We start from the raw sequence: 55,550 nt of genomic DNA on the forward strand, positions 1-55,550 counted from the left end.
ATTACCATCCACTTCGAGAGCATATTTACGGAATATTTCGCGTGCCTGTTCAACGTGTTCCGGGCGCATAAATAACAGCAAGTGCCAGTGTGGCGTGGCATCGTGGTGCGGCTCGACTACGCGGAAACCAAAATTACGAATACCAGCCCTCAGCCACGCCGAGCGCGTTTTCTCCCACACCTTGCAAAGATATTTCTGCGTCTCGCGTGGCGACGCGCCACAGTATTTATTATTTCGTCGCCCGTTATGCTGCATGGAGTGATAACGGGAAGGTGCTGTAAGCGTGTAGAAGTCACCGGCCAGCGCTTCCTGCTTCGCCAGATTTTCAAACCCTCGCATCCTGGTCATTAACTCACAGCGCCGAATTGCTGGATTGGCGACGCTCCCCATAACTTTGTCGATCAGTGAAATGCGCTCGCCCGTGTCCTGGTCTTCCAGTTCCATCGCCTTAAGGTATTCACGATTAGCCTTCTTCTGAGCCAGCCATTCCGTAAGGCACGGGGCGCTACTGTATGGGGAAGATTTTTTCTGGACGTATCCCGCTGCGATCATCAAATGCTCACGCCAACGGGCATGAATACGGCGCAGCCGGTTTAACCACCATTGCGGTGACTCAAGACGGAGAACTGCTCGTAACGCGTCCTCCGCTTCAAGTTCTTCATTGCAATACGCTGTCCAACCTGGGATTGGTGTTTTCAGATGCACAGCCAGCGACGCAATTCGACCATAGCCAGAAAGCGCCGCAAACTCTGGATCACCGGTATGCGCCAACTGATGATCGGACTCGCGTATAAACTCGCTCGTAAAGATATCGGCAAGCGTATAAGCCAGTCTTTTTAACTCTTTTTTCCCCGCCCAGAGAATACGGAAAAGCTGATCGCGGATAGGCAGCAGAATACCGGGCATCACGCTGTCAGGCTGGTAAATGCTGTTTACGTTATCAATGCGAGTTAATACGTGGCGCTCAAAGGTATTAACCAGCCAGTGATCTGCCGCTTTGCGGTCTTTCGCGTCCAGCGCATCCAGCTTCGTGGAAAAGTAGCGGCGAACATACTGAGGAAGAGAAGCAAGGCGGCGGCGAAGCCACTTGCTGCGCTCCGGCTTTTCGTCTTCCGCTACCAGTTCACTGAACGCAATATGCTTCCGCGTACCGTCAGGCGTGAGATAGTCGAAACCATCCGGCCCCGGCGCTACATCAACGCCAATCGGCTGATATGATTTGTTTCCCCCATAAGCGTAAGGGGTAGCATTGTCAGTGCTACCCGGATAAGGCGGAGGTGGTGAAGGGGCGTTACGGCCACGGGTTGCCGTGGTCATATTTGAACTACATCCCCTATTTTAATGGCTTTGGCCTCCTCTTCTGATTTCTTCAGGATTGTGGTTATTGATTCCCTTCCATAAGCTGTTACTTTCGCCTCAACCAACCAATACGGCATAATCTCGCCACGATTCACGCTTATTATTTCAACGATCCAGGCGTCTATAAGATTCATTAAAGCGCCCCCAGAACGTCAAACGTGCCCGCCGCAACCATCGCGTTGTAAGTGGCATCACCCATCACGGTGCCACAATCAGGGCAACCGCCGCCATAACGCCCGCAGCAATCGCAAACAGGCAGCACGCCAATCACTTCTTTGGCCTTCTGGCGGTTGCTGGCATCAGTGCTAACAGAGCGCTGCACGTCGATTTCATGCAGGCGGAAGTGGTGGTAAATCTCTCGGGTGGTTTCGGTGTCACTGTTGGAAATGACAACCGGCGCGCCATATTTGCGGTTAACTTCCAGCAGCTCCGCCGCTAACTGGCGGTGGTGCTTCTCAGTGAATGGCTCGGTGTGGTATTGGGTGAAATTGGCGGTTTCGCTGGCTGGCAGGTACGGCGGATCGCAGTAGATGGCTTCATCCGTTCCAACCATCACTTTGAGGGTGTTTTGAAACGAGCTGCACAGAAAAATAGCTTTGGTGTCGTTGGCCTTCTCAGCAAACTGCCGGATCTCCGCTTCGGGGAAGTAAGGCGCGGTTTTGTGCTGACCAAACGGCACGTTATAACCGCCGCTCTGGTTGTAACGCACCACGCCGTTGTAGCCGTGCCGGTTGAGGTAAAGAAACAGGGCAGCACGGGCCACATCAAGCAAACCTTTTGTACCGTTGAAAATGCGGCGGTTCTGTAAGTATTCCTCTTTAGAATTGCCGGTAGCAAAGAGCGGGCGAGCCAGATCAATCACCAACTCAGGGTTACTTTTTACCTCTCGATAAAGGCGGATCAGATCCGGGTTGATATCCGCAAGGATATAGCGACGATAATCGGTATTGAGGAAAACAGAAGCACCGCCAACAAAAGGCTCAACGAGGCAACCGGCCTTTGGTAAATGCGGCAGTAATTCAGGCATCACGCGACTTTTGCCACCGGGCCATTTGAGTAGGGAACGGATCATAATGCTGCCCCCATAGCGCCTTTGGCTGCGAGGCTTTTTAGGTTGTCTGAGAGCTGGCCTGACATAGGATCAAAGATTGCCGCAGCGATAGACGTAATCGCCGCAGTCGGCTTATTATCCATAACTTCAATATCAATCATTACGTGTTTCATTGCATTAAACTCCGTAAGGGTTAGGAAAATAAGGACGCTGCAATTCTTCAATGCAGTGCTGACGCAGGTTGCAAATAAAATTAGTGGTTACTGATCCATTGGCTGAAAGGGTTAACTCACCATCGCGGCGGGTTTTAATTGTTAACCCTTCATTTTCGATAGCAGGTAAAAGAACGTGCAGAATGAAGCTATATTGATCACGTCTGGTCATAATCTCTTCCTCAAAAGAAGAATGAATTGAACCGCCGCCACTTAATAAACAGGCGGAGAAAACAAAGTTCGTTTTTTTAAACCCAAACTACTTAATTAGCTTTTTAAATAAGCCAGTCAGTTTAAGCAGGAAGCCTTTATTTATTCTTTGGGTATAAACAAACGGCTTATTTTTACCCTTAACAAATTGAACCTTCGCCGGTTCGGGCTTAAAAAATCTTCCGTCCGGCGTTTCCAGCCAGCCGCGAGTATTTTTGAAGTGTGTGACTTGGCAACCGTGCTTTAACAGGCTGGCAAGTGATGGAGCATTATCATTCATATTGTGCACCTGCTACAGTTGCCTACGGGCTTTTAGTTCCACTTCTTCGCGTCGGGTTTTATATTCAGCAAGCGCTATCATTCTTCTCTGTTTCACTTTCCTGCAATGAAGGCGGATTAAAAACTGAATTAAATGCAACATGAGAACAGCAAAGAGAAAAAGTCCGACAATCATTTCAATCATCATAATTTCGTCCACTCCTTAAACCTTCAATTGTTCGCATTGCTTCAGCTAAGGCAAAGTCGCGTCCATAATAATTATCAATACCACCGCTATCGTCCCGCTTATTTATCAGATATGAATTGCTTTGATTAAAAGCATTACGTGACGATTTACGGATAGTGAAACCGGAATAGACATAAACATTTTTACTTACCTGAACCAAACCCGGAATGCTTCCGGCATGAGCTCCATGTTGTGAATAGCGCTTTTTCATTTAATAGTCCTTTCAGCTATTAGCAATCGCATCTTTAAGCATGGCGACCATATTTACTTCAACCTTTGCGCCGGAAAGCTCCTTAGGCCGAATGTGTCGCTACCGATGTAAAACTGGCCCACCTGCCGATGTAAATCTGACCCACCTAGGGTAAAAATGGCAGTTTTAAGGCACTGCCAATGATGACATTGGAGACCAGAGTGGAGATTAGTGTTTTACACCGTCAGGGCATGTCGATACGCGCCATCGCGCGCCAGCTTTCATGCTCTCGTGAGACCGTTCGCAGATATATTCGTAGCCCGCTGCCCGTAGCGGATATGCGCTACAAGCCTCGCGCACCCAGACCCTGCAAGCTTGACCCGTTCAAGACTTATATCCTTGAGCGCGTGGCCGCTGCCAGGCCCCTCTGGATACCCGCCAGTGTGCTGCTGCGCGAGATCCGTCAGCGTGGTTACGAGGGTGGTTACAGCATGCTGACCGCTTTCCTGCACCCCATTAAGCAGCCCGTCACTGAAGAGGTAACACGCTTCGAGACCGAGCCTGGCTTTCAGATGCAAGTTGATTTCACCATCATCAGACTCGGTCATAACCCATTGCTGGCCTTTGTCGCCACGCTGGGCTGGAGCCGCGCGACTTTCGTCAAGTTTTACAGCAACCAGGACTCCGCTGCCTGGTGTGACGGCATTGAGTCTGCGCTCAGGTTCTTCGGCGGGACGCCGCATCAGCTGCTGTTCGACAACGCCAAGGCCATCATCATTGAGCGCGATGTCTACGGCCCCGGTAAGCATCGCTGGAACCCGCAGTTGATGCACGTCGCCGAGAAGTATGCCTTTACTCCCAAGGTCTGCCGACCCTATCGCGCCAAGACCAAGGGTAAGGTTGAGCGGTTTAACCATTACCTCAAGAACAGCTTTATCGTGCCTCTTACCGCGACCTTCCGGCAGGCCGGGCTGGTACTGGATGTACCTGCTGCCAACACACGCATCGGCGAGTGGCTGGTCACCGTCGCGAACACACGAGTGCATGGCACCACAGGCGTACCGCCTGAGCAGCGCATGCCGCGCGAGCGTGCTGCGCTATTGCCGTTACCGAAGGTCACGTTGGCATTGCCTGCACCTGTCCCAGCGCTCAGCCAGCGTCCGGTGCCGACCGAGAGCCTGCAACATCCTCTGGCAACGTACCAGGCCTTGCTCGAGGTGCCAGCATGAACCTTCAACATGATCGTATTGCCGCGCTCTGCGAGCAACTCAAGCTCGACCGCCTGCCGGCAGAGTGGCCGGGTGTGGCACAGGCGACCATCGACAACAGCGGCACGCATGCCGACTTCCTGGAAGCCGTTTTGCAGCTCCAGCATGATGGCCAGAACGAACGGCGTCGCCAGACCATTTTGCGGTTATCAGGCCTGCCGGTGATAAAAACACTGGAGCAGTTCGATTACGCCTATGCCAGTGGCGTTCCACGAAGTCAGATCCAGGAGTTGGCGGGTCTGACATTTATCGAACGTCAGGAGAACGTTGTCCTGCTCGGGCCTTCTGGCGTCGGCAAAACGCACCTGGCGACCGCCATTGGCTATAAGGCCGCGATGGCGGGTTTAAGCATTCGGTTCATTACCGCCGCCGACATGATGCTGCAACTGATGGCGTCACATCGTCAGGGTGACCTGAAGGGCTACCTGAACCGCGTCGTAGGTAAACCTAAGCTGTTGATCATCGACGAAGTGGGATATCTGCCGTTCGGTAAAATGGAGGCGAACCTGTTCTTCCAGGTAGTCGCTAAACGGTATGAGTCAGGCAGCGTGATCCTGACCAGCAACCTGCCGTTTACGCAGTGGTCCGGAACGTTTGGTGATGACGAGACACTGACGGCAGCGATGCTGGATCGGCTGCTTCACCATGCGCATATCGCCCAAATCAGCGGCCAAAGCTATCGACTGAAAGATAAGCTGAAAAGCGGTCAACTCCAGAAGAAAACGAAAGCAACAACGCTCGAATGATTCAAAGGGGGTGGGTCAGTTTTACTTTGGCAGGGTGGGTCAGAATTCGATCGGTATTGACACGAATGATGATTCTCCCGTCTTTCACCATATCCCGGCATGTCTCGAAGGGTATTCCGGTCACTCTGGCGTACTCCTTAAGGGAAAGATAAGGAGCCAGTACGTTTAAATTGATTGTGATGTTTTCCATAAAAACACCTCGATCAGTCTGCGTTAGCTACTTCCATGCCACGCAAAAAAATCATGCGCGCCATGCTAGAGATCGAACGGCATTCTTTGGTGGCTAACGCCTCAAGTAACGCACGTTCTTCGGTGGTCAGCCGCATAGGGATAGGGTTGCCAGAAAATAACCCCTTTGGAAGTCGTGACCTTTGGATGTTCTCGTCTTGTGTCATAGTGGTATATTGTGATCTGCTAAGTATCTGTGATTCACATTCTGGTACTCAATCGAGTACCTGTCAAGGATTTTTAAATGCATTCGCGTTCTGGAGAGCGTCTTAAAGAGGAGCGCATACGCTTAGGCCTAAGCCAAGCGGCGCTTGGCGAAATTGGCGGAGTCAGAAAACAAGCCCAGCTCAACTATGAGAAAGGTGAGCGCAATCCCGATGTAGCCTACCTATCTGCAATTGCAAAATTTGGAGCTGACGTTCAATTCATTGTTACAGGAGTCAGGTCTGCGGAGGCCCTTGACATTGACGAGCAAGAGCTACTCAACCTATTCAGGAAGGCCCCCCTTGCAATCAAAGCTGCTGCACTCGCCGCACTTACAGCAGGTAATACTGCATCGAATTCAATAAACATATCGGGTCAAGGCAACCGTGTCGCAGGCAGGGATTTCAACGAAAACAAGAAGTAAGGAAGTACTTTATGACGGTTAATTCTACTGGTGAGCAAAACCGTGTTGCAGGACGCGATTTCAATGAAAATAAGATTCAAATAGATCAGTTTGATGGTCGTCACACAATCAATGTTTCACTTCCAGAAAAGGAAGAAGACAAGCGCCCTCTTGTTAAGGCTCAACGCAAAGAGCTAAACAATCTTGTGAGCGCGATTGCTGAAGCTGGAGAGGATGAAGCGTTTACTGTCTGGCAGAAAGTTCACGCTGAAATTGGTGTTTCTAGTATTGGTGATATGACCGTTAATCAATATCGAACGGCAGTCAGTTTTCTACAGGCCATGCTGGATAGGTGCAAAGAAAAAGACACCAGCAAAGCTCTGGTAAGCCTCCTGCTGCGCAACAGCCAAGATAGTGAAATCAGGCAGAAACTCATTCGCTACTGTCATATCAACTTCGGTACAGGCAGGCTGAATGATTTAACTCGCCCTCAACTCCAGCTTGCTCTGTCCTGGCTGGATCAACAATCGCAAGAAACACACCAGCTTCCTCAAAAACCCACGTCAGAACGACTCAATATTTTTGAACTACTGCGGACACACCCCAAAGAATTCGGCTTTATTTTTGTTATAGGTTTTACTGTAGGTGCTCTTATTTTTTGATATTAAACGTTAAGGATTAACGATGGAAAAAATAATTGAAATCATCATGTATTTTGTCGTACTGACCTTCTGGATTGGGATTATAAAACCTTCATGGGTTGGCATGTCCAACAGAAAAACATCCTCTGCGGTCTTCTTCGTTGTTTTAGTGTTGCTTGTTGGGGTAAAGAACCATTTTTATCCAAGGATAAAATCCGCAGAAGAACTAAAAGCCGAGCAGATATTGGCCGCTCAGGCCGAAGAGGATGAAAAAAAATTCAAATATCCTACGTTGACATTAGGTGAATATCAGAAAAAATTAGAAAAAGAACGAAAAGATATCGTTTCTGGTTATTTAGTATCTGAGGATTTCAAAGAATCTGCTTTCACCGGCTTTTATAATTGCCTCAGCGAGTACAGTGCAACCAAAAGCAATGACTTACAAATCGGCATGGTACTTGGTTGGTGCGCTGGCGATTATAAAAAAGATCCAAGATCTTTGGATACTCGTACCAACTTTGACACGTTCTTTGCCCAATTTAGCGGTTGGGATGGTTCCTATCGACCTCTGGAAAAAGCCATTAAAGAAAGTATGAATGATGAGGATTCGTACAAGCACATCAAAACTACTTACCGGATTCTGATGAAAGGCACTCCTCACGCTATAGTTTCAACCACTTTTAGTGGTACTAACGCTTACGCTGCTCGCGTCAAACAAACTATATCTGCTGATGTTGATATTGAATCAGGCCAGATAATTACTTTTATTAGTGAGTAATAACCCCTCTTCAAATTTTAATCAGTGCTTTCAGTTGTTGGAAGCACTAATCCATTTTCATCCGTATTGTAGGTAGTGATCAATGACAGTCCGCAAACTCCCTTCAGGTAAATGGCTTTGCCAGTGCTTCCCCTATGGCCGTGATGGGAAGCGCATACGCAAGCAGTTTGCCACTAAAGGCGAGGCGCTCTCATTTGAGCGCCGCACCATGAATAACGCATCCGGCCAGGCGGTTAACGATAATGCTGTAACACTCTCCACGTTCATTGAGCGCTGGTATGAGATGCATGGCAAAACGCTGACCTCTGGCGAGGAACGCAAAGTGAAATTACTTGCCATCTGCGAGCGCCTAGGGGATCCGCTTGCTGCTCATTTTGATAAAAATACTTTTGCAGTATACCGGGAAAGACGCTTAAGCGGTGAATGGAATCAGAAAGGAAAGAAGAAACTTAGTGAAGCGACAGTAAACCGCGAGCAGTCTTACCTTCATGCGGTTTTTTCGGAAATGAAGCGGCTGGGAGAATGGGAAGGTGATAACCCGTTATCCGGGATCAGGCAGTTCAAGGAAGGGGATCAGGAGCTGGCTTTTCTGTATGAAGAAGAGATTGACCGGCTGCTGGCGGCGTGCGATCAATCGGCCAACACAGATCTCGGCACCATCGTGAGAATTTGCCTGGCGACCGGCGCACGCTGGAGCGAAGCGGAGAGTTTAAAACAATCACAGGTTTTGCCTGGCCGTCTGACTTTTACTCAGACCAAAAGCAAAAAGAACCGTACAGTACCAATTTCCGACCAGTTACAAAAAATCCTACCTAAGAAGCGCGGTGCGCTTTTCTCCCCTGCTTACGAGTCATTTAAAGCAGCTCTGAACAGAGCCGGAATTGAGCTACCGAAGGGACAACGTACACATGTGTTGCGCCACACTTTCGCCAGCCATTTTATGATGCGGGGTGGCAACATTCTGGTGCTTCAACAGATACTCGGTCATAGCACGATAATGATGACTATGCGTTACGCTCACTTTGCCCCTAATCATCTGGATGCCGCAGTTGCCCTTAACCCATTAGACAACCGTTCAGACGCAAAATAAGCAGTCCTCAAAAACCTCTGCTGCCAGAGTGCTGCCATTATGCTGCCATTAGCCAAATTAAGGGCACAAAAAAACCACCGATTAAGGTGGTTTACGACATTACTAACAGCTTGTTTTTATTCGGCTTTAAATATGGTGCCCGGGGCGGGACTTGAACCCGCACAGCCTTACAGCCGAGGGATTTTAAATCCCTTGTGTCTACCGATTTCACCACCCGGGCAGGGTATAACTGGAGGCGCGTCCCGGAGTCGAACCGAGGTACACGGATTTGCAATCCGCTGCATAGCCACTCTGCCAACGCGCCTTAAACTGATGTGCCGTCAGGTTATCCTGACTTGCAAATTTGGAGCGGGAAACGAGACTCGAACTCGCGACCCCGACCTTGGCAAGGTCGTGCTCTACCAACTGAGCTATTCCCGCAAATCTCAGCGATTTCTTCAAACCCGCTGATTTTATTTATCTTCTGGCAGACACGCTGCCGTTCGATGCGATGCATTCTACTGACCTGACGCAATGAGTCAATAAAATTATCCTGACTCCGCGTCCGTTTGCTGCTTTTTAAATCGCATCGATCACCGTTCGAGGAAATCGCCACGCGCCGCGCTCAGATACTGAAACATTGACCAGAAAGTCAGCACGGCTGCAATGTATAATGCGACCACGCCAACGCCGACCACCGTGCTGTCAGGACGCCATAACAACGCAAATAACGAGAACATTTGGGCGGTGGTTTTCACTTTGCCAATCCAGGACACAGCCACGCTACTGCGCTTGCCAATTTCGGCCATCCATTCACGCAAAGCCGAGATAATAATTTCACGCGCGATCATGGTTGCGGCAGGCAATGTAATCCACCAGGAATGAAAATATTCAGCCACTAACACCAGCGCCATCGCAACCATCACTTTATCAGCCACCGGATCGAGAAAGGCCCCAAAGCGTGTGGTCTGCTTCCAGCGACGGGCAAGAAAACCATCAAACCAGTCAGTGACAGCGGCAATAACAAAAATCAATGCGGTAACAAACGGCGCCCAGTAAAACGGCAAATAGAAAGCCAGTACAAAGAACGGAATGAGGACAACACGAAACAGGGTGAGACACGTCGGTATGTTAAATTGCATATGCCGGTAACTGTCTGGAATGGGTAGAATTTAACGTATGTTCCTACATTGCCCACCCCGTTTCAATGCTAGTGTTTCAACGAATAGTAGATTTTTTCCGCTAAAGCGAAGGATATGCCGGGTACATTGGCGATTTCTTCCACCGAGGCATTCATCAAAGGCTGCAAGCCGCCCATGTATTTAAGCAGTTGCTGACGCCGTTTCGGTCCCACCCCTTCGATACTTTCCAGTGCGCTGGTGTTCTTTACTTTCGCCCGTTTTTTTCGGTGGCCCGAAATTGCATGATTGTGAGCGTCATCACGAATATGCTGAATAACATGTAGCGCTGGCGCATCTGGCGGCAATGAAACACCCTCGCCTTCCGGTTCAAAGAACAGCGTTTCCAGTCCGGCTTTGCGATCGCTACCTTTCGCCACGCCTAATAAAACAGGGCGTGATTTATCCCATGGCACGTCCAGTTCGGCAAATACCTGCCTGGCCTGCGCCAGCTGTCCTTTGCCCCCATCAATCAGGATCACGTCGGGAATTTTGTCTTCTTCAATCGCTTTACCATAGCGACGGCGTAGCACCTGATTCATTGCGGCATAATCATCGCCAGGCGTAATGTCGCTGATATTGTAGCGTCGGTAATCCGCGCGCAACGGCCCATTTTGATCAAAGACCACGCAGGACGCGATAGTCTGCTCCCCCATGGTATGGCTGATGTCGAAACACTCCATCCGGCTGATTTTGTCGAGTTCAAGAAACGTCGCCAGTGCTTTCAGACGTTGCTGAATCGTCGAGTGCTGCGATAACCGCGTCGTTAATGCCGTAGCGGCATTAGTACGAGCCAGTTTCAGATAACGGGCACGGTCACCGCGCGGTTTACTCTGAATATTGACGCGGCGTCCCGCCAGTTCACTCAGTGATTCCGCCAGCAGTTCACGCTCTGGCAAAGTAAAATCGAGCAAAATTTCGCCCGGCAAGGTACGCGCCTCACTACCTTGCAGGTAGAACTGTCCGACAAACGTTTGCACCACCTCTGCCAGATCCGTATCCACAGGGACTTTGGGAAAGTAGCTACGGCTGCCTAATACTTTGCCCTGGCGAATAAACAGCACGTGCAAACATGCCATGCCTGCGTCGTAAGCCACGCCTATCACGTCGAGATCATCCCCCTGATTGGAGACAAACTGCTTCTCAGTGATACGCCGGACGGCCTGGATTTGATCGCGTAGCCGGGCCGCCTCCTCAAAGCGCAGACCCATGCTTGCCTCTTCCATTCGTTTCACCAACAGGTTAAGTACCTGATCGTCTTTACCAGCCAGAAACAGCCGCACATAATCCGTTTGCTGCGCATACTCTTCCTCACTGACTAAGCCAGCAACGCACGGGCCAAGGCAACGACCGATCTGATATTGCAGACAAGGACGTGAGCGGTTGCGGTAGACGCTGTTCTCACACTGGCGTACAGGAAAAACTTTTTGCAACAGTGCCAGCGTTTCGCGCACGGCATAACCGTTTGGAAACGGACCGAAATATTCGCCTTTTGCATGTTTAGCGCCGCGATGCATCGCCAGGCGTGGATGGGTATCGCTGCTCAGGAAAATATAGGGATAAGATTTATCGTCACGCAGCAGCACGTTATAACGCGGCTGATAGAGCTTGATGTAATTATGCTCCAGCAGCAGCGCTTCGGTTTCAGTGTGGGTTACGGTGACATCGATATGCTGGATATTACTCACCAGCGCTTCGGTTTTACGGCTGCCAACCTGGCGACGAAAATAGCTGGTAAGACGCTTTTTCAGGTCTTTGGCTTTGCCGACATAGATCACGGTTCCCGAGGCGTCATACATACGATAGACGCCGGGCTTGCTGGTTACTGTACTCAGAAAGGCTTTGGCATTAAAAACGTCATTCACTACTGATTAACGGCTCCGCATTGAACAGGCCATGTCGAATGGCCAGATGCGTTAACTCTACATCACCGCTGATATTCAGTTTGCTGAACATACGGTAACGATAACTGTTAACGGTTTTAGGACTGAGATTTAGCTGCTCGGAAATTTCTGTCACCTTTTGTCCTTTGGTGATCATCAGCATAATCTGCAATTCCCTTTCCGACAAACAGCTAAAGGGGGATTCGGTTTTTTGCGGTTCAATCTGGCTTAATGCCATCTGCTGTGCAATATCAGACGCAATATAGCGCTGGCCGGCGTTGACTGAACGAATGGCATTGACCACTTCCTGCGGCGCAGCGCCTTTGCTCAGGTAACCGGCGGCGCCAGCCTGCATCACTTTTGCCGGCAGTGGATTTTCGGTGTGAATGGTCAACATGATGATTTTGATGTCGGGATTATAGCGCACGATTTTTCGCGTCGCTTCCAGCCCGCCAATACCGGGCATATTCATATCCATCAGAATAACGTCAACCTGATGCGTGCGACACCATTTCACCGCATCTTCGCCACAGCAGGCTTCGCCCGCAATCATCAGACCTTTAATATCTTCCAAAATGCGGCGAATACCGGCGCGGACCAGTTCATGGTCATCAACAAGCAGCACACTGATCAACGAGAAACACTCCGCAGGCTAAATAAAGAGGAAGTAATTAACGATAACAAACAGCAATCATACCTGCTTTTAACTTAAAAGCACATCAACAAAGCGAAAGGGTAACGCTATTTCCTGATTTACATCAAACCAACAATAACGTAGAGATAAAACAGTTTTCCTTTCATAATTTGTTGAACTTTTTAATTAAAAAATATTTATTTTTCAATTAAATAAAAATAAAAGCCAGCCAGGGAGTTAATCGCTGTGCTTTATTACTCTTCCAGTCAAACTAAATGATTGTGCGGCGACATTGATAAATACTTCTGGTTTAAGTGCCCGGCAGGAATAAGCGAAGCGGGAACACCTTCTCGTCATTTGCACTGTGATATACTCCCCCACTGTTGTGCGGGCAGATTGCCGACACGTAGTCAATCAACAAGGAGAATTTATGAGCGACGAAGATTTTGCTACCTCGCAGGAGACACAGAAACTGGCTGACGAAGTAGCCTGCCTGAAGATGATGGTGACTCTAATTCTGAAAGGAATGGGCCAGGCAGATGCCGGGAAAGTAATTATCAATATGGAACGTTATGTTCAGACGCTTGGCGATAAACCGCAGGCCGAAGTGTTCAGCAATACCATAAAACAGATTAAAACCGCTTACCGCCAGTAGGCGGACTTTGCCCCCGCGTTGGGGGCAAAGCCTCAATTGTATGATTGCCAGTTAACCGAAACGCCCAGTGAAGGCAGCACTTCTTCCGGGCTAAAACGACGCGTACCGCGATACTTTTCAGCCAACGCAGGTTGACTCACCGGAATGCGGATCGCGAAGAGATTATCTTCTGACTGAATCAAACCCGGCGTCAGCGGATCGTAAGCGACCTGATGCTGTTCAAACATTTTTTCCAGCATCGGCGTCGCCGAGCTAATAATATATTCTCTTCCGTTAAGCTCAGCCAGCTGCACGGCATGCCAGAGAATATTCAGCGGTAATTCTGGGTCGGCTTCCAGCCTTGCTGAATAGCGCGACATTTCCCACACTTTTTCGTGACTGAACGGCAGAACAATGCCTTCATTTTGTTCAGGCTCATACCACGGCATTAAACGTGCGCAGCCACAAATTCCTGCACGCGCATTCCAGGCAATTAACCAGGTCACATCTGAGCGATCATAACGGTCATATTCCTGACCCGGCGTGCTTAAACGAGGCGGAATCGACCACCCTTCGCCGCGAGCAAAAACGCTGTAACGGTAGCTGCCTAATTCGGCAAGCAAAGAGGATGGCATATCCTTTAATTGCGTTTGAATTATTTTCATCATGCGCCTTTAACATCCCCATGTTTACAATGATTTCTTTGCGCCAGCCTGGCAACGCACTGGCGCAGGGTAGACAACTGACTTAAACGAGGGAACTACTAAAATTGGTAGTTGTGTTTAATTAAATCAGTCCAATTGCCGCTGCATAACAGGCAATCTGCGTTTTATTGGAAACATTGAAACGTTTTTGCATATTCTTTTGGTGAAAATTCACTGTATGTTCGGAAATGGATAAAATAAGTGAAATTTCAACCGAGGTTTTACCTTCGGCGGTCCATTTTAAAATTTCCAGTTCACGCTGGCTAAAATCATTTTTCAGGACCAGCATCGCCTCATCACCTAAACGTTCTAATACACGTAAACTCAGCTCCGCCAGAAAGTGTAGTTTTACTTCCAGTTCTGTGTGGCGATGCTGCGTGATCAGCGGTTGGTGTGATGATACAGATAATATACCAATGGCGCGATTTAGTGCCATGGCAGAACAAGAAAAGCCGCTGAGCAAGCCAAACCCGCCCGCTTCTGCCCATAGATTTCCCGCGTCGGTAAACAGATCGGCTGTCCATTCTAGTCCTCTACCCGGTCGCTGACAAAAGATCAGAACCGGATCAACAGCAAAGTAATTCTGCTGTTCGTAATGCTTCACCCATAATTCGGGATAAGTGCTGTGCAAATGAAAACGTGGCCGGGTAAAAGGCACCGGATGCTGGATCAGAAAAGCAAAGCAATCAAATCCTAATGATTCGGTATAGTTCTGTAACAGCTGCTTTAATTGTGATGCAGCCGTTAAAGCTAAAAATCGATTTTCGGTAATGACTCCAACTTACTGATAGTGTTTTATGTTCAGATAATGTCCGATGACCTTGTCATGCAGCTCCACCGATTTTGAGAACGACAGTGACTTCCGTCCCAGCCTTGCCAGATGTTGTCTCAGATTCAGGTTATGTCGCTCAATGCGCTGAGTGTAACGCTTGCTGATAACGTGCAGCTTTCCCTTCAGGCGTGATTCATACAGCGGCCAGCCATCCGTCATCCATACCACGACCTCAAAGGCCGACAGCAGGCTCAGAAGACGCTCCAGTGTGGCCAGAGTGCGTTCACCGAAGACGTGTGCCACAACCGTCCTCCGTATCCTGTCATACGCGTAAAACAGCCAGCGCTGACGTGATTTAGCACCGACGTAGCCCCACTGTTCGTCCATTTCAGCGCAGACAATCACATCACTGCCCGGTTGTATGCGCGAGGTTACCGACTGCGGCCTGAGTTTTTTAAGTGACGTAAAACCGTGTTGAGGCCAATGCCCATAATGCGTGCACTGGCGCGACATCCGACGCCATTCATGGCCATATCAATGATTGTCTGGTGCGTACCGGGCTGAGAGGCGGTGTAAGTGAACTGTAGTTGCCATGTTTTACGGCAATGAGAGCAGAGATAGCGCTGATGTCCGGCAGTGCTTTTGCCGTTACGCACCACGCCTTCAGTAGCGGAGCAGGAAGGACATCTGATGGAAATGGAAGCCACGCAAGCACCTCAAAATCACCATCATACACTAAATCAGTAAGTTGGGAGCATTACCTGATTGCTGTGGCAGGCGCACGTATCTGGGTACAAAACCACGTCGATTTCAGCCAGAACGGCAATCTGATTATGGTCGCGACGACACTGGTGCTTGGCGCGGGCGACTTCACGCTAAAAATTGGACAATTTACGTTGGGCGGCATTGGCACCGCTACTTTTGGCGCAATTATTCTTAATGCCGTTCTGCGTCGTCGCAGCACGACGTTGACAGAAAATAAGGTAGCGCGCCAGGATAGTTAACTACTCAAGCGGTGTGGTTACTGGCTGCTCCGCTTTTTTGCGCTTAAACCGCAATTCGCTGACGATGACACCACAAACTATCAATGCCCCACCCAGCAGCGCTGCAGCTGGCAAACGCTCTCCGGCAACCCGACCCACAACGCCCGCCCACACCGGTTCACCCGCATAGATCACCGTAGCCCGTGTCGGTGAAACGCTGCGCTGCGCCCAATTCATCGTGACCTGAATTAAGGCGCTGGCGGCCCCTAAGCCTAACGCGCTAAACAGCAGCGGCAGGGAAAGCGTTGGGATCGATTCGCCGTTGGGCACCATAAAACAGAAGGCGCATAGCGATGCGACGGCGAGCTGAATCAGCGTAACGCGACGAATATCCACTTTGCCGGCGTAACGGCTAATCAGAATGATTTCGGCGGCAATCGCCAGCGTGCTCAGTAAGGTGGCAATTTCACCAGCGTTCAGGCTAATGCGCCCTTCCTGGGGGCCTGCCACCAACATCAAACCACTAAAAGCCAGTAGAATGCCCAGCCAGGCCATCAGACCCGGCGGACGGCGCAAAAACAGCCACTGTAATAACGGCACTACCGGCACATATAACGCAGTAAGAAACGCTGACTGGCTGCTGGAAATGGTCTGCATTCCCCAGGTTTGCAGGCCATAGCCACCCGCAATCGCAACCCCTATCAGCGAACCGGCTTTGATTTCCGTCAAGGTCATTGCTGCCAGATAACGACGGAAAAAGAAAGCCAGCAATAGGGCTGCTGTGGCAAAACGCAGGCCGACAAAGAAAAACGGCCCGGAATATTGCACAGCACGATGCACCACCAAAAAGGTGCCGCCCCAGATCATAGTAATAAGGATTAATATCATTTCCTGGCGCGAGAGACGCAAGGATAAACGGCGGCTGGCGTCCGACATAATTCACCTGACAATGGATTCGGGCGTCATTTTGCGAAGCGGAACAGAGAAAAGCAATAACGTTAGCCGCCGGAATTCACCGGCGGCAGAGAGCACCATTAAGCGTCAGCGGTTTTCTTATTACTGCTACGTCCTCCCTTTTCCCCGGCACGTGCAGCCCGTTGCGGATCATTTTTAAAATTACCGCCGCTGTTTTTGCCGCCTTTGCGTCCGGCTTCGGCCGCACGCTCCCGGTTTTCGGCGAAATTTCCTGAACCTCCACGATGTGTTGCCATAGTGTGCTCCGGTTGTAAAATCGCAATAGTTTATGAATATTTACCCGCGTTTGAGTAAATCCGGCTGATTGCCCGTTTCGCAATCATGGTTAAAGCTTAGCCAGTTTTGCCCCTACCCTGCCAACCGTTACATTTGGCAACAGATAATCCGCTGCCAGTTTGCCTGATTATCGAACATTTAATCCCCTTTTGGTCCTTTACCGGCTGATTACCGGGCCTGGAAACGTCTTCGTATACGCGACAAATTCGCAGCCTAATAAAGCTCTTCTATACTTTTGGTACGCTAAATAACCGAAGGGAGAGATGAATGGCCAAGATTCTGGTGCTTTATTACTCAATGTATGGACATATAGAAACGATGGCGAATGCAGTTGCTGAAGGCGCCCGCAAGGTTCCTGGTACAGAAGTCGATATTTTGCGTGTGCCAGAAACCATGGATGCAGAACTCTTTGCCCAGGTTGGCGGGAAAACCCAGCAGGCTTCCGCAGAAGCTACCCCAGAAATCCTTCCGCAGTACGATGCCATTATCGTTGGCACGCCAACCCGCTTCGGCAATATGTCGGGCCAGATGCGCACCTTTTGGGATCGCACGGGCGGACTCTGGGCTTCCGGTGCCTTGTTCGGAAAAATAGCCAGCGTCTTTTCTTCTACTGGCACTGGCGGCGGGCAAGAACAAACGATTACTTCAGTCTGGACCACGTTAGCGCATCACGGCATGGTGATTGTCCCGATTGGCTACGGTACGAAAGAGCTGTTCGATATATCGCAAGTGCGCGGCGGTACGCCTTATGGCGCGACCACCCTGGCTGGCGGCGACGGCTCACGCCAGCCCACAGAAGTGGAACTGAATATCGCCCGCTTTCAGGGTGAACACGTTGCCGGGCTGGCAGCAAAACTGACGAACTGAATTCATACTGGATTTCACTCAAGGAGATCACTATGGCGACCGACCAAGCAAAAGCACATCACGTTGGCGAGTGGGCCAGCCTGCGTCACACCTCACCTGAAATCGCCGAGGCTATTTTTGAAGTGGCGAATTACGACGAAAAACTTGCAGAAGAAATTTGGCGTCAGCAAGGCAATGATGAAGTCCTGTTCCGTGCCTTTGATAAAACCGATGAAGATGTCCTGACCTGGGACGACAAGCCGGTAGAACGTAAGAACGTTTAATTCTAAGGCGGGACTTTCCCGCCTTTATCTTTTAGATAACTGATTATGGAGCGCTGTATGTCTTCCTATCAAAGCATTAATCCTGCGAATAACCAGTTGCTGAAAAGCTGGCCTTCCCACGACGCGACGGCAGTAAGCCAGGCGCTGGATGTGGCCGATCGCCTGTTCCATTCACGCTGGAGCAAAGGGGATATTCAGCCGCGTGTGCAGGTGCTAAAAAAACTGGCCGGGTTAATTGATAGCCGGGCCGAAGAGCTGGCTATCATTGCCAGTACAGAGATGGGCAAGCTGATTGGCCAAAGTCGCAGCGAAGTAAAACTTTGCGCTCAAATTGCGCGTTATTATGCAGAAAATGCCGAATGCCTCCTTAAACCACAGTCTTATCCAGGCGAGGTGGGCGAGGCCTGGGTAGAGTTTCATCCGATTGGCGTGCTGGTCGCTGTTGAGCCGTGGAACTTTCCTTATTACCAGCTTATGCGCGTGCTGGCACCGAATCTGGCATTAGGTAATCCAGTGCTGGCAAAACATGCCAATATCGTCCCGCATTGCGCTGACGTTTTTGAGAAGCTGGTAAAAGAAGCGGGCGCGCCAGACGGAGCATGGACCAATCTGTTTATTTCCACCGATCAGGTTGCCGGGTTGATCGCCGATGATCGTGTTAAGGGCGTGGCGCTGACGGGGTCTGAACGTGCGGGTAGCGCAGTGGCTGAGCAAGCCGGTAAGCATCTGAAAAAGTCCACGCTGGAACTTGGCGGTAATGACGTATTTATTGTGATGGACGATGCAGATATTGATGAGGCGGTACGTCAGGGCGTGCAGGCGCGAATCAGCAACTGTGGCCAGGTTTGTACTGCTGCGAAGCGCTTTATTCTGCATGAAAAGATCGCTGATCATTTCATCGAAAAATTCAGTGCAGCGCTTTCAGCAGCAACGCCCGGCGATCCGCTGGATGAAAAAACCTTGCTCGGCCCGCTGTCCTCAAGCGATGCACGCGAGCGTCTGGCGAAACAGGTTAATGAAGCCGTTGCTCATGGTGCGAAACTGCTCATCGGCGGCAAAGTGGTTGCTGGCGTGGGCTACTATTATCAGCCAACCATACTGACCGGGATTAAACCCGAGAACCCGGCATACTATCAGGAGTTTTTCGGCCCGGTGGCACAGGTTTACGTCGTTGGCGATGATAACGCAGCGATAGCGCTTGCCAATGACTCTCGTTACGGCCTGGGGGGTTCAGTCTGGACCAGGGACATCGATCGCGGTCGTAAGCTGGCTTCAGCAATCGAAACGGGCATGGTATTTATCAACTCGCAAAGTGATACTTCAGCCGAGCTGCCCTTCGGTGGCGTGAAACGTTCAGGCTACGGACGCGAACTTGCTGACCTGGGCATTAAAGAGTTTGCCAATCAGAAACTGGTAGTGATTGCCTGTTAACGGCCATGCAGATTTACGGACATAAAAAACCCCGTCGTGACGGGGTTTTTTATTAGCGCGGAATTAATTCGCGGTGGCTGGCTGCGCAGCCTTATTGCTGTTACTTTCTGCAGCTGACGCTTTCCCTGCTGCGGTTTTATCTGCGTCCGCTTTAGCTTTGTCAGCTTTATCCTTCTCTTCTGCGGCCTTAGCCTCAGCTGCTTTTTTGGCGGCAGCTTTATCGGCTGCAACTTTGTCAGCAGCAGCTTTATCTGCTTTAGCCTTTTCGTCTTCTGCTTTTGCATCAGACGCTTTTTGCGCAGCAGCTTTGGCTGTTGCGGCCTTGTCAGCAGCAGCTTTATCTGTTTTGGCCTTCTCTTCTGTCGCTTTAGCCTCAGCCGCCTTCTGTGTGGCTACGTTGTCAGCCGCCACCTGATCGTTCCCGGCTTGCGCCTGATTATCTGCTGACTGTGCATCGGCAGCAGGCTGTGCGGCCGGTTGCGGTACTGGCGGCTGCATAGGTGTACCTTGCAGCGCACTATTCAGAACCTGAGCAAATTGATCCCACGCACAGTAGCCATTCGCGTCAGACTGGCAGCCCGCCAGCTGTAGCGTTACGCGCTTAGGTGGGTTTTTCAGGCTCAGGACATCCCCGTCACGCAACTGATCGGCGGTTTGATAAACGTACTCAACCTTCAGCAGGTCTTTATCATTTTTGCCATCGTGCCAGCGCTCAAATACCACCTGACCGCCAATAGGCGTCTTTTCGTAGGTGTCTGGCAGCGCGTACGGCTTAACCTGCAACGCACTTAGCAGCGAAGCAATATTCGAGTCATGCCCCACCATTAAGGTCACTTTCGGCGCGTTGGCTTTATCCTGATCGACTAACTGACTGCGGATGTAATCCACCAGCGGTGCAGCGACTTCACGCGCAACGTCTGAGCTGGTAAATAACGTATCCTGGTAACCATTTTTAATCGCTGACAATTCTTTCCACTGTTCAGGCGTTTTGATTTGGCCCCACGCAACCTGATCCAGCGGGAAACCTTCGTAATATTGCAGTGTGAAAGCATCCATCAATGAGTTACCCACTTTCAGTGGGCCGCTAACATTGGGTTCCTTACCGTTGTCAGCGGTAAACGTATTCTCTGCGTTGCTTAAATCACACTGTTTCTTGCTATTGCAGGCGGGCGCAGATTTGTAATCAATGATCTTTTCCAGACGCTGCAAAGCGGGCTTTAACGCCAGTTTTTCATTGGCAGCGGCCATTGCGGCCAGCGCTTTTTTATTAAATGCATCGCTACCGTCAGTGACGACAGGATTAAAGACTGGATCCATGGTGCCCATTGCGTCCTGATGCGTAACCGCAATATCACAACCAGGGAAAGCGCCATTAACAAAGAACTGGGCGGTGGCTACGGTGCGCTGCAGGCTGTTAGCGTAAACAAAAATATTATCGCTCTCTGGACAGCTATCGTTTTTCACCAAACCTTGTTGCGCCAGCCATTGGCGAGTGTAATTGCCCATGTAGATTTCCAGCACGCCACCTTTGGTAGTGAGCTGTCCGCCTGGCACATCCCATTGCGGCCATTTTTTCCGGGTCGCCTGCTCCAGTACGCTGCCATTATCTGCCAGCGGCGCGCGTAAATTGTGTCGGCTCACCATCAGCACCTGCTGAAGTTGCATACCTCCGTCAGCGGCTTGTGCCACTGCCCCAATCGGTAATGCTGCGAGCACCGACAATGCGCAAAGACTCAGTTTCTTGATCATTGTGCCTATTCCATTTATTCAGTAAAGAAACACTCAGGCTATCAACCGATTAGCTCGCCTGAAGCGAAGTGCTGCACAGTGTAACTCAGCTCGCCTCGGAAAAGCGCCAAATGATTGTAAAAACAGTTAATGGACTATAGCAGAGTTGCTAATGGGAATTGCAGACAAGACAGCAGATTGAAAAGCCATAGGATACTTTTCAGAATCCCTGAAGGGAAAAGCAGAAACGAAACAGGCCAGCACGAATGCTGGCCTGTAAAATGTGGCGGAGGAGGAGAGATTCGAACTCTCGGATGGTTTCCCATCGGCGGTTTTCAAGACCGCTGCCTTAAGCCGCTCGGCCACCCCTCCGTTTTGAAACTGTTACTGCGGCAAAAACGTTATAGGTCATATTTTTGCCATTTCATCGCATTACGCTGATGAAGTGGCGGAGGAGGAGAGATTCGAACTCTCGGATGGTTTCCCATCGGCGGTTTTCAAGACCGCTGCCTTAAGCCGCTCGGCCACCCCTCCGCAATGAGGCGCACTATAAACATCCCCCTGTAAGATGTAAAGCCCGGCTCAATTCGTTCGGCTGAAAAACAGCCAAATAGTATTTTTTCGTCGCCAAATTCATCATTCTGCTCAAATAATTAGCATCTTTACGCGTAAAGAAGGGTAAAACGCCTTTTCCCACTTTATGGCACTGCGTATTCTCAGCGCATATTTGGTGTTCTGCTGACAGGAGCGCAACATGGACAGAATAATATCTTCTTCATCGCAGCAATCGCTGCTGAATACACACAGAGTTCTACGTAACACGTATTTCCTTCTGGGCCTGACACTGGCTTTCTCCGCAGTGACCGCAACGGCCAGCACGATGCTGGGCTTACCGGCTCCGGGTTTGATCTTAATGCTGGTCGGCTTCTACGGATTGATGTTTCTGACCTATCGCCTGGCGAATAGCCCAACGGGCATCCTGGCTGCTTTCGCATTTACCGGCTTTCTGGGTTATTGCCTTGGCCCGATTCTTAGTACGTTTCTGACCGCTGGCATGGGCGATGTGATTGCGCTGGCGCTGGGCGGAACCGCACTGGTGTTCTTCTGCTGTTCGGCTTATGTATTAACTACCCGCCGGGATATGTCCTTCCTTGGCGGTATGATGATGGCCGGCTTCGTGGTGCTGTTAGTGGCTGTCGTCGCCAATATCTTTCTGCAACTGCCTGCACTGCAGCTGGCGATTAGCGCCCTGTTTATTCTGTTCTCCACCGGCGCAATTTTGTGGGAAACCAGTAATATTATCCATGGCGGTGAAACCAATTACATTCGTGCAACCGTGAGCCTGTACGTGTCGCTATATAATATCTTTGTCAGCCTGCTAAGCCTGCTGGGTTTCGCCCGCAGCAACTAAACCCCCATTTGTGGCAGACTGTAACGAAACCCCGCTCGGCGGGGTTTTATTTTTTATGCCGATGTAATTTGGTAAAATGCGCCGTGATCTTTTGTGAGGAAATAACGTGGATTTTAACGGTATCCAGATTGCAGTTGACGCCGAAGGCTATTTAAAAAATCAAAACGACTGGAACGAAGCACTGGCGGCAAAGATTGCCGGGCTGGAAGGCATCGAAATGACCGATGCCCATTGGGAAGTGGTGCACTTTGTTCGCAACTTTTATAGAGAGTTCAACACGTCGCCTGCGGTGCGTATGCTGGTGAAAGCCATGGCGCAAAAATATGGCGAGGAAAAAGGCAACAGTCGCTATCTGTTTCGCCTGTTCCCGGAAGGTCCAGCTAAACAAGCAACTAAAATTGCCGGTTTGCCTAAACCAGCCAAATGTCTGTGATCAGCCGGTGGTGAAGCTATGTGGCACCTGCGCCGGTTGGTGAGCTTCAACCAGCACGTTATCAACATGCGCGCTGCGCGGCCCACCCGCTTTTAACCAGTCGATCAGGGCTTCTACCTGTTGAGGTTCACCGTAAGCCAACACCTCCACACTACCATCTTCAAGGTTTTTCGCATAACCCAGTACGCCGAGTTGTCTGGCCTGCATTTGTGCGCTGTAGCGAAACCCGACGCCCTGAACCTGACCATGTACCCATGCTTTAAAACAGGCTGCTGACATTATTTACTCCTGCTGCTGTTCGTTGCATTTTTCCGTTATCCACCGGACAATGGCGCCTCATTTTTTCAGGTAAGCATAGCAAACTATGACAGTTCGATTGATTCTCGCGAAGGGACGTGAAAAATCCCTGCTCCGTCGTCATCCCTGGGTTTTTTCCGGTGCAGTCGCACGTATGGAAGGTAAAGCGCAACAGGGTGAAACCATTGATGTTTGTGACAGCAACGGTAACTGGTTGGCTCGCGCCGCCTGGTCACCGCAGTCGCAGATTCGCGCCCGCGTCTGGAGCTGGCAGCAGGATGAGTCCATCGACATTGCTTTTTTTGTTCGTCGCTTTGAACAAGCGCAGCAATGGCGTAAATGGCTCGCTGAGCGAGACGGGCTGGACAGCTACCGCTTGATAGCCGGGGAATCAGACGGTTTACCTAGCGTGACTATCGATCGTTTTGGCCATTTCCTGGTACTGCAGTTGCTATCCGCCGGTGCTGAATATCAGCGCCCTGCCATTATTACTGCCTTACAGCAATGTTTTCCTGAGTGTGCCATTTACGATCGTTCCGATGTTGCAGTTCGCAAAAAAGAGGGGCTGGAACTGTCACAAGGCCCTGTCACCGGTGAATTGCCCCCGCCTCTTCTGCCCATTAATGAACATGGCATGAAATTGCTGGTTGATATTCAGGGCGGCCATAAAACCGGTTATTACCTTGATCAGCGTGACAGTCGCCTGGCAACGCGCCGCTATTCACAAAATGCCCGTGTGCTCAACTGTTTCTCCTATACGGGAGGGTTCGCCGTTTCCGCTTTGATGGGAGGCTGCAGCCAGGTCATCAGCGTAGATACATCACAGGATGCGCTGGATGTCGCTCGCCAAAACGTTGAGCTGAACGGGCTTGACGTGTCGCGCGCGCAATTTCAGCGTGATGATGTATTCAAACTGCTTCGTCGTTACCGTGACAGTGGTGAAAAATTTGATTTGATCGTGATGGATCCCCCCAAATTCGTTGAGAATAAAAGCCAGCTGATGGGCGCCTGTCGCGGTTATAAAGACATTAATATGCTGGCGATTCAGTTACTGAACCCTGGTGGGGTTCTGCTCACGTTTTCCTGTTCAGGTTTAATGGCAACCGATCTGTTCCAAAAAATCATTGCTGATGCTGCCATTGATGCAGGCCGTGAAGTACAGTTTATTGAACAGTTCCGCCAGGCGGCCGACCACCCCGTTATCGCCAGTTATCCCGAAGGACTTTACCTGAAAGGTTTCGCTTGCCGCGTAATGTGACTTGAAAAAACAGCTCGTGACGCCATATTGATCACAGGGCAGTTTTTTTTGGAGGTCATAATGATTGCCAGTAAATTTGGGATTGGTCAGCAGGTTCGTCATCGTCTTTCTGGTGTATTAGGCGTCATTGTTGATGTCGATCCAGAATATTCGTTAGATGAACCAAAGTTAGATGAGGTGGGCGCAGCAGAAAAAATGCGCAGCGCGCCGTGGTATCACGTGGTGATGGAAGATGAAGATGGCGATCGGGTACATACGTATGTCGCAGAAATTCAGCTTTCCGGTGAGACCAGCGTTGAACACCCGGAACAACCTTCCTTAGATGAACTCGCCGCATCGGTGCGTCAACAATTACAGGCGCCGCACTTACGGCATTAATCAGTGGCGGCAGACTACAATGCCGCCACTTTTTTATGCATGCTTTGGTGAAATTCCCAGTCGTGGAATTTCGATTTTAGGGCAGCGATCCATTATCACGGTCATGCCTGCATCCTGCGCCAATACTGCAGCCTGCTCATTAATCACCCCTAACTGTAGCCACAGCGTTTTCGCACCAATGGCAATAGCTTCCTGCGTTACGCCCCACGCGGCTTCAGAATTGCGAAACACATCTACCATATCCACCTTGCCCGGAATATCAGCCAGGCTGGCATATGCGGTTTGGCCTAATAAGGTTTTTCCCGCCAGTTTAGGGTTAACCGGAACCACTTCGTAACCTTGCGCAAGCAGATATTTCATTACAACGTGACCCGGACGTTCCGGTCGATCGCTGGCACCCACCAGCGCAATGCGTTGCGTGCGTGTCAGCACATCACGAATCGTTTGATCATTCATTACTTCCTCCTTTTAGCGACAAGCTAAATTGTAGCTGGACCGGGTAAGGTCAGGGTAAAGGACGGCGCAAATTCTCAGAGCTGACGCACGAATAAATATGTTTAAATGTAAATTTAATGCCATAATGTAAGAATTTGCTACACCTATTCCCTTGCGCCTTATTGCCTGGAGTTGAAATGAAACTGACGTTGACTGTTACGGGGTTGATCACTTTCCTCGTTACAGCGTCCTGTTCTGCCATTACCTTAAAGCTTGATCCGCAGATCGCGCTTTTGGTCCTTGATGGCCGCAAAATTTCGGGTTCGCTACTTAAAGGGGCCGACAGCTTAGAGCTTGACCGAGGCCAGCATCAGTTTCTGTTTCGCGTCGAGCAGCCGGGTGATAATCACCAGAATACATCGTTACGCTATCAATCGACGCCAATGATTGTTACGTTCAGCGCTGCAGTTAAAACTATCACTATCCGTTTGCCTGCGCTGGACAACAAACGCGCGCGCTACCATTTTGATCGCACACTTAACTTTCAACTCATTGATGAACACGGCAAAGAAATTATTAGCTTGCGCGATCGTCTGCCCACTAATGCTGGCGTGGATCTGGAAAAAGCGATGCTGAAATACAATCGCGACGACCAAATCGCTTCCGTTCCGCAATTTGCCGAAACCGCTGCTACAACACTGCCCGGTCAACCCACCGCCGATCTCGCCTGGGTCGATCAGCCTGAGCTGCCTTCATTTAAACGTTGGTTCCAGCGTTTTGATGAATACACGCGCCAACAATTTCTCAATCTGGTCAAAATGTTACGTACAAGTTGATAGACAAGAATGCCAGGGAGTAAACTCGGGCAACACATCTTGCGCACGTGACATTACCAGGAAGGCTTTATGGAGCAAACTGTTCGTACCCTTGGCGTAAAAAAACATATCGCATTGGTTGCCCATGACCATTGCAAAGCCTCGCTGCTTGAATGGGTAAAGCAAAACCAGCCCGTATTAGAAACTCATGAACTTTATGCTACCGGGACGACGGGAAACCTCATTAATCTGCATACCGGACTTAGCGTTCATGCCATGCTGAGCGGCCCGATGGGCGGCGATCAGCAAGTGGGCGCGATGATCGCCGAAGGAAAAATTGATGCGTTGATTTTCTTTTGGGATCCGCTAAATGCCGTCCCGCATGATCCCGATGTAAAGGCATTATTGCGCCTCGCCACGGTCTGGAATATTCCTGTCGCAACTAATCGGGCAACAGCGGACTTTATTATTCAGTCACCGCTGTTTGCCCAGGCCATAGAGATTCAAATTCCAGATTATCAACGTTACCTGGCCGATCGCCTGAAATAACTCAGGCTTTGCGTAACACCGGCACGCCAAGTTCACGGAAGTGATCGACGAAAACCGAAGGCTGCTGTTTGTCGTACATCAGAAACACCTGCTGACGCGCACGCGTCAGCGCCACATAAGCCAAACGCCGCTCTTCTGCATCGGGGAAAGCTTCCGGTTGCGGCAATAAACCCTGCTCGATAATGGATTCACGCGCCTCAGCCGGGAAACCCTCTTTCCCCTGTTGTAATCCTAATAAAATGACGTAATCGGCTTGCTGACCTTTGCTGGCGTGAATCGTCATGAAATCGAGTTTCAGCTTTGGCCACTTCGTTTTGGCCTTCTCCAGCACTTCCGGAAGTAAATAGTGATACCGCGCCAACAGCAGTACACGCTCATCCGGCCTGGCGTAGCCGCTTAATTTATTCAGTAACGGCTCAAGCTGTTCTTGCGGCAATAATGAGATGGATTTTTTATTCCCTTTGGTCAGACTGTTGAGCGGCTTACGCAACTGATGCGGGTTTTGCTGAACGAAACGGTTAGCGATGTCACCAATACGATCGTTGAAGCGATAAGTGGTATCCAGCACGCAACGATCGCCTTCACCGAAATAGTGATGAAATGCCGTTGTCAGACTCATCTCAGCACCACTAAAACGATAGATAGCTTGCCAGTCATCGCCCACCGCAAACAGCGTGGTACGTTTATTCTGCTGACGTAGCGCCGTTAATAAAGCCGCACGCTGCGGTGAAATATCCTGAAATTCATCCACCAAAATATGCTTCCAGGGACTGATAAACCGTCCCTTTTCCAGAATTGAAATTGCCTGATGAATCAAACCGGAAAAATCGACGGCTCCCTCTTCTTTTAACGCGGTTTTCCAGGCTTTTAACAGCGGGGCCATTAATTTAACGCGTTTACTAAACAGGTCACGGACTTCTTCATGGACGTCTGCGATCATCGCAGCCTGCGCACCGCCATGCATGCGCATTAATCCCAGCCAGCGCTCTAAGCGCGATGCCAGCCTTTTTGCCAGTGCATCATCCTGCCAAAAAGCACCGTCGGGAACTTCCCATTTCAGTTCATCACGCAACCATTGTCGCCAGCCGTTGGCCTGCGCTTTTTTCTCATCACACTGCTGACGCCAATGGCTAATCAGCCACTCGCGGCGTGCGCTGGCATCAATCTCCAGCTTGCTGATAACAGGCTGTTTATTGCTGCCCTGGCGGATAATGTGTAACGCTAACGAGTGAAAGGTTCGCGCCTGAATATCGCCGTCACCCAGTCGGGACTGGATACGATCGTTCATCTCTTCAGCGGCCTGACGCCCAAAGGCTAAGAGCAAAATTTGCTCCGGCGCAGATAATTTACGTTGCAATAGCCACCCGGCACGAGCAACCAGTACGGAGGTTTTACCGCTACCTGCCCCAGCCAGAACTAATAACGCCTCTTCGCCATTCACAACGGCTTCGCATTGAGAAGGATTAAGGGGAGTCGTTTCGATGGTTGAGAAGAAATCCTGATAGCGTTCCAGCGTTTTTGCCGTCCAGTCGCGATTACGCTGTTGCAGCGCTGCTTCGCCCTGCTCCAGCCAACGCTGGCAGAAGGACCAGTCTGCGCGGGTCGTATCAAATTCGTTAAGGCGTGACAGCGGCAACGGCAATGCATCAAACTGTGTGGTGATTTTGCTCTTTAGCATCTGCAGTTCGCTGCGCTTTATCCAGCGGTCCTGATCGCCGAAGTGGCTAATTTCTTCACGTAACGAGCAAAGCACCTCGCGGCAAACTTCGCTCATTTCATGGCTCCAGCTTTGCCATGATTGCAGAAGATAATGGTGAAAACGCTGTGTTTCCTGCCATTCAGTGCCGTGCAGCCGCACAACTTTGTTTTCAGCTAATAAAAATTCCAGTTCGCCCCAAACCAGCCCGCGTTTGCAGGTAATAGCGAGCAGCTGGTTAAACGGGATCAGATATTCATGCCTGTCCCCGCTAACTTCTACACCCGCCGCCAGCAAACGAACCCGATTATAAGGATGTTGAGCAAGTCGCTTGCCCATGGATGTTGCTTTCAGTTCCACGTCCACACTAACGACTAAGAATAGGATTATGCGGAGTTTACCTGTCAGACCCTTGGCGCTCCAGCCTTAAAACAGGCTAAACTTGGCGGCACAGCTTGCGGAATGCAAAAGGAAAAGATTGTTATGCGTACCGTTTTAAACATTCTCAATTTCGTTTTAGGTGGTTTTTTCACCACCCTGAGTTGGCTTTTTGCCACGCTGATCACCATCGTACTGATCTTTACGCTGCCGCTGACACGCTCCTGTTGGGAAATTACCAAATTGTCACTGCTGCCTTTTGGTAATGAAGCGGTGCATATCGATGTGTTGCGTCCCGATGAAAGAAGCCACGTGATGAACGCGGGTGGAACTTTACTGAATATTTTATGGCTGATCTTTTTTGGCTGGTGGTTGTGTCTGGCGCATATCTCAGCAGGCATCGTTCAATGTCTGACGGTTATCGGCATCCCGGTTGGTATTGCTAACTTTAAGATTGCCGCTATCGCATTATGGCCGGTTGGACGCCGTGTGGTTTCGGTTGAAGAAGCGCGCATTGCTCGCGAAACCAATGCCCGTCGTCGCTATTAATATGATGTCAAAATCATTGCCGGGATGGCGGCAATATTTATTTAACAGCACCTGGCGCTATCTGTTGCGCATCTTCTTTGCCCTGGCAGGCTGTGCTGCAGTGCCGTGGTGGCTGAGTCAAATCGAATGGACGATTCCGCTCACCCTGGGCGTGGTCGCAGCAGCTTTGGCCGATTTAGACGATCGTCTGACCGGACGTCTGAAAAATTTGCTCATCACACTGTTATACTTTTGTATTGCCTCTGTTTCCGTGGAGTTGCTCTTCCCTCATCCTGTGGCTTTCATTGTCGGTCTGGCGCTTTCCAGCTGGGGATTTATCCTGCTGGGTGCATTGGGTCAACGTTACGCCACCATTGCTTTCGGCGCACTGTTAATTGCTGTTTATACCATGCTGGGCATCGGCCTGTTTTCACAATGGTATATGCAACCAATGCTGCTGTTGATGGGCGCACTCTGGTACAACTTCTTGACTTTGCTGGGTCATTTGATGTTTCCAGTGCGGCCGGTACAAGAACAACTGGCAGGCAGCTATTCTCAGCTTGCGCGTTACCTGGAAGCCAAAGCCAATTTGTTTGACCCGGATGGCAATGAAGAGAGTGACGCCTCATTAATTAATACCGCTATGGTGAACAGCCAACTGGTGGCGCAGCTTAATCTGACCAAAACGACCTTGCAAAGCCGTTTACGCGGCGATCGGGGTTCTCGCGGTACGCGACGGAGTTTGCACTATTATTTCGTGGCGCAAGATATTCATGAGCGCGTCAGCTCATCACACTTGCAATATCACTTATTGCGCGGTGACTGGCGTTACAATGAAATTCTGTTTCGCTTTCAGCGTCTGTTAAATATGCAGGCGCAAGCTTGCCGCCAGCTGGCTCAGTGCGTTCTAATGCGGGAACGCTGGGAACATGACGGCCGGTTTGAGCGTGCGTTTGATCGCCTGCATAAAGCGATAGAAAGGCTGGCTCAGCGCGAACCGGAAGCGGCGCATATTCGCGCCTTATATTGGTTGTTACGCAACTTACAGGCGATTGATGCACAATTAGCGTCAATTGAATCCGAGCAGGCACTGGCTGCCGACGATCCACAGCACAGCGATAATTTGCTTTCGCGGGAAGGGCTGAATGGTTGGAGCGATATTCGTCTGCGGATCAGTCGTCACCTATCACCCACTTCTGCTCTGTTTCGCCATGCGGTGCGAATGTCAGTGGTACTTTGTATCGGTTACGCCTTTATCCAGGTTACCGGCGTGGAACGCGGTTACTGGATTTTGCTCACCAGTCTGTTTGTCTGCCAACCCAATTACAACGCGACTCAGCGGCGTCTGGCGTTACGTATTGGCGGAACGCTGGCGGGTATTGCTATTGGCTTGCCGGTTTTATGGCTGGTGCCGTCGGTAGAAGGACAGTTAATCCTGATCGTGCTGAGCGGCGTACTTTTTTTCGCTTTTCGCCAGGTACAATATGCGCAGGCCACGCTATTCATCACCTTACTGGTGTTATTATGCTTCAACCTGCTGGGCGAAGGGTTCGACGTTGCCTTGCCTCGCGTGGTGGATACATTGCTGGGATGCGCTTTAGCATGGTTTGCCGTGGCATTTATCTGGCCCGACTGGCGTTTCCGTCAGCTACCGCGGGTCGCTGAGCGTACCCTGAATGCTAATTGCCGCTACCTTGATGCCATTATGGAACAGTATCACCAGGGAAAAGACAATCGACTGGCTTACCGCATTGCCCGTCGCGATGCGCATAATGCCGATGCAGAATTGGCATCGGTGGTTTCAAATATAAGCAGCGAGACGCGACCTAACCATAAGCTGCGTGAATCCGCCTTCCAGTTGCTTTGCCTGAACCACTCTTTTCTGAGCTATATTTCAGCGCTCGGTGCACATCGTGACAAGATCACCGAATCAGGGCTTCTCACTTTGCTGGATGACACGGTTTGCTATGTTGAGGATGTTTTACAGATAGACACCGTAAGCGACATTCAGGCAGAAGAAATGCGTTTTTCGCTCGCGCAACGAATCAATGAATTGTCTGCCGATCCTAATACGCGTGCGCCGCTGGTATTGCAACAGTTGGGATTGCTGGTTGCGCTATTACCCGATATTGCGCGCCTGCGTCGCACGCTGGCGATGAATTAATGTCCGGAACTCTCTGTGTTCAGCGTGTGCTTAACGGTGTTCTGATACCACTCACTCAGTTCCGCCTTTACTGCCTGGGGTAAGGCGGCGTGATGGTGACCCGATATGGCGCCCTGTAACGCCAGTAAAGTATTAAGCCCAACGTGCTGGTTGATAGCTTTAAGTTTAAGCCAGCATTGTTTGGCACCCGTCTCACATAAATGCTTAACAGTGCAGATCCCCACCTCTCGTAACATCATCTCCATCCGAAGGCTGAGATTGGGCAGATCTTTTAATCGCACCGAGGTATGCCTGGATTGTAATTCAGACTGGGCAGTCTGCAGCGAAGATGCCGAGAGCGCGATCAGACGTTCAGCGTTGCACCAAAGCGCCTCATCAACTTTGAAATAGTTAAGATTTACCGGTATACCGCGTTTACGGAAAACGAGCGTCTCCAGCGGACATTTAACGACGTACTCACGCAGTGCCTCACTGGCGCGCAGATAGAGTTCGTCTTCGTTTATCAAAGCGAAAACGACCTGCTCTACAGCTAAAGCGTAACCCCCGAATTGCGTTCGTGACTCGATTTTTCCTAACGACGCTAAACATTCTCTGGAGCGTTCAACTACCTGATGTGCTTTCTTCATTGTACCACCTCCCTGTACAGGAAATAACTTAAACACCTTTTTATTCAGCCATTTAGAAGATAAGAAAAAGACGTAACAGGTTCAATGAATAAATGCATTCTGACCGGAACTTCTGTCGATTTTGCGAGGTATTTTCAGAAATTTGGGTTGATCTTCATCCAGGATAACATTACTGTATATCCATACAGCACCCTGTTGAGTGATTAACTTATGCGAACACAATATACGAACAATGCGCGCCTGACTCACCGTTATACGTCCTCATCCATGCCAACTTATAACAGCGGCTGGATTACTGAATTACGCTATAGTGAACAGCCAGGTATGATGCAGATGTTGTTGTTGCCGTTGCTACAGCAACTGAGTCAGCAATCTCGCTGGCAGTTGTGGTTAACACCTGCGCATAAGCTAAATCGCGCCTGGTTACAACAGTCAGGACTGCCCCTGGAAAAGAGTATGCATATTGCTGATTCTGATCGCTTTAATACCGTAGAAACCATGATAAAAGCTTTACGGACGGGGAATTATAGTGTCGTACTGGCGTGGATTCCCTATGAACTGGATGAGGAAGAGCGGCGTGAGCTTGAACGGGCAGCAGCAGAAGGTGAAGCGCTGGGCCTGATTTTGCGCTCCGGTAATTCAGCAGAAGCGCCACTCCGACCACAAAACCCGCCAAAAATTCAGTCGGATTTGTTTCATTAAGTAAAAATGGGATTTATCTCAGGATAATTTTCTTCTTGTTCAGCGCTAACTCACTGATTATCTTCCTTCCTGTATTGACAAGGGCTTAGCAGCTTTTTTACCTTTTCTGCTATGGCGAGAAGGCCATGTCAATTGTTAGAATTTGTGTATAAACCGCTGTTTTTTTACAGTAGCGCATCACATCATACTTGTAAGTTTCCAATCTCGTTGTAGACTTTATCTCGCCAGGGTGCTCAATAACCTCCGTTTTTTCGGTAGAGTCATAAGCGAGCGTTTTGACCCGGCGAAGGATTAAACCAAGAGCAACCTTTTTGCTCATTGCCTATTTGGATGATAACGAGGCGCAAAATGAAAAAGACAGCTATCGCAATTGCAGTGGCACTGGCTGGCTTCGCTACCGTAGCGCAGGCCGCTCCGAAAGATAACACCTGGTACACCGGTGCTAAACTGGGCTGGTCTCAGTATCACGATACTGGTTACTACGGTAACGGTTACGAGAACAACAACGGTCCAACTCATGAAAGCCAATTGGGTGCTGGCGCATTCCTTGGTTACCAGGCAAACCCATACCTGGGCTTTGAACTGGGCTATGACTGGCTGGGTCGCATGCCAAACAAAGGCACTGTAACTAACGGCGCATTCAAAGCACAAGGCATCCAGCTGGCTGCTAAACTGAGCTACCCAATTACTGACGACCTGGACATTTATACCCGTCTGGGTGGCATTGTATGGCGTGCGGATTCCACACAGTCTAATCCAACCTATGGCCGTATCAGCGACCACGACACCGGTGTTTCTCCGTTGGCAGCAGTGGGTGTTGAATACGCTCTGACCAAAAACTGGGCGACCCGACTGGACTACCAGTGGGTTAACAACATCGGTGACGCCGCTACCGTTGGTACACGTCCTGATAACAGCATGCTGAGCGTAGGTGTTTCTTACCGCTTCGGTCAGGATGAAGCCGCTCCGGCACCAGCGCCAGCGCCAGCGCCAGCACCGGTTGTTGAAACTAAGCGTTTCACTCTGAAGTCTGACGTTCTGTTCACCTTCAACAAATCTACCCTGAAACCAGAAGGCCAACAGGCTCTGGATCAGCTGTACAGCCAGCTGAGCTCAATGGATCCTAAAGATGGCTCTGTTGTTGTTCTGGGCTTCACTGACCGCATCGGTTCAGACCAGTACAACCAGAAATTGTCTGAGAAACGTGCTCAATCAGTGGTAGATTACCTGGTATCAAAAGGTATCCCATCTAACAAGATCTCTGCACGTGGCATGGGCGAATCTAACCCAGTTACCGGCAACACTTGTGATAGCGTGAAAGGCCGCAATGCCCTGATCGACTGCCTGGGCCCAGATCGTCGTGTTGAAATCGACGTTAAAGGCATCAAAGACGTAGTTACTCAGCCTCAGGCTTAAGTTATTACGTAAGAAAAACCCCGCTCTGGCGGGGTTTTTTATGCCTGTTTTTCAGTAACCGTTGTCAAAACTTCTCAGCATTATGCTGCACGTAGCAAAAAATCAGTCACTCTCCGTTCCTGATTTGCCTAAAATCGCTTGCAGATCCTGCTTAAGACTCGACATCTGCGTGGCATACTTCTCTTTACGTTCCGCATCTTCGATTAACTGCACAATTGTCTCTGACAACGTACTGTTCCTTCGTTGTGCCAGACCAGCCAGTCGCTGCCAGACCAGATATTCTAAATCGATAGATTTTTTGCGGGTATGCTGATGCTCGGCATTGAAGTGGCGCTTGCGCCTCGCGCGAATGGTTTGTTTAAGGCGATTGTCCAGATCGGGGTGAATATGGTTGGCAATCCAGTCACTCACCTCTGTGGGATTATTTTCCATCGACAATAGCAAATCCACCGCAGCCTGGGCAGCGCTTAGCTCAAGGTGACGCGTGATCAGTTCACCTTCCCGATGTTTTTTCACCAGGTATTTCCACTTCCATCCACATTCAAGATTTTCGAGTTGCTGGTATTTCATCGGAATCTCATCGTGATCACGTAACGAACTAAGAATAACAGCTTTTTTCCCCGATGTAGCAACGAAAAACATGTTGCCGGTGTCACATCTCCGATTGGAACTCCGCCGTGATAAACGAGGGTGTTTCCTGTATAATCGCGCTTTTCTTAAATCAGATGAAATGCGATTATTTTGACCAGCACTCAACTTACGTGGCAATACTTACAGCCGGATAGCTCGCAATACCAATCCGTTTTCTCCCGAATTGCTGACGAAAAAACCGATTCGCTGGCATCCGTTCAGCCGCGACTGCTTAATGCACTGGCGCATTTACATCATCAATCACAAGGTTTTCCGCTGTTGTTAATTCGCAGCCAGGAAAATCGCGACTACCTTTCGCTTATCGCGCAATCCGCTCAACGCTTCGTTGGCGCCTCGCCCACTTTATCTGGCGGTGATTACCATATCATCGCGGATAACGTCACTTTGCAACCGCCGTCTAATGCAGAGCGTCCGTTTACCAGCCAGGGCGGAATACATTTTGCTGAATGGATTGAAATGGAGCCGTTGTTTGGCTGCGTCCGCACACATAAAGAACGTATTCAGCTCGAACCCGGTCTGATTCATCGTGCCAATGGCGGCACCCTTATTCTGTCGCTACGTTCTTTCCTCGCTCAGCCGCTACTGTGGTTACGCTTGAAAAAATGTATTGGACAAGGCTTTGTCGACTGGATTTCTCCGGACGAACGTCGCCCGCTTCCCGTTTCCATTCCGCCGCTTCCATTACAGTTAAAGCTGGTCCTGTGTGGCGATCGTGAAGCTCTGGCAGAATTTCAGGAGCTGGATCCTGAAGCGCATGAAATGGCCATCTACACTGAATTTGAAGAAAACATACAGGTGCTGGATGAAAACGACATGCTGGCATGGTGTCGCTGGGCTGGCGATTTGGCAGGGCAAGCCAACCTTCCCCTGCCGGAAGCTGACTTTTGGCCGGAATTAATCAAAGAAGGTGTGCGCTACAGCGGTGATCAGGAAACATTACCGCTTTGCCCGCGCTGGTTGCTGCGACAGATTCGTGAATCCTCTCTGATGGGCAAAAGTGTCAATGCTGAGACGTTACGTGAGGCGCTTGATGCACGTTTATGGCGTGAAAATTACCTTAACGAGCGGATGCGTGATGAAATTCTGCTTAAGCAGATTTTAATTGAAACCGAAGGTGAAGTTGTAGGTCAGATTAATGGCCTGTCGGTAGTGGAATATCCTAGTCATCCACGCGCATGGGGCGATCCTTCGCGTATTACCTGCGTGGTGCATCCTGGCGATGGCGAGTTTACCGATGTCGAGCGTAAAGCTGAGCTTGGCGGTAATATTCATGCCAAAGGCATGATGATTATGCAGGCGTATTTGATTGCTGAACTGGAGCTTGAGCAACAGTTGCCTTTCTCCGCATCGCTGGTGTTTGAGCAATCTTATGCAGAAGTTGATGGTGACAGCGCTTCTTTAGCCGAGCTTTGCGCATTAATCAGCGCACTGGCTAATCAGCCGGTTAATCAACAAATTGCAGTGACTGGATCAGTCGATCAGTTCGGTAATGTCCAGCCGGTTGGCGGCTTAAATGAAAAAATTGAAGGCTTTTTTGATATTTGCCATCAGCGTGAACTGACCGGCCAGCAAGGCGTGATTATCCCTGCCTGTAATGTGCGCCACCTTTGCCTGAATCAGGAAGTGGTCAGTGCGGTTGAACAAGGCCGTTTTCATATCTGGGCAATTGATCGTGCCGATGAGGCGTTGCCTTTATTGACCGGTAAAGACTGGAACAGCGCAGATAGCGAAGGTGATTGTCTGCTGCACACTATCCAGGAACGTATCAGCCAACTGAACCAACAGCAGGACACCGTGCAGCGTCCGTGGCCGCTACGTTGGCTCAACTGGTTTAACCACCGCTAATCCGATTTGCTCAGCGTACAACTGTTCGCTAACATTCGTGATTCACTAAAACAAGGCTTATTGAAAACATGGTAGATAAACGCGAATCCTATACCAAAGAAGACCTGATTTTATCTGGTCGCGGTGAATTGTTTGGCGAAAATGGCCCACCGCTCCCATCAGGTAACATGCTGATGATGGACCGCGTGGTCAAAATGACCGAAGACGGCGGGAAATTTAATAAAGGTTTTGTTGAAGCCGAGCTGGATATTAATCCCGACTTATGGTTCTTTGGCTGCCACTTTATTGGCGATCCCGTCATGCCAGGCTGTCTGGGCCTTGATGCTATGTGGCAGCTTGTTGGTTTCTATCTGGGTTGGTTGGGCGGCGAAGGTAAAGGCCGGGCGCTGGGCGTGGGTGAAGTAAAATTCACCGGCCAGGTACTGCCGGAAGCGAAAAAAGTGACTTACCGTATCCACTTCAAGCGTGTGATTAACCGTAAACTGGTTATGGGCGTAGCGGATGGCGAAGTATTTGTCGATGGTAATCTGATCTACTCTGCCAGCGATCTGAAAGTCGGTCTTTTCAAAGATACTGCTGCTTTCTAAGACGCAGAAACGAAAACCTCCGCGCTCAGCGGAGGTTCTTTCCTTTTTCTATGACATTCCGGCTAAGCAACTGCTGCCGACCTGTCCTCCATGGCTTGTCGCCAACCTCCCAACCAGTGAGACTTAGCGTCGATCATTTGGTACGGACAAATCTCTTTTGAGCGTCCTGTAATGCCTGCCTGGTAACCTCGTGAATGGGCGCGCTCAAGGCGGTCTCGTTTCTGTCTCTTCATACTCCGTGTCCCTCATATCAGGTCTGTGGAATCTGGTGGAAAGAAAAAGGTGGCGAATTAATGTTCAACCACTTTAATGTTCTAACCTCTCTGAAGAGAAAGATCAATGCGCAATATTCACGCCAATGTTATAAATGTGACCTTAATCAGACAAAAATTTCCGATTTTGTGATGCAGTTAATTCCTCTATCCTGCTGATTCGTCTATGAAAAGCCCTTAACCATCACCACGCTAACAACATGATTAATCAAGGGCTTAGCTTATCAGTCGTACTAATCCTAATTTAATGTCACCACACTATTCGCGATTTGCTGTGCAGTTTGTTGCCAGCCTACAGCTAGCGTTCTCACCAGTGTGTCATAGCCGTCTTCCGTTTGTGGCAGGATAAGATTAAACGCGCGTTTCGTTAATTTTCCTTGATGTTCCAGCGTCCACTCACCGCTAATCACAGCATGACCATCATAGCGGCCCTGAAAACCGGTCACCGTCACGTTCAGCGTGTCATGTTGCGCGCCGAGCGGAGATCCTGAAACCAGCCTTCCCGGTAACGCCTTGCTGAGATTAGTAATCAACGTTTGCTGCAGCTGCTGATCAAGCGGGCTGGCCCAAAGGTTGTTCGCGGCGATAACATATTTCACATCACTGGTTTGATACACCAGACCATTCCCGGCTAGGTAATCCGGCACCGTTACCTGCTGCACCCATAAGGTCGGTTGTGCTGTCGCCTGACCGCTGCTGCTTACCTGCATTGAAGCTGCCCCGGAAGGCAGCTGATAATAGGTCGTATCAATGGTGCTACTGCACGCACTCAGCGCGAGCGCGGCAAAAAGCATTAACCCTTTTTTCACTGTTTCGCCCTCTTTGGCTGGGGATCTTGTCCCGGTTTGGCTTCAAACACCAACGCGTTACTCTTCGTATTCAGCGTTTTCAGTACCGGCTGAAGTTCGCGCAAAACCTGATCCAGGCGTTGCATATCACCCACCAGCTTGCTGTACGCGGGCGATCCCGGCTGTAGCCCTTTCATGCTGCGATTCAGCTCACGCAAAGTTTGCTGCATATCCGCAGGCAAGTTTTTCATGGCCGGGCTGCCGGTGAGGTTGTTGATATTATCAATGGTATGCTGCAGATCTCGTAGGGTGCTCTGGCTCTCTTTGAGCGTCCCGGTCGCCTGCGAAATCATGTTGTCCAGCGGTAACCCATTGATTTTGTCCAGTGCCGCCATCAGTTTCTGTTGGATCTGACTTAAACCACCGCTCACAGTTGGAATAATTTCATAGCCCAGAACCTTATCCGGACCTTTATAAGCTGGTGCGTTATCGTAGAAATCGAGATCAACGTACAGTGAACCGGATAACAGATTGCCGGTTTTCAGCGTTGCGCGCAGGCCACGTTTCTTACCATCCTGAAGATGCTGTTCAAGATTGAAGTTTTCGCCCAGACGATTGATAAAGCGATCCGGTTCGATACGAATTAACACGGGAACGCGGTAATCGTTGTTTAGCGCCTGATCGACTCCCACCTTCATAAACGGCACTTCAGAAACCGTACCGAGGCGAATACCACGAAACTCAACCGGCGCCCCCGCCTGCAGGCCACGAATTGAATCGCTGAAGAACATCAGGTAATCGATATGATCGTTATATAGCGAATCCTGGATGCTGCGTTGATCGTCAAACAGGTGATAATCCGCTTTGTTCGCGGCGGCTTTACCTAAATCCCTGCCATCTGGTACGTCAAAACTGACGCCACCACTGAATAGCGTGGTCAATGACCCCATTTCTACACGCATCCCCGAAGCTGACATATCGACCGCAATTCCGCTGTCTTTCCAGAAGCGCACATTGGTCGTCACAAGACGATCGTAAGGGGCACCGATAAACAGCTGATACGTCATCATGCGCTTATCCGTATCGAAAGTGCTGGTTTCTACTGTCCCTACGCGATAACCGCGGAACAGCACCGGATCGCCTGGATTAAGCTGCCCGGCTTTTTTGCTGTCGAGAATAATACGAATGCCTTTGGCATCAGGCGGCGCAAGTGGTGGCGCATCCAGCAGCTGATATTGCTCTGGTTGCTCATTTTTGCTGCCGGGCTGCAGTTCGATATACGCCCCGGAAAGTAAAGTTCCTAAGCCAGTAATGCCTTCACGACCGATCTGCGGCTTTACCACCCAGAAAACACTGTCGCCGTGCAACAGCTTTTCCATACCGGCATTTAACCGCGCCTTGATCTCAACATGATGCAAGTCATCAGTCAGAACCGCGCTTTCCACCACGCCGACATCAACGCTACGGCTTTTAATGGTGGTTTTGCCCGCTTCAATGCCTTCTGCATTCTCGGTAATCAGCGTGACTTCCGGGCCCTGATGACTGAAGTGATAAAACAAAATCCATCCGCCAATTAATAGCGTAACGATGGGGATAATCCAGACTGGCGACCAGCGCTTAATCTGTTCCACTTTTGCATGGCCGTGATTAGTTTCCGTCAAGACGCGGCTCCTTCAATTTGTTTTCACTTACACGATCCCAGATCAGACGAGGGTCAAAGGCCATTGCGGCAATCATGGTCAAAATGACCACCATTGCAAACAATACCGCTCCCCATGCCGGATACACTTTCATTAATTGTCCCATGCGCACCAGCGATGAAAGCACGGCAATCACAAACACGTCGATCATTGACCAACGGCCCACAAATTCGACGACTTCATAAATCAGATGCATTTTATGGCTATCGCGCCGTCCACGTCCGCTGGCATCCCAGCATAACCAGCCAATGGCCAGCATCTTTAGCGTGGGCACCATAATGCTGGCGATGAAAATCACCAGCGCAACCGGATAAGATCCATCGCTCCATAACAAAATTACCCCCGCCATAATATTGGAAGGGTAAGCATTGCCGAGCGTTTCGGTGACCATAATCGGCATCAGATTAGCAGGAACATACAACATCACTGATGTAAGCAGCAGTGCCAGCGTCCATTGCAGGCTGTGCCTGCGGCGCGCATTTGCACTGACGCCACAGCGTGAGCATTGATGTTGTTCAACAGGTAAGATTGCAGTGCAGCAAGGGCAAGAACGATACCCCTGATGCAAACCACTGACGCCAACTTCAGGCGGATGTCGCAACGCGGGCATGGGCGCGATTTGCTGCCACACCCAGCGGCGGTCAACACATTGAAATGCCCGCAATTGCAGCAGACAAAACAGGCACCACGGCCAGAAACTTGTTTGTAATCCAATGTCACCATATGCCATTAGCTTGACGAAACTGACCAATACGCCAGCCATAAAAATTTCAGCCATGCCCCAGCTACGCAGCTGGAACAGAACCCGCGCCAAAATCCGTAGCAGCCCGGTTGGCATTTTGGCGGGGTTTACCAACAGGATGATGGTTAACATACAAAAGGCAGGAATGCCCTGCACAAACAGTAAAAACAGAGTGGCAAGACTGCTGTAATCCTCAGAAACCATGACCTGTGGAATTTGCATCAGGGTGATCTGGCTGCTGATCCCGGCCACTTTCATGGTGATAAAAGGAAAAAGATTAGCCAGCAGCAACATGAACAGGGCTGCCAGCGCATATCCGGTGGGACGCTTACGCGGTTCGTACCAGTTAGCCGTTAAGGTAGTGTGGCAACGCGGACAGGATGCCCGGCTGCCAACGGGAATATCCGGCAACCTGACCATCAAATCGCATTGCGGGCACAACATCCACGCGCCCGTTTTCTCTGCTGAACACATCCTTTATCCCTTTTGATTACCCACCGTTTTTCAGTGACTCAAGCTCTTCCCAGCGAGTAAACGCGGTTTCCAGTTCCTGTTCCGTTTGTGCCAGCTCATCTAAAACCGGCTGGGTTTTATCATGCGGCTGACTGAAGAAATCTGGATGGCTCATTTTTGCCTGCAATTCACCGATACGCCCTTCCAGCTGTTCGAGCTTTTGCGGCAGCTGTTCAAGTTCCCGTGTCAGGTTATAACTTAGTTTGCTCACGTTGCGTTTGGCAGAAACATTTTTTTCTGCCAGCGGTTTGGCCGCAGTATCGGAAGGTTTAGCTGCCGTGCTCATTTTCTGCTGTTTGTAAGCCGCGCGCTGCTGCTGCGCATCGTGATAACCGCCAACAAAAGTACCGATTTCGCCATTACCCTCAAAGATCCAGCATTCCGTAACCGTATTATCGACAAACTGACGATCGTGGCTTACCAGCAAAACCGTCCCCTGATAACCATCGATCAGCTCTTCCAGCAGTTCCAGCGTTTCTACGTCCAGGTCGTTGGTCGGTTCATCCAGAATCATCAGATTGCTTGGCCGCAGGAACAAACGCGCCAGCAGCAAGCGATTTCGCTCCCCGCCCGACAGCGCACGCACTGGCGTCATGGCGCGTTTCGGATGGAACAGGAAATCCTGCAAATAACCCAGCACATGGCGCGGCTTGCCGTTCACCAGCACCTCCTGCTTACCTTCAGCCAGGTTATCCATCACGGTACGATCGGGATCAAGTTCTGCCCGGTGCTGATCGAAGTAAGCGACTTCCAGTTTGGTGCCGGAATGCACGCATCCGCTGTCAGCTTTCAGCTGCTGCAACATCAGGCGCAGCAGCGTGGTTTTACCGCAGCCATTTGGGCCTATTAGGGCGATCTTATCGCCGCGCTGCACCTGTGAAATGAAATTCTTCACCAGCACTTTACCGTTCACCGCGTAATCAACGTTTTCCATTTCGAAAACGATTTTGCCAGAACGCGAGGCTTCACCAACCTGCATGTTGGCTTTGCCCATCACTTCGCGGCGTTCTGAGCGCTCCCGGCGTAATGCTTTTAACGCACGTACGCGACCTTCATTACGCGTGCGACGCGCTTTGATGCCCTGGCGGATCCACACTTCTTCCTGCGCCAGCTTGCGATCAAATTCAGCGTTCTGCATCTCTTCGACCCGCAGCGCTTCTTCTTTACCTTCCAGATACTGGTCGTAATTACCCGGCCAGGAAACCAGCTTGCCGCGATCAAGATCGACAATACGCGTCGCCATATTGCGGATAAAAGAGCGATCGTGAGAAATAAACACGATACTGCCGGTAAAGGTTTTCAGGAAAGTTTCCAGCCAGTCGATGGTTTCAATATCAAGGTGGTTCGTTGGTTCATCCAGCAATAAAACACGAGGGTTACTGACCAGCGCGCGTCCCAGTGCAGCTTTACGCAGCCAGCCGCCCGACAGCGACGATAGCTCGGTGTCGGGTTCCAGGCCAATCTGCTGCAACACGTCGGTAATACGACTTTCCAGCTGCCACAAATTTTGATGGTCGAGAATGGATTGCAGACGCGCCATCTCATTCAGGTTTTTTTCGCTAGGGTCTTCCATCACCACATGAGAAATGGCGTGATAGGCCTTCAGGTGTTCAGCCTGCTCCTCCACCCCTTCGGCGACGAAATCGTACACTGAACCGGCAATATTGCGTGGTGGATCCTGTTGCAGGCGTGAAACCACCAGATCGGTTTCATAAATGATGCGGCCATCATCCAGCGGCTGTTCGCCATTGATGATTTTCATCAGGGTGGATTTACCGGCTCCGTTACGGCCAACCAGACAAACGCGCTCATTTTCTTCGATGTGCAGTTCGGTGTTATCTAACAGCGGAGCATCGCTGAAGGAGAGCCAGGCACCGTGAATACTGATTAATGACATGTAAACTTATTCCTTACCGGCGTGAGTGATTAACCAGCAGTTGTGAATTTGGCGGTTACGTGCGAAATCCTGCGATTGGGTTTTCTGAGTAATATCCTGCGCTTGCAGGCCTAACGCTTTCAGCCCTTCCAGATCCATTTTGAAACCACGTTTATTATTGGAAAACATAATTGTGCCGCCGCGACGCAGCAAACGTTTCAGATTACGCATCAGCATCATGTGATCACGCTGCACATCGAAGCTTTCTTCCATTCGTTTGGAGTTGGAGAAGGTTGGCGGATCGATAAAGATCAGGTCAAAGCTCTCATCACTTTCATGCAGCCAGCTCAGGCAATCCGCCTGCATCAGGCGATGCTGTCGTCCCGTCAGGCCATTCAGACGCAGATTACGCTCCGCCCACTCCAGATAAGTGCGCGACATATCCACCGTAGTGGTGGACCGTGCTCCACCCAGACCGGCATGAACGCTGGCCGTGCCGGTGTAGGCAAACAGGTTAAGAAAATCCTTACCCTGACTCATCTGGCCGAGCATTTTACGGGCAATACGGTGATCGAGGAACAAACCCGTATCAAGGTAATCGGTCAGGTTCACCCAGAAGCGGGCGTTAAACTCCTGCACCTCAAAATAGTCACCCTTTTCGCTCAGCTTCTGGTACTGCGCTTTGCCTTTCTGGCGCTCACGCGTTTTTAGAATCAGGCGATTCGCTGGCAGTTCCAGCACCGTTAACGTCGCGCTGATCACGTCAAACAGGCGCTGACGTGCTTTATTAGGATCAATCGTTTTCGGAGGTGCATATTCCTGAATGACCACCCAATCGGCGTAACGATCGACCGCCACGTTATAGTCCGGCAGATCAGCGTCATAAATACGGTAGCAGTCAATTTTTTCCTGACGTGCCCACTTCTCTAATTTCTTGAGGTTTTTACGCAGGCGGTTGGCGTAATCTTCAGCGATCTGACTGGCGCCCTCGCTGCTGTTTACCGACAGCTGATAGTTTTTCTGCACACAATCCAGTGGGCCGTTTTTGGCTTTAAACTGGCGATCGGCCCTCCGTTGCAGGCAGCTCAGCAAATCCGGCGAGGCGCTAAACAGCGACAAGTTCCAGCCGCCGAAATGCTGTTTCATGATACGACCCAGCTGGCTGTGCAGCGCGATCAGCGCGGGTTCGCTTTCCAGACGTTCGCCATACGGCGGATTGCTCAATACCGTACCGTGAATCTCTGCTGCCAGCGGATGAGTCAGCGTTAATACATCCTGTTGGGCAAAGGTAAATAGCTCAAAGACACCTGCGCGGCGAGCATTGGCCTGCGCCCATTCCAGTACGCGTCCGTTGTTGTCATAGCCAAAGAAGCGCGCCTTCGCCGCCGCAGTGCCAGCACGTGCGCGGGCTTGCGCTTCGCTTTTTACTTCAGACCATAACACGGCGTTAAACTGTTCCCAGGCGGTAAAGCCCCAGTGTTTACGCAACAGACCTGGCGCGCGATCGCAGGCGATTAATGCGGCTTCAATCAGTAGCGTGCCGGAGCCGCACATCGGATCAATTAACGGCGTGCTCGGTTCCCAGCCAGAACGCAGCACAATTGCAGCAGCAAGATTCTCTTTGAGCGGCGCCTGACCGGTTTGCTGACGATACCCGCGCTGATGCAGCGCGCTGCCGCTCAGATCCAGCGAGATACTGGCACGATCATCATTTAACCAGACGTTAATGCGAATATCGGCCTGTTCACGATCAACATTCGGGCGCGCCAGGTTTTTGCGGGTAAAGCTGTCTACAATGGCATCTTTTACTTTTAATGCGCCAAACTGGCTGTTACGGATTGAATCGTTAGTACCGCTAAAATGCACCACAAAAGTTTTGTCGCTGCCAAACATTGCTGGCCAGTCAACGCCCTGCGCGCCAAGATAAAGGTCAAGATCGCTGTAGACGCCAAACTCGCCCAGCGGCAACAGGATACGCGACGCCAGGCGGCTCCACATCAGGCTTTGATACATGATGCGGTCATCAGCCACGAAGTGAACGCCTCCCTGTACGACTTGCAAATCTTGCGCGCCCAGCGCGTCCAGCTCACTTTTTAACAGCTCTTCGAGCCCACGCGCCGTGCTGGCAAACAGAGAATTCATATCGTCCCTTTTTACTCTTGAGAAAATTGTTGCGCATTATAGCGAATCAGAGACCTATGTCATAAAGTTAGCTTCTTTTGTCTTGCGCGCCTGGTTTCAAGGAGATCTTCATGATTACGCTTTCCCGCTTATTTATTCATCCCGTTAAATCAATGCGTGGACTGCACCTCTCTCATGCTCAGGTGCTGGACAGCGGCCTGGCATTTGATCGCATCTTCATGGTGACCGAGCCGAATGGCACCTTTATTACGGCGCGTCAGTACCCTGAGATGGTGCGTTTCACCCCCGCGGTATTGCCGGATGGTTTATTTCTGCAGGCGCCTGACGGCAGTCAGTCACTGATTCGCTTCAGTGATTTTGCCCTCAAGGAAGAGCCGACCGAGGTGTGGGGCAATCATTTCACCTCGCGCATTGCGCCGGAAGCCATCAATCAGTGGCTTAGTCACTTCTTTCCGCGCGAAGTACAACTGCGTTGGGTGGGGCCACAACTTTCCCGTCGGGTTAAGCGCTTCGCCACCGTACCGCTGGGCTTCGCCGATGGCTATCCTTTCCTGCTGATAAACAGCGCCTCATTGCAGGATTTGCAGCAACGCTGCCCTGCCAGCGTGCGTATAGAACAGTTCCGTCCCAACCTGGTCGTGAACGGCGCATCCGCCTGGGACGAAGATAGCTGGGCTGAGATCCAGATTGGTGGCGTCACGTTTGAGGTCCCGAAACCCTGTAGCCGCTGCGTATTTACCACCGTTAGCCCGGAAAGTGGCCGCAAACATCCCGATGGTCAGCCGCTCGCCACCCTGCAAAACTTTCGTAGCGCACAAGATGGCAGCGGCGACATTGATTTTGGCCTTAATCTTGTTGCCCGTAACAGCGGTATTATCCGCGTGGGCGATGAAATGACGGTGCTAAAACGCCATACGCCGCGTGCGTATGGCGCTGGCGCGGTAGTGGAAACGTTGAAACCGCAACAGCAGGCGCAAGCCAGACTCACCATTGATTATCAGGGACAACCATTCTGCGGTGATAATCAGCAAATATTACTTGAGCAGTTAGAAATGCAGGGTTACCGCATTCACTATTCCTGTCGGGCAGGATTGTGTGGCAGCTGTAAAGTCACATTGATTTCGGGCGAGGTAAAAGCGCTGAAGCAAAGCGCCATTCGTGCGGATGGCACTATCCTGAGTTGCAGCTGCATTCCAGCAGGCGATATTGAACTGGCTTAAGTGACTATACCGCGCGGGCGTAGCGCGTTGCATTTTCCTGGTGACAGGGCTGCAGGCGATCGTTCATGACCTTAATCGCATCGCCCAATACCATTCCTTTACCTGCGAGCGTTAATGCAGGTTGCGCCAGCAAACAGAGCGCGGCATTGTCGCCCTTTTCGACAACCAGCAGTTGTGCCTGCTCGCCACTGTCGGCCAGCGTCACTTCGACTATTTCGCCAACAGCGGGCTGCAGATTTTGTTGCTGGCTGGAAAAATGCCAGCTTTTTGGCATCAGGGGTTTAAGAAAGCGTGCGGCAACCAACGCGTTTAATACTAACTCGGCGCATTGATCGCTATTTAACTGACTTTGACGACATTTCTCTTCGAACGTGAAATAAAGTGCGGCGTCGTCAACACAAAACCCAGTTTCGCTAAAAGCATCAGGCGTGAGCATTTTACGGGAATAACGGGAACGAAAAAGCATACCGTCAGCCAGATCAAGCATCATCCGGTCATGCGTAGCGTCGAAGTACCAACGCCAGTTATCATCAGGTTTGATTTTCATAATGTGCCCTGTAGTAAACCGCTTCGCTGAAATAAACGCAAAAGTCGCGAAATAAACAACATAAAGAAAAGCTGAAAAAGCGTGCAACAGGCCAAAATATAAACGAGCCGGAGGGAGAAATAAACCCCCCGGCGCCATATTGTGAGAATTATCTTACGGGTGGGTGACGATCGCTTTAATTAACTCTGGTCCTTTATATATGAAGCCGGAATAAATTTGAACTAACGTCGCGCCCGCCGCCATTTTTTCACGTGCGGCAGTGAGTGAATCAATCCCACCCACGCCAATAATCGGTAAGCGGCCCTGCAATTCTTGCGACAGACGCTGGATTATCGCGGTGCTGCGCGACTGAACCGGGCGTCCGCTCAGTCCACCCACTTCGTGACAATGTTTAAGGCCATTCACCAGGGAGCGATCAAGCGTGGTATTTGTCGCAATCACGCCATCAATGTGATGGCGAATTAAGCTATCGGCAACCTGCACCAATTCTTCTTCAGAAAGGTCCGGCGCGATCTTTACGGCGATCGGAACATGTTTAAGATGACGCTGCTCCAGCTCTTTTTGTTTTGCTTTAATCGAAGCGAGAAGATCGTCCAGCGCTTCGCCGTATTGTAACGTGCGTAAACCTGGCGTATTAGGCGAAGAAATATTAATGGCGATATATCCGGCGTGGGCATACACCTTTTCCATGCAGATCAGATAATCGTCTTTGCCCTGCTCAACCGGGGTATCTTTATTTTTGCCAATATTAATACCGAGAATACCCGCAAACCGTGCCTTTTTAACGTTCTCTACCAGATGATCGACGCCGAGATTATTGAATCCCATGCGGTTAATAATTCCTTCCGCTTCGATTAACCGAAACATGCGCGGCTTATCATTACCCGCCTGGGCACGTGGCGTCACCGTTCCCACTTCCACAAAGCCAAAACCCATGGCAGCAAATGCATCAATACACTCAGCGTTTTTATCGAGTCCCGCAGCAAGGCCAAGCGGATTTTTAAAAGATAACCCCATGCAGCTTACCGGGCGCGACGGCAGATTTTGACGGATCAGCCCTTCCAGCGGCGTTCCACTGATAAAACGCAATTGCTGAAAGGTGAGTTCGTGCGCGCGCTCGGGATCGAGTTTAAACAGCGCCGGTCGGACGATAGGATAAAGCATGCACTCTCCTGCAGGGCGGAAACGATCGTGAAAGTCAGTGCACAAGAAAATGTGCGCCAGAATGGTAAAGTGCTCTGGCGCAAAAGTAAATCGAACGACGAGGATGCAGAAAGGCGTTTAACGCTGCGTTGATCTTACACAGCACTGTCATTCACAGAGGCGACCTGGGCGCGAGCGGGAGACAGATAATCGCGCAGAATACCATGACGAGCCATAAGAGTAAAAATGCCAATGCAGACAAAGGCTTCGGCCATAACCATCGACCATACCGCACCCAGCGCGCCATATTGCCAGGCAAGCACACAACAAACCGGAACGTTTACCACGCCGGCGGCCATCATCACTAACATGCGCTGACGGGCTAAACCATGCGGGATCAGAATTTGCAGTCCGGCCGGATAGGAAATATTGCCAAACAGGAAACACAGCACAAATACCCGCAACACATTTGCCGAAGGGATAAAATCTTTACCCAGCAGTAATGCCACCACGTCATCGGCAAAAAGCCAGGTAAAAATGACAATCGACAGGCTCAGTGAAAATGACAACAGCAGGCTTTTTCGCGTGGCGGCAATCGCGGCAGTTTTATCGCGGCCAAAAAGATGGCTTACACGCGGAAAAAAAGCGCTGCCAATCTGTTCTGGCACCGAGTTAGCCGCTTTACGCAGGCGATCGGCGCCATTGTAAATGCCCACCATATAATGGGAGGTAAAACTGGCGAGGATCACCACATTCACGCTGTTAAACAGATTCGCCCCGGCGATGGCAATAAATACGTCCATGCTGTCGGTAATGCGCTGTTTTATCTCCTGCGGTTCAAAGCGATAGCGGCCAATCACCTTCATCTCCAGCACAAACTTCAGCGTGATCAGTGCGCTAATCATCGAAACAGCGCCCGGTATCAAAGCGGCAAGCCAGGTATCCTGCGGCGTTTTTACTAACAGAAAGGTCAAGGGTATGGCGCAGAAATTACCAAAGGTGGCAATGACCGCCGTCTTACCGAGCTTTTCATATCCCTGCATAAGCCAGCCGAACGAGAACAGCGAACCAATCAGCGTGGTACAGTTTGCCAGAATAATAAAAAATAACGGATGCCAGGCCGGATTGAGTCCTGTCGCAGACAGTAAAATACCGCTGGTTAATACCAGCAACATCAGTTTGGCGTTGAAGGTTGACCAAAATAGCTGGCTTACACGTTCTTTATCATCCCGGTGATGAGCAATATCTTTGGTGGTGAAAACATTAAATCCCCAATCCGAGATGGTGCTGCAATAGAGGACACAGGCGATAGCCAGCGCCAGTACCCCCATCTGTTCAACGCCCAGAATACGAGCCAGATAAGGTAACGTTGCCAGCGGGAACAAAAAAGAGGCTCCCCGGTACGCCAGCAGGGATAAAATATTAACCATCAAACTTTTATCAAGAACTTTTGCCATGTCGCAACAACCTTATACATATTGCATAAAACACCTTCTCACGCCTTCAAGACATTAACAATATTTCCACATGATTTTCAGAATCAGGCGGCACGCTTCAGCTCTTTTCTCACTTTATACGTTTGCAACGCAATAAACACTTCAGGGCGATTAAACAACAACCACTCTTTAAAGCTGCTGGTTTTAATTTTTTTCCCCATAAAACGGATAGCATTACGCACATATTCTGGCACGGGCGTCTGATTATAAAGTGAAAGATAAATCATCAACCGAAACGAATGGGTCAGATACTCTTTTTCTAAAGTCGCACGCCATTTTGACTTAGACAAGGAACTGTTTAATGTGTTGTAAGAGTGAATAAAGGCATCATAACGCTGGAAGAAAAACTCTTCGCCTTTGGTACTGTTCGTTAAAGAACCGCTACGGATTCGCTGTTTATAATAGACCTGACGACTCACCCATGCCTGTTTGCATTTCAAAAAAACGGAAAGCGTAAAATTATGATCTTCATGTACGCGGCGAACAAACCGTAAATGATGCCGTTCAATCACCTCTTTCTTCACAACATAATTCCATACCGCTGATGTGTAAGTGCCATTTCGCAACAGACGCGCAAACACTTCTTGTGGGCGCTGCGTACCAAATTGCTCATGCTGGACTTTTGGTGAGGTCACGTGACTATTCCCATCTTCATAAACGCAGGAATTGAAGCAAAACAGGTCAGTTTCAGGGTATGTTTCATTGACTGTTTTAAGCTCACTAAGCAGCCCATCCACAACCACATCATCGGGATCGCAAAAGAAAATATAACGTCCCTGAGCCAGTGCTACACCTGTATCACGTGCATTACCTAACCCGCCGTTTTCAATCGTAATCACTTTAATGTGTGAAAGGTGGGCATAATTCTGTTCAATTAAAGCCAGGGTTCCGTCAGTTGAACCATCATTAACAATGATAATTTCATTGGGCGCTTTAATTTGATGTAACAATGAATCTACGCACTCTACAATGTATTTTTCTACGTTATATGTCGGAATAATGACCGATAAAAGGATGTCAGACATATGCGATTCTCTGCTGTTAGAAAATGAACAATACTGTTCGCCCGCCAGATACAGGCGCGGAAACAGAAGACGATAATCTTTTTAATAAACGAAGAAGTAGCTGTGCTTTCGTTGAGCCAGTGAATCTTAATCCTTAATACGCGGAATTATCTAGATGGGAAATTGATGAATCGCGACTGGGTTATTTTTCATCCTTTAGTGATATGCATGAATAACCAAAACCAACCGCAGTTTGGTTGAAAATTAATTTAAGTTATTCACTTTTATGCGTCGTGAGTATTAATCAGAAATGCTAACCGGGCTTAGCCTGACAGCAACAGTTTCTCTTAAACTGCAATTTTTCTTCAGAGCGAATTTTGCAATTAATCCTAAATAAAATTGTTCTGTCTGGTTAACCGCTTTTGATTTCTATGGTTTTTTATCCTGATCAACGCAGGGAAAATTCGCTTATGACTTCACGTCATAAACTGAACATATCAAAAAGTTAATCAATCTGAGGAAAGATAAATTAGCAAGTGAGACAGAAAGAAAAAAGCAAATCGCTTCATTACTTTTAATGAGTAGCGTCACATATTTACTGTTTTTTAAGACTTGTCTCAAATTCACCCTCTACAGCCGGTTTTCGCTAACAGGCAACGGCTGCGCTATATGCAGAATTTGCACCTGGATTGCCAGATAAATCATTTAAGCCCCGCCGCCTGTTCTGCCAGGATGAGCCATCAGTTCTCAACAATAGATAATCAATAACTTTTAGTTATAAGGAGTGACGATGCACGTTATTACGCTGGCAGGTAGCCCTCGATTTCCTTCACGTTCCACTTCTCTGCTAACGCTTTGCCAGCACAAGCTGGAAGCACGCGGCGTAGAGGTGATCCCGTGGAATATTCATAATTTCCAGCCGGACGATCTGATTAATGCGCATTTCGATGCCCCGGCGTTGCTGGCGCTGCGCGAAGATTTAAATGATGCAGACGGGCTGATTGTGGCCACGCCGGTATATAAAGCCTCTTTTTCCGGTGCCCTGAAAACGCTACTGGATTTACTGCCTGAGCGCGCACTTGAACACAAAGTGGTGCTGCCCTTAGCCACTTGCGGCAGTAGCGGCCATATGTTAGCGCTGGATTACGCGCTCAAGCCGGTGCTGAATGCACTCAAAGCACAGGAAATTCTGCATGGCGTCTACGCCGAAGACTATCAGGTTACTCATTACGATCGTAAACCTGAGCTGCAAGCTTCGCTGTCTCAACGTCTTGATGAAGCGGTTGAGTCATTCTGGCTGGCGCTGACGCGCCATCACTATCCCGTCGCCCAGGCTGTATAAGGAAGCGTTGATGAAAAGGACATTAGGCCTATGGCTCGCCGCTACGCTGTTATTACTGGGTTCGCAGGCGCAAGCCGCAGAGGCAGAACCCACACAATTCCGCGTGGGTTATCAAAAGGGCTCGGTCAGCATGGTGCTGGCTAAGACTCATCAGATGCTGGAACAACGTTTTCCCCACACCAAAATTCAGTGGATTGAGTTTCCGGCCGGGCCGCAAATGCTGGAAGCATTGAACGTTAACAGTATCGATTTTGGCAGTACTGGCGATATTCCTCCGCTTTTCGCTCAGGCTGCGGGAGCCGATCTGTTGTATGTCGGTTCGGAACCGCCCAAGCCTAAAGCCGAAGTTATCCTGGTAGCAAAGAACAGTCCCCTTAAAAGCGTTGCCGATTTAAAAGGCAAAAAGGTCGCGTTTCAAAAAGGATCCAGCTCGCACAACCTGCTGTTGCGTGCGCTTAAGCAAGCCGGGCTAAATTTTACCGATATTCAGCCCGTTTATCTGACGCCCGCCGATGCGCGCGCTGCTTTTCAGCAGGGTGACGTTGATGCCTGGGTAATCTGGGATCCCTACTATTCTGCTGCGTTGCTACAAGGCAATGTTCGCGTTTTAGCGGATGGCAGCAAGCTCAACCAAACCGGCTCCTTCTATTTAGCCACGCGCAAATTTACCGAGGCGCACGGCGATTTCATCCAGAACGTGTTGAAAATATTCAGCGACGCCGATGCGTTAACGGTGAGTCAACGTCAGCAAAGTATCGAGCTGTTAGCAAAAGCGATGGGCTTGCCCGAGCCAGTGATTGCCAGTTATCTCGATCATCGCCCGCCGTCCACGATAACAACGGTCAGTGCCAAAACCGCCGCTGCCCAACAGCAAACCGCCGATCTGTTTTATGCCAGTCATCTGATGCCAGTAAAAGTGTCGATCAACGATCGCCTCTGGCATCCGCACACCGTCACGCAATAAGGAGCGAAAAATGAGCGTATCCGTATTCTGGTTTCTGCCAACCCATGGCGATGGTCACTATCTTGGCACGGCGGAGGGTGCACGCCCGGTCGATCACGCCTATTTACAGCAGATTGCACAGGCAGCCGATCGTCTCGGCTTCGGCGGCGTGCTAATTCCTACTGGACGTTCCTGTGAAGATGCGTGGCTGGTCGCGGCCTCACTGATTCCCGTCACGCAGCGTTTACGTTTTCTGGTGGCGCTGCGTCCCGGCGTGGTTTCGCCAACGCAGGCCGCACGGCAGGCGGCAACGCTGGATCGCCTCTCAAATGGGCGGGCGCTGTTTAATCTGGTGACGGGCGGTGACCCGGAAGAACTGGCAGGCGATGGTGTGTTTCTCGACCATCGTGAACGCTACGTTGAATCAGCCGAGTTTACCCGCGTCTGGCGGCGGGTGCTGGAAGGCGAAACGGTCAATTACGAAGGCAAACACGTCAATGTGCGCGGTGCGCGCCTGATGTTTAAACCGGTACAGCAACCGCGTCCACCGCTGTGGTTTGGCGGGTCTTCAGAACCGGCTCAGGAGCTGGCCGCAGAGCAGGTTGATGTCTATCTGACCTGGGGCGAACCGCCGGCACAGGTTAAAGAGAAGATTGAGCAAGTGCGCGCCAAAGCCGCCGCGCAAGGACGTAAAATGCGATTTGGTATCCGTTTGCACGTGATTGTACGCGAAACCAACGAAGAAGCCTGGCAGGCCGCAGACAAGTTAATTGCCAGCGTTGATGACGCCACCATTGCCAAAGCGCAGGCCGCGTTTAAACGCGCGGATTCAGTCGGACAACGCCGTATGGCTGCGCTGCATGGCGGACGTCGCGATAAGCTGGAAATCAGCCCAAATTTATGGGCAGGTGTGGGCCTGGTTCGCAGCGGTGCAGGCACTGCGCTGGTTGGCGATGGTCCGACGGTAGCGGCACGCATTAAAGAGTATGCCGATCTGGGCATTGAAACCTTCATTCTTTCCGGCTATCCACACCTGGAAGAAGCTTATCGCGTCGGCGAGTTGCTGTTCCCGCACCTTGATTTAAACGTCGCCCTGGTTCCACAACCTCGCGTGGTGCAAGAGCGCGGCGAAGCGGTCGCCAATGATTTTACCCCTGAGAAAAAAGTGGCGCAGCGCTAAGGAAAATATCATGGCTAAAGTCCATAAACGCATTTCTAATCAACTGGTGCCGTGGCTGCTGCCAGCGCTGCTGGTGGGAGTATGGCAAATCGCTTCTCAAACCGGTTTGTTATCCACGCTCATTTTGCCGTCACCGGAAAATATCGTCATCACCTTTTATAACCTCGCCGCCAGCGGCGAGCTGTGGCAGCACCTTGCTATCAGCGGCTGGCGTGCGGCGATTGGTTTTAGTATTGGCGGTTCAATTGGCTTATTGCTCGGTTTGATTACCGGCACGTCGCGCATTGGCGAACGCCTGCTGGATACCTCGGTACAGATGCTGCGCAACGTGCCGCATCTGGCGCTGATCCCGCTGGTGATTTTATGGTTCGGCATTGATGAGGCCGCAAAAATATTTCTGGTGGCGCTTGGCACGCTGTTCCCAATTTATCTCAATACCTATCACGGCATTCGCAACATCGATCGCGGCTTAGTTGAGATGGCGCGCAGTTATGGTTTGTCAGGCTGGAGCCTGTTTATTCAGGTTATTTTACCCGGCGCATTACCTAACATTATGGTTGGCGTACGCTTCGCTCTTGGCCTGATGTGGCTGACGCTGATCGTCGCCGAAACTATCTCAGCTAACTCCGGCATTGGTTATCTGGCGATGAATGCGCGTGAATTTTTACAAACAGACGTGGTGGTGGTCGCCATCATTCTCTATGCCCTGCTCGGTAAGCTGGCCGATGTCACCGCCTTGCTGCTCGAGCGCGTTTGGCTGCGCTGGCATCCGGCTTATCAATTAAAGGAGGAGAACGCATGAGTACTACCCTTTCCCCGGCGCGTCTCAATACCGGTACGCCGGTTGGCGTTAATGCGGTCAGCAAGCAATACGGCAACCGCACTATCCTGAATAATATTGATTTGCATATTCCATCGGGCCAGTTCGTGGCGGTGGTCGGGCGCAGCGGTTGCGGTAAAAGCACATTATTGCGCTTACTTGCCGGGCTGGAGCAAACCACCAGCGGGCAACTGCTGGCGGGGGATGCGCCGTTACAATCAGCACGTGATGATACGCGTCTGATGTTTCAGGATGCGCGCTTGCTGCCCTGGAAAAAAGTGATTGATAATGTCGGCCTGGGCCTGCGTGGTCGCGAGTGGCGCAGCGCCGCGCTGGAAGCCCTTGACGCCGTTGGCCTGTCTGAACGCGCTAACGACTGGCCTGCGGCACTGTCGGGCGGTCAGAAACAGCGCGTGGCGCTGGCTCGTGCGCTGATCCATCGCCCAGGCTTACTGCTGCTG

61 protein-coding genes, 5 tRNA genes and 2 pseudogenes (2 of these 68 cut by a window edge) are annotated in these 55,550 nt (G+C 50.4%); 29 read left to right on the top strand and 39 right to left on the bottom strand.

The window, feature by feature from the left end; all coding sequences use genetic code 11:
- From H2P46_RS00305 to H2P46_RS00340, 8 genes are all read right to left on the bottom strand, one after another.
- Positions 1 to 1,317: the 5' portion of a replication endonuclease gene (locus H2P46_RS00305; RefSeq protein ID WP_193403235.1), read on the bottom strand. Its footprint begins 1,068 nt before the window's first position; the window shows 1,317 of its 2,385 coding nt (coding positions 1-1,317); its start codon is at positions 1,315 to 1,317; its stop codon lies beyond the left edge, outside the window.
- Positions 1,314 to 1,493 (bottom strand): hypothetical protein, encoded by a 180-nt coding sequence (locus H2P46_RS00310; protein ID WP_193403236.1) that lies wholly within the window; start codon positions 1,491 to 1,493, stop codon positions 1,314 to 1,316. Before H2P46_RS00310 ends, H2P46_RS00305 begins: the two co-directional genes overlap by 4 nt.
- Positions 1,493 to 2,431 (bottom strand): DNA adenine methylase, encoded by a 939-nt coding sequence (locus tag H2P46_RS00315; RefSeq protein WP_193403237.1) that lies wholly within the window; start codon positions 2,429 to 2,431, stop codon positions 1,493 to 1,495. Before H2P46_RS00315 ends, H2P46_RS00310 begins: the two co-directional genes overlap by 1 nt.
- Entirely contained in the window at positions 2,428 to 2,571 is a 144-nt protein-coding gene (locus tag H2P46_RS00320; protein WP_238938909.1) for a 3'-5' exoribonuclease domain-containing protein, read from the bottom strand. Before H2P46_RS00320 ends, H2P46_RS00315 begins: the two co-directional genes overlap by 4 nt.
- 16 nt (positions 2,572 to 2,587) lie before the next feature.
- Positions 2,588 to 2,794 carry a hypothetical protein gene (locus H2P46_RS00325; protein WP_193403239.1) on the bottom strand — a complete coding sequence of 69 codons (207 nt, stop codon included), beginning with the start codon at positions 2,792 to 2,794 and terminating at the stop codon, positions 2,588 to 2,590.
- An 87-nt stretch (positions 2,795 to 2,881) separates the two neighbouring features.
- Positions 2,882 to 3,112, bottom strand: a complete 231-nt coding sequence (locus H2P46_RS00330; protein ID WP_193403240.1) for a phage filamentation protein Fil family protein — start codon at positions 3,110 to 3,112, stop codon at positions 2,882 to 2,884.
- Between the two features lie 12 nt (positions 3,113 to 3,124).
- The gene (locus tag H2P46_RS00335; protein WP_193403241.1) at positions 3,125 to 3,298 is read right to left on the bottom strand and encodes a hypothetical protein; all 174 of its coding nucleotides are present in this window, start codon (positions 3,296 to 3,298) and stop codon (positions 3,125 to 3,127) included.
- The gene (locus H2P46_RS00340; protein WP_193403242.1) at positions 3,288 to 3,548 is read right to left on the bottom strand and encodes a hypothetical protein; all 261 of its coding nucleotides are present in this window, start codon (positions 3,546 to 3,548) and stop codon (positions 3,288 to 3,290) included. The genes H2P46_RS00335 and H2P46_RS00340 overlap by 11 nt, the downstream gene beginning before the upstream one ends.
- A 179-nt stretch (positions 3,549 to 3,727) precedes the next feature.
- On the opposite strand from H2P46_RS00340, the gene istA reads away from it, so the two are divergent.
- Positions 3,728 to 4,756 carry an IS21 family transposase gene (gene istA, locus H2P46_RS00345; protein WP_193403243.1) on the top strand — a complete coding sequence of 343 codons (1,029 nt, stop codon included), beginning with the start codon at positions 3,728 to 3,730 and terminating at the stop codon, positions 4,754 to 4,756.
- Entirely contained in the window at positions 4,753 to 5,541 is a 789-nt protein-coding gene (gene istB, locus H2P46_RS00350; RefSeq protein WP_193403211.1) for an IS21-like element helper ATPase IstB, read from the top strand. The genes istA and istB overlap by 4 nt, the downstream gene beginning before the upstream one ends.
- Position 5,542: 1 nt before the next feature.
- Here the strand turns inward: istB and H2P46_RS00355 are convergent, their stop codons facing one another.
- Positions 5,543 to 5,731, bottom strand: a complete 189-nt coding sequence (locus H2P46_RS00355; protein ID WP_193403244.1) for a hypothetical protein — start codon at positions 5,729 to 5,731, stop codon at positions 5,543 to 5,545.
- Between the two features lie 13 nt (positions 5,732 to 5,744).
- Entirely contained in the window at positions 5,745 to 5,867 is a 123-nt protein-coding gene (locus tag H2P46_RS23300; protein ID WP_289776046.1) for a hypothetical protein, read from the bottom strand.
- A gap of 146 nt (positions 5,868 to 6,013) precedes the next feature.
- Between H2P46_RS23300 and H2P46_RS00365 the strand changes: the two genes are divergently transcribed.
- The 4 genes from H2P46_RS00365 (at position 6,014) to H2P46_RS00380 (ending at position 8,885) form a co-directional block, all read left to right on the top strand.
- Positions 6,014 to 6,397, top strand: coding sequence for a helix-turn-helix domain-containing protein (locus H2P46_RS00365; RefSeq protein WP_193403246.1), 384 nt, complete (start codon positions 6,014 to 6,016; stop codon positions 6,395 to 6,397).
- Between the two features lie 11 nt (positions 6,398 to 6,408).
- Complete coding sequence (locus tag H2P46_RS00370) at positions 6,409 to 7,038, top strand: hypothetical protein (RefSeq protein ID WP_193403247.1); 630 nt, start codon at positions 6,409 to 6,411, stop codon at positions 7,036 to 7,038.
- Between the two features lie 22 nt (positions 7,039 to 7,060).
- Positions 7,061 to 7,795, top strand: a complete 735-nt coding sequence (locus tag H2P46_RS00375) for a hypothetical protein (RefSeq protein ID WP_193403248.1) — start codon at positions 7,061 to 7,063, stop codon at positions 7,793 to 7,795.
- Between the two features lie 82 nt (positions 7,796 to 7,877).
- Entirely contained in the window at positions 7,878 to 8,885 is a 1,008-nt protein-coding gene (locus tag H2P46_RS00380) for a phage integrase (RefSeq protein WP_193403249.1), read from the top strand.
- A 133-nt stretch (positions 8,886 to 9,018) separates the two neighbouring features.
- On the opposite strand, the gene H2P46_RS00385 is transcribed toward H2P46_RS00380, so the two are convergent.
- The 6 genes from H2P46_RS00385 to uvrY form a co-directional block, all read right to left on the bottom strand.
- Positions 9,019 to 9,105, bottom strand: a tRNA-Leu gene (locus H2P46_RS00385).
- A gap of 10 nt (positions 9,106 to 9,115) precedes the next feature.
- Positions 9,116 to 9,189 (bottom strand) — tRNA-Cys (locus H2P46_RS00390).
- A 40-nt stretch (positions 9,190 to 9,229) separates the two neighbouring features.
- Positions 9,230 to 9,305 (bottom strand) — tRNA-Gly (locus H2P46_RS00395).
- Between the two features lie 152 nt (positions 9,306 to 9,457).
- Positions 9,458 to 10,006, bottom strand: a complete 549-nt coding sequence (pgsA, locus tag H2P46_RS00400; protein ID WP_193403250.1) for a CDP-diacylglycerol--glycerol-3-phosphate 3-phosphatidyltransferase — start codon at positions 10,004 to 10,006, stop codon at positions 9,458 to 9,460.
- Between the two features lie 68 nt (positions 10,007 to 10,074).
- Positions 10,075 to 11,907 carry an excinuclease ABC subunit UvrC gene (uvrC, locus tag H2P46_RS00405; protein ID WP_193403251.1) on the bottom strand — a complete coding sequence of 611 codons (1,833 nt, stop codon included), beginning with the start codon at positions 11,905 to 11,907 and terminating at the stop codon, positions 10,075 to 10,077.
- Entirely contained in the window at positions 11,900 to 12,559 is a 660-nt protein-coding gene (uvrY, locus tag H2P46_RS00410; RefSeq protein ID WP_193403252.1) for a UvrY/SirA/GacA family response regulator transcription factor, read from the bottom strand. The genes uvrC and uvrY overlap by 8 nt, the downstream gene beginning before the upstream one ends.
- A gap of 430 nt (positions 12,560 to 12,989) precedes the next feature.
- On the opposite strand from uvrY, the gene H2P46_RS00415 reads away from it, so the two are divergent.
- Positions 12,990 to 13,214: a DUF2594 family protein gene (locus H2P46_RS00415; protein WP_193403253.1), complete on the top strand. Its 225-nt coding sequence runs from the start codon at positions 12,990 to 12,992 to the stop codon at positions 13,212 to 13,214.
- A gap of 32 nt (positions 13,215 to 13,246) precedes the next feature.
- On the opposite strand, the gene H2P46_RS00420 is transcribed toward H2P46_RS00415, so the two are convergent.
- From H2P46_RS00420 to H2P46_RS00430, 3 genes are all read right to left on the bottom strand, one after another.
- The gene (locus H2P46_RS00420; protein WP_193403913.1) at positions 13,247 to 13,858 is read right to left on the bottom strand and encodes an acyl-homoserine-lactone synthase; all 612 of its coding nucleotides are present in this window, start codon (positions 13,856 to 13,858) and stop codon (positions 13,247 to 13,249) included.
- Positions 13,859 to 13,979: 121 nt separating this feature from the next.
- Entirely contained in the window at positions 13,980 to 14,669 is a 690-nt protein-coding gene (gene sdiA, locus H2P46_RS00425) for an autoinducer binding domain-containing protein (RefSeq protein ID WP_193403912.1), read from the bottom strand.
- Between the two features lie 9 nt (positions 14,670 to 14,678).
- Positions 14,679 to 15,376 (bottom strand): IS1 family transposase gene (locus tag H2P46_RS00430; protein ID WP_239952247.1). Its coding sequence is split into 2 segments (ribosomal slippage): positions 14,679 to 15,127 and positions 15,127 to 15,376, totalling 699 coding nucleotides; the frame shifts between segments, so codons are not numbered across the junction.
- 54 nt (positions 15,377 to 15,430) lie between these two features.
- Between H2P46_RS00430 and H2P46_RS00435 the strand changes: the two are divergent.
- A pseudogene (locus tag H2P46_RS00435) lies at positions 15,431 to 15,673 on the top strand (pyrimidine utilization transport protein G); the annotation flags it as partial.
- Here H2P46_RS00435 and H2P46_RS00440 read toward each other — a convergent pair.
- Complete coding sequence (locus tag H2P46_RS00440) at positions 15,674 to 16,588, bottom strand: DMT family transporter (RefSeq protein WP_193403254.1); 915 nt, start codon at positions 16,586 to 16,588, stop codon at positions 15,674 to 15,676.
- Between the two features lie 98 nt (positions 16,589 to 16,686).
- Entirely contained in the window at positions 16,687 to 16,863 is a 177-nt protein-coding gene (locus H2P46_RS00445; RefSeq protein WP_193403255.1) for a con-10 family general stress protein, read from the bottom strand.
- Positions 16,864 to 17,170: 307 nt separating this feature from the next.
- On the opposite strand from H2P46_RS00445, the gene wrbA reads away from it, so the two are divergent.
- The 3 genes from wrbA to H2P46_RS00460 are packed head-to-tail and all read left to right on the top strand — an operon-like array spanning position 17,171 to position 19,464.
- Complete coding sequence (gene wrbA / locus H2P46_RS00450) at positions 17,171 to 17,770, top strand: NAD(P)H:quinone oxidoreductase (protein ID WP_193403256.1); 600 nt, start codon at positions 17,171 to 17,173, stop codon at positions 17,768 to 17,770.
- A gap of 32 nt (positions 17,771 to 17,802) precedes the next feature.
- A complete protein-coding gene (locus H2P46_RS00455; RefSeq protein WP_193403257.1) occupies positions 17,803 to 18,033 on the top strand; it encodes a YccJ family protein in 231 nt (76 codons plus the stop codon).
- 57 nt (positions 18,034 to 18,090) lie between these two features.
- On the top strand, positions 18,091 to 19,464 hold the full coding sequence (locus tag H2P46_RS00460; protein WP_193403258.1) for an NAD-dependent succinate-semialdehyde dehydrogenase: 1,374 nt from the start codon (positions 18,091 to 18,093) through the stop codon (positions 19,462 to 19,464).
- A gap of 63 nt (positions 19,465 to 19,527) precedes the next feature.
- On the opposite strand, the gene agp is transcribed toward H2P46_RS00460, so the two are convergent.
- From agp to H2P46_RS00475, 3 genes are all read right to left on the bottom strand, one after another.
- The gene (gene agp, locus H2P46_RS00465; protein WP_193403259.1) at positions 19,528 to 21,213 is read right to left on the bottom strand and encodes a bifunctional glucose-1-phosphatase/inositol phosphatase; all 1,686 of its coding nucleotides are present in this window, start codon (positions 21,211 to 21,213) and stop codon (positions 19,528 to 19,530) included.
- A gap of 263 nt (positions 21,214 to 21,476) precedes the next feature.
- Positions 21,477 to 21,564, bottom strand: a tRNA-Ser gene (locus H2P46_RS00470).
- A 74-nt stretch (positions 21,565 to 21,638) separates the two neighbouring features.
- Positions 21,639 to 21,726: transfer RNA gene (locus H2P46_RS00475), tRNA-Ser, on the bottom strand.
- A gap of 220 nt (positions 21,727 to 21,946) precedes the next feature.
- On the opposite strand from H2P46_RS00475, the gene yccA reads away from it, so the two are divergent.
- Complete coding sequence (yccA, locus tag H2P46_RS00480; protein ID WP_193403260.1) at positions 21,947 to 22,603, top strand: FtsH protease modulator YccA; 657 nt, start codon at positions 21,947 to 21,949, stop codon at positions 22,601 to 22,603.
- Between the two features lie 106 nt (positions 22,604 to 22,709).
- The gene (locus H2P46_RS00485) at positions 22,710 to 23,036 is read left to right on the top strand and encodes a TusE/DsrC/DsvC family sulfur relay protein (RefSeq protein WP_193403261.1); all 327 of its coding nucleotides are present in this window, start codon (positions 22,710 to 22,712) and stop codon (positions 23,034 to 23,036) included.
- Here the strand turns inward: H2P46_RS00485 and yccX are convergent, their stop codons facing one another.
- The gene (yccX, locus tag H2P46_RS00490) at positions 23,037 to 23,315 is read right to left on the bottom strand and encodes an acylphosphatase (protein WP_193403262.1); all 279 of its coding nucleotides are present in this window, start codon (positions 23,313 to 23,315) and stop codon (positions 23,037 to 23,039) included.
- Positions 23,316 to 23,400: 85 nt separating this feature from the next.
- Here yccX and rlmI point away from each other — a divergent pair, with 85 nt between their 5' ends.
- Together rlmI and hspQ are read left to right on the top strand one after the other, a co-directional pair.
- Positions 23,401 to 24,591: a 23S rRNA (cytosine(1962)-C(5))-methyltransferase RlmI gene (gene rlmI / locus H2P46_RS00495; RefSeq protein ID WP_193403263.1), complete on the top strand. Its 1,191-nt coding sequence runs from the start codon at positions 23,401 to 23,403 to the stop codon at positions 24,589 to 24,591.
- Between the two features lie 60 nt (positions 24,592 to 24,651).
- Positions 24,652 to 24,969: a heat shock protein HspQ gene (gene hspQ, locus H2P46_RS00500; RefSeq protein WP_193403264.1), complete on the top strand. Its 318-nt coding sequence runs from the start codon at positions 24,652 to 24,654 to the stop codon at positions 24,967 to 24,969.
- A 33-nt stretch (positions 24,970 to 25,002) separates the two neighbouring features.
- Here hspQ and H2P46_RS00505 read toward each other — a convergent pair whose 3' ends face one another.
- On the bottom strand, positions 25,003 to 25,425 hold the full coding sequence (locus tag H2P46_RS00505; protein WP_193403265.1) for a CoA-binding protein: 423 nt from the start codon (positions 25,423 to 25,425) through the stop codon (positions 25,003 to 25,005).
- Between the two features lie 176 nt (positions 25,426 to 25,601).
- On the opposite strand from H2P46_RS00505, the gene H2P46_RS00510 reads away from it, so the two are divergent.
- Positions 25,602 to 26,240, top strand: coding sequence for a YccT family protein (locus H2P46_RS00510; RefSeq protein WP_193403266.1), 639 nt, complete (start codon positions 25,602 to 25,604; stop codon positions 26,238 to 26,240).
- A 69-nt stretch (positions 26,241 to 26,309) separates the two neighbouring features.
- Complete coding sequence (locus H2P46_RS00515) at positions 26,310 to 26,768, top strand: methylglyoxal synthase (RefSeq protein WP_193403267.1); 459 nt, start codon at positions 26,310 to 26,312, stop codon at positions 26,766 to 26,768.
- Between the two features lies 1 nt (position 26,769).
- Here H2P46_RS00515 and helD read toward each other — a convergent pair whose 3' ends face one another.
- Positions 26,770 to 28,824, bottom strand: coding sequence for a DNA helicase IV (helD, locus tag H2P46_RS00520; protein ID WP_193403268.1), 2,055 nt, complete (start codon positions 28,822 to 28,824; stop codon positions 26,770 to 26,772).
- 123 nt (positions 28,825 to 28,947) lie between these two features.
- Between helD and H2P46_RS00525 the strand changes: the two genes are divergently transcribed.
- A complete protein-coding gene (locus tag H2P46_RS00525) occupies positions 28,948 to 29,391 on the top strand; it encodes a YccF domain-containing protein (RefSeq protein ID WP_193403269.1) in 444 nt (147 codons plus the stop codon).
- Between the two features lies 1 nt (position 29,392).
- Entirely contained in the window at positions 29,393 to 31,534 is a 2,142-nt protein-coding gene (gene yccS, locus H2P46_RS00530) for a YccS family putative transporter (RefSeq protein WP_420846527.1), read from the top strand.
- Here the strand turns inward: yccS and H2P46_RS00535 are convergent.
- The gene (locus tag H2P46_RS00535; RefSeq protein ID WP_193403270.1) at positions 31,531 to 32,160 is read right to left on the bottom strand and encodes a TfoX/Sxy family DNA transformation protein; all 630 of its coding nucleotides are present in this window, start codon (positions 32,158 to 32,160) and stop codon (positions 31,531 to 31,533) included. The two genes, yccS and H2P46_RS00535, sit on opposite strands and share 4 nt — an antisense overlap.
- Before the next feature lie 210 nt (positions 32,161 to 32,370).
- On the opposite strand from H2P46_RS00535, the gene sulA reads away from it, so the two are divergent.
- Positions 32,371 to 32,862 carry an SOS-induced cell division inhibitor SulA gene (sulA, locus tag H2P46_RS00540; RefSeq protein ID WP_193403271.1) on the top strand — a complete coding sequence of 164 codons (492 nt, stop codon included), beginning with the start codon at positions 32,371 to 32,373 and terminating at the stop codon, positions 32,860 to 32,862.
- 348 nt (positions 32,863 to 33,210) lie between these two features.
- Positions 33,211 to 34,278 carry a porin OmpA gene (gene ompA, locus H2P46_RS00545; protein ID WP_193403272.1) on the top strand — a complete coding sequence of 356 codons (1,068 nt, stop codon included), beginning with the start codon at positions 33,211 to 33,213 and terminating at the stop codon, positions 34,276 to 34,278.
- A 102-nt stretch (positions 34,279 to 34,380) separates the two neighbouring features.
- On the opposite strand, the gene matP is transcribed toward ompA, so the two are convergent.
- Complete coding sequence (matP, locus tag H2P46_RS00550; RefSeq protein ID WP_193403273.1) at positions 34,381 to 34,848, bottom strand: macrodomain Ter protein MatP; 468 nt, start codon at positions 34,846 to 34,848, stop codon at positions 34,381 to 34,383.
- Positions 34,849 to 34,955: 107 nt separating this feature from the next.
- On the opposite strand from matP, the pseudogene H2P46_RS00555 reads away from it, so the two are divergent.
- A pseudogene (locus tag H2P46_RS00555) lies at positions 34,956 to 36,774 on the top strand (AAA family ATPase).
- A gap of 68 nt (positions 36,775 to 36,842) precedes the next feature.
- A complete protein-coding gene (fabA, locus tag H2P46_RS00560; RefSeq protein WP_193403275.1) occupies positions 36,843 to 37,361 on the top strand; it encodes a bifunctional 3-hydroxydecanoyl-ACP dehydratase/trans-2-decenoyl-ACP isomerase in 519 nt (172 codons plus the stop codon).
- 62 nt (positions 37,362 to 37,423) lie between these two features.
- On the opposite strand, the gene rmf is transcribed toward fabA, so the two are convergent.
- The 6 genes from rmf to rlmKL form a co-directional block, all read right to left on the bottom strand.
- A complete protein-coding gene (rmf, locus tag H2P46_RS00565) occupies positions 37,424 to 37,594 on the bottom strand; it encodes a ribosome modulation factor (RefSeq protein ID WP_193403276.1) in 171 nt (56 codons plus the stop codon).
- A 278-nt stretch (positions 37,595 to 37,872) separates the two neighbouring features.
- Positions 37,873 to 38,442 carry a membrane integrity-associated transporter subunit PqiC gene (gene pqiC / locus H2P46_RS00570; RefSeq protein WP_193403277.1) on the bottom strand — a complete coding sequence of 190 codons (570 nt, stop codon included), beginning with the start codon at positions 38,440 to 38,442 and terminating at the stop codon, positions 37,873 to 37,875.
- Positions 38,439 to 40,082 (bottom strand): intermembrane transport protein PqiB, encoded by a 1,644-nt coding sequence (pqiB, locus tag H2P46_RS00575; RefSeq protein WP_193403278.1) that lies wholly within the window; start codon positions 40,080 to 40,082, stop codon positions 38,439 to 38,441. The genes pqiC and pqiB overlap by 4 nt, the downstream gene beginning before the upstream one ends.
- On the bottom strand, positions 40,069 to 41,337 hold the full coding sequence (gene pqiA, locus H2P46_RS00580; RefSeq protein ID WP_193403279.1) for a membrane integrity-associated transporter subunit PqiA: 1,269 nt from the start codon (positions 41,335 to 41,337) through the stop codon (positions 40,069 to 40,071). The genes pqiB and pqiA overlap by 14 nt, the downstream gene beginning before the upstream one ends.
- A 16-nt stretch (positions 41,338 to 41,353) precedes the next feature.
- Positions 41,354 to 43,273: an ABC transporter ATP-binding protein gene (locus H2P46_RS00585; protein ID WP_193403280.1), complete on the bottom strand. Its 1,920-nt coding sequence runs from the start codon at positions 43,271 to 43,273 to the stop codon at positions 41,354 to 41,356.
- Positions 43,274 to 43,279: 6 nt separating this feature from the next.
- Entirely contained in the window at positions 43,280 to 45,394 is a 2,115-nt protein-coding gene (rlmKL, locus tag H2P46_RS00590; RefSeq protein WP_193403281.1) for a bifunctional 23S rRNA (guanine(2069)-N(7))-methyltransferase RlmK/23S rRNA (guanine(2445)-N(2))-methyltransferase RlmL, read from the bottom strand.
- Between the two features lie 110 nt (positions 45,395 to 45,504).
- Here rlmKL and H2P46_RS00595 point away from each other — a divergent pair, with 110 nt between their 5' ends.
- Complete coding sequence (locus H2P46_RS00595; RefSeq protein ID WP_193403282.1) at positions 45,505 to 46,614, top strand: YcbX family protein; 1,110 nt, start codon at positions 45,505 to 45,507, stop codon at positions 46,612 to 46,614.
- Between the two features lie 4 nt (positions 46,615 to 46,618).
- On the opposite strand, the gene H2P46_RS00600 is transcribed toward H2P46_RS00595, so the two are convergent.
- The 4 genes from H2P46_RS00600 to H2P46_RS00615 all read right to left on the bottom strand — a co-directional run bounded on the left by H2P46_RS00600 (position 46,619) and on the right by H2P46_RS00615 (position 50,825).
- Positions 46,619 to 47,161 carry a cell division protein ZapC gene (locus tag H2P46_RS00600; RefSeq protein ID WP_193403283.1) on the bottom strand — a complete coding sequence of 181 codons (543 nt, stop codon included), beginning with the start codon at positions 47,159 to 47,161 and terminating at the stop codon, positions 46,619 to 46,621.
- Positions 47,162 to 47,314: 153 nt separating this feature from the next.
- Entirely contained in the window at positions 47,315 to 48,325 is a 1,011-nt protein-coding gene (gene pyrD, locus H2P46_RS00605; RefSeq protein ID WP_193403284.1) for a quinone-dependent dihydroorotate dehydrogenase, read from the bottom strand.
- Positions 48,326 to 48,459: 134 nt separating this feature from the next.
- Positions 48,460 to 49,761, bottom strand: coding sequence for a flippase (locus H2P46_RS00610; protein ID WP_193403285.1), 1,302 nt, complete (start codon positions 49,759 to 49,761; stop codon positions 48,460 to 48,462).
- 83 nt (positions 49,762 to 49,844) lie between these two features.
- Complete coding sequence (locus tag H2P46_RS00615) at positions 49,845 to 50,825, bottom strand: glycosyltransferase family 2 protein (RefSeq protein ID WP_193403286.1); 981 nt, start codon at positions 50,823 to 50,825, stop codon at positions 49,845 to 49,847.
- 769 nt (positions 50,826 to 51,594) lie between these two features.
- Between H2P46_RS00615 and ssuE the strand changes: the two genes are divergently transcribed.
- The 5 genes in view from ssuE to ssuB are tightly spaced (at most 10 nt apart) and all read left to right on the top strand, a layout consistent with a single transcriptional unit that may run on beyond the window.
- Positions 51,595 to 52,146: an NADPH-dependent FMN reductase gene (gene ssuE, locus H2P46_RS00620; RefSeq protein ID WP_193403287.1), complete on the top strand. Its 552-nt coding sequence runs from the start codon at positions 51,595 to 51,597 to the stop codon at positions 52,144 to 52,146.
- Positions 52,147 to 52,156: 10 nt separating this feature from the next.
- Positions 52,157 to 53,110, top strand: coding sequence for a sulfonate ABC transporter substrate-binding protein (locus H2P46_RS00625; protein ID WP_193403288.1), 954 nt, complete (start codon positions 52,157 to 52,159; stop codon positions 53,108 to 53,110).
- Between the two features lie 10 nt (positions 53,111 to 53,120).
- Positions 53,121 to 54,269, top strand: a complete 1,149-nt coding sequence (gene ssuD, locus H2P46_RS00630; RefSeq protein WP_193403289.1) for an FMNH2-dependent alkanesulfonate monooxygenase — start codon at positions 53,121 to 53,123, stop codon at positions 54,267 to 54,269.
- A gap of 10 nt (positions 54,270 to 54,279) precedes the next feature.
- The gene (ssuC, locus tag H2P46_RS00635; RefSeq protein WP_193403290.1) at positions 54,280 to 55,071 is read left to right on the top strand and encodes an aliphatic sulfonate ABC transporter permease SsuC; all 792 of its coding nucleotides are present in this window, start codon (positions 54,280 to 54,282) and stop codon (positions 55,069 to 55,071) included.
- Positions 55,068 to 55,550, top strand: the 5' portion of a protein-coding gene (gene ssuB, locus H2P46_RS00640; protein ID WP_193403291.1) for an aliphatic sulfonates ABC transporter ATP-binding protein. The gene runs 306 nt beyond the window's last position; the window shows 483 of its 789 coding nt (coding positions 1-483); it begins with the start codon at positions 55,068 to 55,070; its stop codon lies off the right edge, out of view. Before ssuC ends, ssuB begins: the two co-directional genes overlap by 4 nt.

Source organism: Mixta mediterraneensis (assembly GCF_014946725.1).
GTDB classification, from domain to species: Bacteria; Pseudomonadota; Gammaproteobacteria; order Enterobacterales; family Enterobacteriaceae; genus Pantoea; species Pantoea mediterraneensis.

Coding starts and splice junctions, on each gene's coding strand:
- H2P46_RS00310 (WP_193403236.1), bottom strand. CDS start 1,493: ATGAATCTTATAGACGCCTGGATCGTTGAAATAATAAGCGTGAATCGT.
- H2P46_RS00315 (WP_193403237.1), bottom strand. CDS start 2,431: ATGATCCGTTCCCTACTCAAATGGCCCGGTGGCAAAAGTCGCGTGATG.
- H2P46_RS00320 (WP_238938909.1), bottom strand. CDS start 2,571: ATGATTGATATTGAAGTTATGGATAATAAGCCGACTGCGGCGATTACG.
- H2P46_RS00325 (WP_193403239.1), bottom strand. CDS start 2,794: ATGACCAGACGTGATCAATATAGCTTCATTCTGCACGTTCTTTTACCT.
- H2P46_RS00330 (WP_193403240.1), bottom strand. CDS start 3,112: ATGAATGATAATGCTCCATCACTTGCCAGCCTGTTAAAGCACGGTTGC.
- H2P46_RS00335 (WP_193403241.1), bottom strand. CDS start 3,298: ATGATGATTGAAATGATTGTCGGACTTTTTCTCTTTGCTGTTCTCATG.
- H2P46_RS00340 (WP_193403242.1), bottom strand. CDS start 3,548: ATGAAAAAGCGCTATTCACAACATGGAGCTCATGCCGGAAGCATTCCG.
- istA (WP_193403243.1), top strand. CDS start 3,728: ATGATGACATTGGAGACCAGAGTGGAGATTAGTGTTTTACACCGTCAG.
- istB (WP_193403211.1), top strand. CDS start 4,753: ATGAACCTTCAACATGATCGTATTGCCGCGCTCTGCGAGCAACTCAAG.
- H2P46_RS00355 (WP_193403244.1), bottom strand. CDS start 5,731: ATGGAAAACATCACAATCAATTTAAACGTACTGGCTCCTTATCTTTCC.
- H2P46_RS23300 (WP_289776046.1), bottom strand. CDS start 5,867: ATGCGGCTGACCACCGAAGAACGTGCGTTACTTGAGGCGTTAGCCACC.
- H2P46_RS00365 (WP_193403246.1), top strand. CDS start 6,014: ATGCATTCGCGTTCTGGAGAGCGTCTTAAAGAGGAGCGCATACGCTTA.
- H2P46_RS00370 (WP_193403247.1), top strand. CDS start 6,409: ATGACGGTTAATTCTACTGGTGAGCAAAACCGTGTTGCAGGACGCGAT.
- H2P46_RS00375 (WP_193403248.1), top strand. CDS start 7,061: ATGGAAAAAATAATTGAAATCATCATGTATTTTGTCGTACTGACCTTC.
- H2P46_RS00380 (WP_193403249.1), top strand. CDS start 7,878: ATGACAGTCCGCAAACTCCCTTCAGGTAAATGGCTTTGCCAGTGCTTC.
- pgsA (WP_193403250.1), bottom strand. CDS start 10,006: ATGCAATTTAACATACCGACGTGTCTCACCCTGTTTCGTGTTGTCCTC.
- H2P46_RS00415 (WP_193403253.1), top strand. CDS start 12,990: ATGAGCGACGAAGATTTTGCTACCTCGCAGGAGACACAGAAACTGGCT.
- H2P46_RS00420 (WP_193403913.1), bottom strand. CDS start 13,858: ATGAAAATAATTCAAACGCAATTAAAGGATATGCCATCCTCTTTGCTT.
- H2P46_RS00440 (WP_193403254.1), bottom strand. CDS start 16,588: ATGTCGGACGCCAGCCGCCGTTTATCCTTGCGTCTCTCGCGCCAGGAA.
- H2P46_RS00445 (WP_193403255.1), bottom strand. CDS start 16,863: ATGGCAACACATCGTGGAGGTTCAGGAAATTTCGCCGAAAACCGGGAG.
- wrbA (WP_193403256.1), top strand. CDS start 17,171: ATGGCCAAGATTCTGGTGCTTTATTACTCAATGTATGGACATATAGAA.
- H2P46_RS00455 (WP_193403257.1), top strand. CDS start 17,803: ATGGCGACCGACCAAGCAAAAGCACATCACGTTGGCGAGTGGGCCAGC.
- H2P46_RS00460 (WP_193403258.1), top strand. CDS start 18,091: ATGTCTTCCTATCAAAGCATTAATCCTGCGAATAACCAGTTGCTGAAA.
- agp (WP_193403259.1), bottom strand. CDS start 21,213: ATGATCAAGAAACTGAGTCTTTGCGCATTGTCGGTGCTCGCAGCATTA.
- yccA (WP_193403260.1), top strand. CDS start 21,947: ATGGACAGAATAATATCTTCTTCATCGCAGCAATCGCTGCTGAATACA.
- yccX (WP_193403262.1), bottom strand. CDS start 23,315: ATGTCAGCAGCCTGTTTTAAAGCATGGGTACATGGTCAGGTTCAGGGC.
- rlmI (WP_193403263.1), top strand. CDS start 23,401: ATGACAGTTCGATTGATTCTCGCGAAGGGACGTGAAAAATCCCTGCTC.
- hspQ (WP_193403264.1), top strand. CDS start 24,652: ATGATTGCCAGTAAATTTGGGATTGGTCAGCAGGTTCGTCATCGTCTT.
- H2P46_RS00505 (WP_193403265.1), bottom strand. CDS start 25,425: ATGAATGATCAAACGATTCGTGATGTGCTGACACGCACGCAACGCATT.
- H2P46_RS00510 (WP_193403266.1), top strand. CDS start 25,602: ATGAAACTGACGTTGACTGTTACGGGGTTGATCACTTTCCTCGTTACA.
- H2P46_RS00515 (WP_193403267.1), top strand. CDS start 26,310: ATGGAGCAAACTGTTCGTACCCTTGGCGTAAAAAAACATATCGCATTG.
- H2P46_RS00525 (WP_193403269.1), top strand. CDS start 28,948: ATGCGTACCGTTTTAAACATTCTCAATTTCGTTTTAGGTGGTTTTTTC.
- yccS (WP_420846527.1), top strand. CDS start 29,393: ATGATGTCAAAATCATTGCCGGGATGGCGGCAATATTTATTTAACAGC.
- H2P46_RS00535 (WP_193403270.1), bottom strand. CDS start 32,160: ATGAAGAAAGCACATCAGGTAGTTGAACGCTCCAGAGAATGTTTAGCG.
- sulA (WP_193403271.1), top strand. CDS start 32,371: ATGCGAACACAATATACGAACAATGCGCGCCTGACTCACCGTTATACG.
- ompA (WP_193403272.1), top strand. CDS start 33,211: ATGAAAAAGACAGCTATCGCAATTGCAGTGGCACTGGCTGGCTTCGCT.
- matP (WP_193403273.1), bottom strand. CDS start 34,848: ATGAAATACCAGCAACTCGAAAATCTTGAATGTGGATGGAAGTGGAAA.
- fabA (WP_193403275.1), top strand. CDS start 36,843: ATGGTAGATAAACGCGAATCCTATACCAAAGAAGACCTGATTTTATCT.
- rmf (WP_193403276.1), bottom strand. CDS start 37,594: ATGAAGAGACAGAAACGAGACCGCCTTGAGCGCGCCCATTCACGAGGT.
- pqiA (WP_193403279.1), bottom strand. CDS start 41,337: ATGTGTTCAGCAGAGAAAACGGGCGCGTGGATGTTGTGCCCGCAATGC.
- H2P46_RS00585 (WP_193403280.1), bottom strand. CDS start 43,273: ATGTCATTAATCAGTATTCACGGTGCCTGGCTCTCCTTCAGCGATGCT.
- rlmKL (WP_193403281.1), bottom strand. CDS start 45,394: ATGAATTCTCTGTTTGCCAGCACGGCGCGTGGGCTCGAAGAGCTGTTA.
- H2P46_RS00595 (WP_193403282.1), top strand. CDS start 45,505: ATGATTACGCTTTCCCGCTTATTTATTCATCCCGTTAAATCAATGCGT.
- H2P46_RS00600 (WP_193403283.1), bottom strand. CDS start 47,161: ATGAAAATCAAACCTGATGATAACTGGCGTTGGTACTTCGACGCTACG.
- pyrD (WP_193403284.1), bottom strand. CDS start 48,325: ATGCTTTATCCTATCGTCCGACCGGCGCTGTTTAAACTCGATCCCGAG.
- H2P46_RS00610 (WP_193403285.1), bottom strand. CDS start 49,761: ATGGCAAAAGTTCTTGATAAAAGTTTGATGGTTAATATTTTATCCCTG.
- H2P46_RS00615 (WP_193403286.1), bottom strand. CDS start 50,825: ATGTCTGACATCCTTTTATCGGTCATTATTCCGACATATAACGTAGAA.
- ssuE (WP_193403287.1), top strand. CDS start 51,595: ATGCACGTTATTACGCTGGCAGGTAGCCCTCGATTTCCTTCACGTTCC.
- H2P46_RS00625 (WP_193403288.1), top strand. CDS start 52,157: ATGAAAAGGACATTAGGCCTATGGCTCGCCGCTACGCTGTTATTACTG.
- ssuD (WP_193403289.1), top strand. CDS start 53,121: ATGAGCGTATCCGTATTCTGGTTTCTGCCAACCCATGGCGATGGTCAC.
- ssuC (WP_193403290.1), top strand. CDS start 54,280: ATGGCTAAAGTCCATAAACGCATTTCTAATCAACTGGTGCCGTGGCTG.